Below are 56,372 nucleotides of genomic sequence, written 5' to 3'. Positions count from 1 at the left end.
TGGCCGCCGTCATCTCGCTCCCGCTGGGCGTGGCGGAGGCCGGCTCCGACCTCCTCGCCCCGAGCACGCTGGCCCTGGGCCTCGGCGTCGCGGTGCTGTCGTCGGTGCTCCCGTACACGCTGGAGCTCCTCGCCCTGCGCCGCCTCCCGGCCCCGACCTTCGCGATCCTGATGAGCCTGGAGCCGGCCATCGCGGCGACCGCGGGCTTCCTGATCCTGAGCCAGGCGATGTCGGCGCTCGACGCGCTCGCGATCGCCTTGGTGATCGCGGCCAGCATGGGGGCGGTCCGGTCGCAGCGGGGGCGGAGCGAGCAGAGGGCAGCCGGCTGAGGGGGCGGCGGTAGCCCCTGGGCCCGCCTCACAGCCGGTTTGGGGGCTTCCCGTCAGTCCCATCGTCCTTCCGGTTCGGGCCGGTCCCTCAAGGGCGCTCCTTCGTCGCGTCGCTTCGCGATGGCCTTCGGCCACCCTTGACCGACCGACCCGCCCCGGAAAGCCGAAAGACTGCCGGGAAACCCCCAAAGGAACGGCACGGTCCAGAGGGAAGGGACGGGTCTCTCAGCGATGAGGCGACGGGGGCGGGCCCTGGCCGGCCGGGCATCCGGGCCCTCAAGAGTCGAGGTTCGGAGCCGGGGGCGCGGCTACCCGCACGAGAGGTTGACCAGAGCGACCTGCGGAGCGCCCGGGCGCACCAGATCGCTACGCGCTCCTGTCGTCTCGGCGTCCGACGACCGTCCCGGGCTGATACCCGCACCAGAGGACGAACAGGGCAGCCGAGGGAGCCGTCGGGCGCGCCAGATCGCTACGCGCTCCTCCGGTCTCGGCGGCCGGCGGCCGTCCGGGGCTGATGGCCGCAGGTCAGTCAGGGGGCGATGGGGAGCTGACGCTTGTGCTCGGTGAGGCGGTAGCGGTTGACGATCGTCTCGAAGGCGCGCGCGTCCACCGGCTTGCCTTCGAGGAAGTCGTCGATGTCGTCGTACGTGACGCCGAGGGCGTCCTCGTCGGCCTTGCCCGGGTCGAGGGTCTCCAGGTCGGCCGTCGGGGTCTTCCACACCAGCTCGGCGGGAGCGCCCAGGGCGTCGGCGATGGCGCGCACCCGGCGCTTGGTCAGGCCGGTCAGCGGGACCAGGTCCGCCGCGCCGTCACCGAACTTGGTGAAGAACCCGGAGATGGCCTCGGCGGCGTGGTCGGTGCCGACCACCAGACCCGAGTGCGCGCCGGCGACGGCGTACTGGGCGATCATGCGCTGGCGGGCCTTGATGTTGCCGTGCACGAAGTCCTGGTGGTGGGCGTCGCCGAAGGCCACACCGGCGGCCACGGAGGCGTCGAGCGCCGCGTCGCTGGCGGGCTTGATGTCGACGGTCAGGACGTGGTCGGCCCGGATGAAGGAGAGCGCGAGCTGCGCGTCGTGCTCGTCGGCCTGGACGCCGTAGGGCAGGCGCATCGCGTAGAACCGCGCCTCGTGCCCCGCCTCGCGGGCCCGCTCGACGGCGAGCTGGCAGAGCCGGCCCGAGGTGGTCGAGTCGACGCCGCCGCTGATGCCCAGTACGAGGGACCGCAGACCCGTGGAGGTCAGCCGCTCGGTGAGGAAGGCCACCCGGCGCTCGATCTCCCGCTCGGCCTCGAAGGTCTCTGCGACCTGGAGTTCCCGGGCGATCTCCTGCTGGAGGGCGATGCCGCTCACGTCTGCTCCTTGTTCCGGTTCACGATGTGCCGTCCACCCTAGCGGGAAGGGTCGCGAGGAACCCCTGGGCGGCCCTCACCCCTGCCTCGTCCCGCGCCCAGAGTCCCCAATTCGTCAGCCGCTCCTGGTCGAAGAGCTCCGCGAACGTCCGCCACAGATGCACCCGGAAACCGTCGGACTCCCACCACCACTCCGTATGGCCGGCCCCCTCCCGGATCAGCGGCAGCCGGGATGCCGCCTCCCACACCCCGGCCGGGGACTGCATGGGCTTCGGCTCGACCACCGGAATCCAGCTCTCGCACTCCCAGTACAGGGCGTCCGCCTCGATGAGGGCGTCGGCATCCGGGAACACCGCCACGTCCCGCCCGAACCGGTACACGACGGCACCGTCGTCCCGGAGCGTCACGGTGTAGGGATGCGCCACCGTGTGGTCGATGAACTCCCCCAGCGGCCCGTGTTCCGTGCTGTCCCGGTAACACGGCCAGGGCTGGAAGCGGATCTCTTCCTCGAACGACCACGCCGAAGTCCTGTAGACCAGCCCGCCGTAACGGGCCTGCGCGCGGCGTAGCCCGGCAAGGACCACGTCCTTGTCCACGCCCGGGAAGGACGCGAGCCGCTTGGCGACCTCTGCGTCGTCCGGGTTCTCGATCCTCGGGAACGTTACGGTGCGGGCCCGCGCGGACAGGAAGCGCCGAGCCCTGTCGGTCAGCCCTTCGGGCGAATCGAGTATGTGCAGCATGTCCTCATGATGGCGCCCAGGTCGGCCACCAGCCCCGGACGGCCGTCAGCCGCCGAGATCAGAGGAGCGCGTAGCGATCCGTCGCGCCCACCCGCTTCCTCGGCTGCCCTGTTCGTCCTCTGGTGCGGGTATCAGCCCCGGACGGTCGTCGGACGCCGAGACGACAGGAGCGCGTAGCGATCCGGTGCGCCCGGGTGCTCCGTAGGGGGCTCTGATCGACCTCTCGTGCGGGTAGCCGCGCCCCTGGTCCGGAATCGCGACTCTTGAGGGCCCGGATGCCCGGCGGGCCGACGCCCGGCCCCTCGCCTCATCGCTGACGCGGCCGCTCCCCTCCCCCTGCCCCGTGACCGTTCTTTTGGGGGTTTCCCGGCAGTCTTTCGGCTTTCCGGGGCGGGTCGGTCGGTCAAGGGTGGCCGAAGGCCATCGCGAAGCGACGCGACGAAGGAGCGCCCTTGAGGGACCGGCACGACACGGAAGGACGATGGGACTGACGGGAAGCCCCCAAACCGGCTGTGAGGCGGGCCCGCCGGGACCCCCGCCCCTCACACCCTCAAGGAACCGCGCTCCCGCCACTGGTCGTACAGGCCCCGGACCTCCCTCACCCCACCGGCACCTCCAGGTACGACGGCGTCGGCTCCGGGGAGGTGAACGCCAGCGTCGCGCGCGGCAGGTTGGCGTCCCCGTAGAAGGGGTCACGGGCGGCCGCCACCAGCAGGAGGCGGTGCCCGCGCGGGACGTCGTACGCCGTGGCCTGGAGGTCGATGTCCGCGCTGATCAGGCTGTCCGGCGGCGATTGCAGGTCGCTGAACGGGGCGTGTGTGATCAGCCGCGCCGAGCCGTCCGGGGCCAGGTCCAGCAGGTACGCGACGAAGGTGGAGCCGGAGTTCGCGGCGCGGTACGTCACGCGCAGGCGGGGGACGCCCCGTACGCGGAGGGTCTCCTCGACCGGGTCCCCGGACCAGGCGGCGGTGACGGACGCGGCCGCGGCGGAGTCGATCTCACCGCCCGCGTACGGCTTCGGGCGGCCCGCCATCTCCGCGTACCCGGACCGCACGACCGCGTCGGCCACGGCGGCCGGGGCGTCCACCCCGCACAGCACTCCCGCCGTCCAGCCGTGCTCGGGCTCCTCGGCCAGCCCTCCGACTCCGGCGGGCCCCCCTGCCCCCGTGAGGTAGAGCCGGTTGACGGTCCCGCCCGGGGCGGGCAGGCCGGCGGAGGGCTCCAGCGCGCGGCTCCACATCACCTCGGAGAGCACCTCGCCCTCCCCCTCCACGCCGTTGGAGGCGCCGCACAGGTGGTGGTCGAGCCAGCGGTGCGCGTCCGTCCACACCGGGCTCGGGAGCCCCAGCAGCCCCGCGCTCTCGGGGCCGCCGTGGTCGCCGACGGACAGGTCGAGCCGCTTGGGGCCGGTGAGTTCGCCGAACAGCCTCAGCGTCTGGTTGGCGGGGAAGAGCGTCTCGTGCCAGGCGTGCGAGACGAAGACCGCCACCCGCCTGCGGTTGAACTCCTTGACGTGGCCGAACGGCGAGCGCTGCTGCGCCCACCGCAGGGCGCCCTCGGCGTCCCGGCCGGTGAGGACGTCCTCCAGGGCCCGTTCCGTCTCCGGGCTCAGCCGGGCCCGGCCGGCCGACATGAGCAGCGCCTGTACGGCGGAGGCGCGGCGGGTGGAGTTCTCGTACAGGACCTTGCCGAGGTCGCCCCACGTGCCGAGCGCCGCCACCGCGTCGACCCGGGGGTCGTGCGCGGCGACGAGCAGGCCGATGCCGGCGCCGTACGAGACGCCGAGGAAGCCGATCCTGGTGACCGGGCCGGCGGCGCGTTCCAGGAGGTGCTCCAGGGCTCGTCGGCCGTCGGCGACGTCCAGCGGGCCGGCGAAGTCGGCCTGGCCGTCGGAGCGGCCGAACCCGCGGACGGTGTAGGCGAGTACGTCGTAGCCGCGCGCCGCGAACGCTGCGGCCTGGACGGCGTACGCGGTCCAGCCCAGGCCCGTCCAGGGCGAGGGCATCACGACCGCCGCCCGCGGCCCGGTTCCGGTGTGCCGCCAGAGCGCGGCGTCGAGCAGGTCCCCGCAGGCGCCGGTCACCTCGCCCCGGCTGAAGGCGGCCGCGGCCCGTGCGGCCCGCACTTCCGCGGCGCGCGCGGGCGGCAGGCCGGCGGGGTCGCCGCTCTCCAGGGCGCTGGCGAAGGCGGTGAGGGCGGTGGCGTCGAGCTCGGGATAGAGGGAGTGGAACGCGGCTGGGGCAGCGGGATTCACGGCGGACCGTCCTCGTCGTCGAGTGGCGTGGAGGGGCGCGTGGAGGGAGGTGGTGCGGAGCCCGGTGCGGCGGCGGCTGCGCGGGCGGGGAGTTGCCAGTATCGGCGCACGAGGGGCGCGGGCAGGGCGCATTCCCGGCGTACGGCCGGAACCGCCCCTGATCGTTCCCGGTGCGTCGCGGCGTGTTCCGGCCCCGGCCTCGGGCGGGCCTTGCCGGATCGGTGATGCGGATCAAGTCACGTCTGGTGGAAGGGAATTGACCGGCGTGGCGGGAACCGATCGCAGTCCGCAAAAAACAATGCAAGCACGCTTGATTGTTTTAGTGGAGGCTGCCAGGCTTCCCCCCACGCCGAGAGGGGAGCACGCCGTGCCCGATCCGTCCGCCGTCACCGCCGCCGCCACCGTCTTCTCCGACCTCCTCGCCGACCTCCGTGAGGAGGGGCGGGAACTCGATTCGCTCGTGGGCGAGTTGCCGGGGCCGGCCTGGGCGCGGCCGACGCCCGCGCCCGGCTGGAGCGTCGCCCACCAGATCGCCCACCTGCACTGGACCGACCGGGCGGCGCTGCTCGCCCTCACCGACGCCGAGGGCTTCGCGCGGATGGTGGAGGAGGCGTTGAAGGCCCCCGAGTCGTTCGTCGACGAAGGCGCGGCGGAGGGGGCCGCGCTGGAGCCCGCCGAGCTGCTCGCCCGGTGGCGCGAGGGCAGGGCCGCGCTCGACGCGGCACTCGCGGCGGCCTCGCCCGACGCCCGGTTCCCCTGGTACGGGCCCCCGATGAAGGCCGCGTCCATGGCGAGCGCCCGGCTCATGGAGACCTGGGCGCACGGCCAGGACGTGGCCGACGCGCTCGGCGCACCGCGCACCCCCACGGCCCGGCTGCGGCACGTCGCGCGGATCGGGGTGCGGGCGCGCGACTACGCGTACGCCGTCCGGGGCCTGCCGGCGCCGGAGGGGGAGTTCCGGGTGGAGCTGACGGCTCCGGACGGGGGCGAGGTGTGGGCGTACGGTCCGGCGGACGCCCCGCAGCGGATCACCGGGCCGGCGCTGGACTTCTGCCTGCTGGTCACCCAGCGCGCCCACCGCGCCGACCTCGCCCTCACCGCGACCGGCCCCGACGCCGACCGCTGGCTCGACATCGCGCAGGCCTTCGCCGGGCCGGCGGGCCAGGGCCGCACGCCGAGGGCGAGCGGGCGGTGACGCGCCGGGCGCTGCGCGTCGGGAACGCCTCCGGCTTCTACGGGGACCGGTTCGACGCCGTGCGCGAGATGCTGGCCGGCGGCCCGCTGGACGTGCTGACCGGCGACTACCTCGCCGAGCTCACCATGCTGATCCTCGGCCGGGACCGCATGAAGAACCCGGACCTCGGCTACGCGAAGACCTTCCTGAAGCAGCTGGAGGAGGGCCTCGGCCTCGCGCACGACCGGGGCGTGCGGATCGTGACGAACGCGGGCGGGCTGAACCCGGCCGGGCTGGCGGCGGCGGTACGGGCGCTGGCGGCGAAGGTGGGGGTGCCCGTCTCCGTCGCGCACGTCGAGGGCGACGACCTCATGCCGTACGGGCAGGACGCGCTCACCGCCAACGCCTACCTGGGCGGCGCCGGGATCACCGCCTGCCTGCGGGCCGGCGCGGACGTGGTCGTGACCGGCCGGGTCACGGACGCGGCGCTGGTCAGCGGGCCGGCCGCCTGGTGGTTCGACTGGGGGCCCCAGGAGTACGACCGGCTGGCGGGGGCGGTGGTCGCGGGCCACGTCCTGGAGTGCGGTACGCAGGCTACCGGCGGCAACTACTCCTTCTTCACCGCCCACGACGTACGGCGGCCCGGGTTCCCGCTCGCGGAGGTCTCCGAGGACGGCTCGGCGGTCGTCACCAAGCACCCGGGCACCGGCGGGGCCGTCACCCCGGGCACGGTCACCGCCCAGCTCCTGTACGAGACCCAGGGCGTGCGGTACCTCGGCCCCGACGTCACCGCCCGCCTGGACACGGTCCGTCTGGCCCCGGACGGCGACGACCGGGTCCGGATCAGCGGGGTCCGGGGGGAACCCCCGCCCACCACCCTGAAGGTCGGCGTCAGCCGTGTCGGCGGCTGGCGCAACGAGGTGGTGTTCGTCCTGACGGGCCTCGACGTCGAGGCGAAGGCGGCCCTGGTACGGGCCCAACTGGCCGGGGTACTGAGCGAGGTGGAGTCCGTCCGCTGGACCCTCGCCCGCACGGACCACGCGGACGCGGAATCGGAGGAGGAAGCGAGCGCGCTGCTGCGGCTGGTGGTCCGCGACCCGTCCCCGGACCGGGTGGGGCGGGCCCTGACCTCGGCGGCGGTCGAGCTGGCCCTCGGCAGCTATCCGGGGTTCCACGTGACGGCCCCGCCGGGACCGGCCCAGCCCTACGGGGTGTTCGCCTCGGCCCTGGTCCCGGCCGGCTCCGTCCCGCACACGGCGGTCCTGGACGACGGCACCCGCCTGCCGGTCCCACCCCCGCCGCCCCCGCCCCCGCCCCCGTCCCCGGCCCTCGCGCCCGACCCGCCCCCGCCCGCCGCACCGGCCCCCGCGGCCCCGCCACCCGGGGCGTCCGGGGCGCCCGGACCCGCCCCCACCGTCCGTGCTCCGCTCGGGGCCGTGGCCGGGGCCCGGAGCGGGGACAAGGGCGGCGACGCCAACGTCGGGGTGTGGGTGGAGGGCGACGAGGCCTGGCGGTGGCTGCACAGCACCCTCACCGTGGAGGCCTTCCGGGACCTGCTGCCCGAGACGCGGGCGCTGGCCGTCACCCGCCACGAGCTGCCGAACCTGCGCGCCCTGAACTTCACCGTCACCGGCCTCCTCGGCGACGGCGTCGCCTCCGGGCACCGCTTCGACCCGCAGGCCAAGGCGCTCGGCGAATGGCTGCGCGCCCGCCACCTCGTCATCCCGGCCCACCTCCTGCCCGACACCCCGCCACCCGCCCCTGAGGGGACCCGATGACCCGCCTCGGAACCACCGTCGACCCGCTCGCCGCCGAGCACGCGAAGGCCCGTACCGCCGCCCTGGAACGGCTCGCGGAGCTCGCCGCCGAACACGCGAAGGCCCTCGCCGGCGGCGGGGAGAAGTACACCGCCCGGCACCGCGACCGCGGCAAGCTGCTGCCCCGCGAGCGCGTCGAGCTGCTCCTCGACCCGGACACCCCGTTCCTGGAGCTGTCCCCGCTCGCCGCCTGGGGCAGCGACTACCCGGTCGGCGCCTCGATGGTCACCGGCATCGGGACCGTCGAGGGCGTCGAGTGCCTGATCACCGCCAACGACCCCACCGTCCGCGGCGGCGCCAGCAACCCCTGGACCCTGAAGAAGGCGCTGCGGGCCAACGAGATAGCCCTCCAGAACCGGCTCCCGTGCATCAGCCTCGTCGAGTCCGGCGGCGCGGACCTGCCCTCCCAGAAGGAGATCTTCATCCCCGGCGGGGCGGTCTTCCGAGACCTGACCCGCCTCTCCGCGGCCGGCATCCCGACCGTCGCCGTCGTCTTCGGCAACTCCACCGCCGGCGGTGCGTACATCCCCGGGATGTCCGACCACACCGTCATGATCAAGGACCGCTCCAAGGTCTTCCTCGGCGGTCCGCCCCTGGTCAAGATGGCCACCGGCGAGGAGAGCGACGACGAGTCCCTCGGCGGCGCCGACATGCACGCCCGCGTCTCGGGGCTCGCCGACCACTACGCCCTCGACGAGCACGACGCCATCCGCCAGGCCCGCCGCATCGTGGCCCGGCTCAACCACCGCAAGCCGTACGCCGACCCGCCCCGCGCCGAGGAGCCGCTGTACGACCCGCAGGAGCTCCTCGGGATCGTCCCGCCGGACCTGAAGACCCCCTTCGACCCGCGCGAGGTCATCGCCCGCATCGTCGACGCCTCCGACTTCGACGAGTTCAAGCCCCTCTACGGCCCCAGCCTGGTCACCGGCTGGGCCACCCTGCACGGCTACCCGGTCGGCATCCTCGCCAACGCGCAGGGCGTGCTGTTCAGCGCCGAGTCGCAGAAGGCCGCCCAGTTCATCCAGCTCGCCAACCAGCGCGACATCCCCCTCCTCTTCCTCCACAACACCACCGGCTACATGGTGGGCAAGGAGTACGAGCAGGGCGGCATCGTCAAACACGGCTCGATGATGATCAACGCGGTCTCCAACTCCCGCGTCCCGCACCTGTCCGTGCTCATCGGCGCGAGCTACGGCGCCGGCCACTACGGCATGTGCGGGCGCGCCTACGAGCCCCGGTTCCTCTTCGCCTGGCCCAGCGCCAAGTCCGCCGTCATGGGCCCCCAGCAGCTCGCCGGGGTGCTGTCGATCGTCTCCCGCCAGTCCGCCGCCGCCCGGGGACTGCCGTACGACGAGGAGCAGGACGCCGGGATGCGGGCCTTCGTGGAGGCCCAGATCGAGTCCGAGTCGCTGCCCCTCTTCCTCTCCGGGCGGCTGTACGACGACGGCGTCATCGACCCCCGCGACACCCGTACCGTCCTCGGCCTTTGCCTGTCGGCCGTCCACAACGCCCCCGTCGAGGGCGCCCGCGGCGGCTTCGGCGTCTTCCGGATGTGAGCCCCCAGATGACCGCACCGATCACCTCCCTCCTCGTCGCCAACCGGGGCGAGATCGCCGTCCGGATCTTCCGCACGGCCCGCGACCTGGGCCTGACCACGGTCGCCGTCCACTCCGACCCCGACGCCGACGCCCTGCACGTCCGGCACGCCGACGCGGCCGTCCGCCTGCCCGGGGCCGCCCCCGCCGACACCTACCTGCGCGGCGACCTGCTGATCGCGGCGGCCCGCGCGACGGGCGCGGACGCCGTGCATCCCGGGTACGGCTTCCTCTCCGAGAACGCGGACTTCGCCCGGCAGGTCCTGGCCGCCGGCCTGGCCTGGGTCGGCCCGCCGCCCGAGGCCATCGAGGCCATGGCCTCCAAGACCCGGGCCAAGGACCTCGTGCGGGCCGCCGGCGTCCCCCTCCTCGACCCCGTCGACCCGGCCGCCGCGACGGCCGCCGACCTCCCGCTCCTGCTCAAGGCCGCGGCGGGCGGCGGCGGCCGCGGGATGCGCGTCGTACGCGACCTCGACTCCCTCAAAGAGTCCCTGGAGGCGGCCCGCGCAGAGGCCCTCTCGGCCTTCGGGGACGACGAGGTCTTCGCCGAGCCGTACGTGGAGCGCGGCCGGCACGTCGAGGTGCAGGTCCTCGCCGACGCCCACGGCACCGTCTGGGCGCTCGGCACCCGCGACTGCTCCCTCCAGCGCCGCCACCAGAAGGTCATCGAGGAGGCCCCGGCCCCCGGCCTGCCGGAATCCCTGCGCGAGAGCCTCCACACCGCCGCCGTCGCCGCCGCCCGCGCGGTCTCCTACCGGGGCGCCGGCACCGTCGAGTTCCTCGTCGGCGCCGACGGCCGCCCGTACTTCCTGGAGATGAACACCCGCCTCCAGGTGGAACACCCCGTCACCGAAGCGGTCTTCGGCCTCGACCTGGTCGCCCTCCAACTGCGCATAGCCGAGGGCGGAGCCCTGCCCCTGACCCCGCCCCCACCCTCCGGCCACGCCGTCGAGGCCCGCCTCTACGCGGAGGACCCGGCCCACGACTGGCGCCCGCAGACCGGGGTGCTGCACACCCTCGACCTCCCCGGCCACGTCCGCGTCGACACCGGTTTCACCGCCGGGGACACGGTCGGCATCCACTACGACCCCATGCTCGCCAAGGTCGTCGCCCACGCCCCGACCCGCGCCGAGGCGGTCCGGATCCTCGCGGACGCCCTGTCCCGGGCCCGGATCCACGGGCTGACCACCAACCGGGAGCTCCTCGTACGCTCACTGCGGCACCCGGAGTTCGCCGCCGCGCGGCTCGACACCGGCTTCTACGAACGCCACCTCGACACCCTCGTCGAAGCCGCCCCGGACCCCGCGCTCGCCTGCCTGGCAGCAGCCCTGGCCGAAGCGGCCCCCTCCCCAGACGCCCCCCTCGCCGCCCGCCTCGGCGGCTGGCGCAACCTCCGCTCCCAGCCCCGGACCCGCCGCTACACCGTGGCCGGCACCGAGTACGAGGCCCGCTACGCCCCCGTGGAGGACCCGGACGTCCGCGTCCTGGCTGCCACTCCCGAGGCCGTCACCCTCGAAGTCGGGGGCGTCCGGCGGATGTTCCACGTGAAACACAAATCGAACACGGTCTACGTGGACTCCGTGCTCGGCTCCCACACCCTCGTGCCCGTCCCCCGGTTCCCCGATCCCCAGGACCGCACCGAACCGGGCTCCCTGCTCGCCCCCATGCCCGGCACCGTCGTCCGCATCGCCGAGGGCCTCGCGCCCGGCAGCGCCGTCACCGCCGGGCAGCCCCTGCTGTGGCTGGAGGCCATGAAGATGGAACACCGCATCCTCGCCCCCGCCACCGGCACGCTCACCGCGCTCCACGCCGTCACCGGCCACCAGGTCGAGTTCGGCGCCCTGCTCGCCGTAGTCCAGGAGGACCAGCCGTGATCGAGACCGAAGAGCACCAGGCCCTGCGCGCCGCGGTAGCCGCCCTCGGGCAGCGCTACGGCCGCGACTACCTCGCGCGCGTCGCCCGCGAGGGCCGCCACCCCGACGAGCTGTGGGCCGACGCCGCCAAGCTCGGCTACCTCGGCGTCAACCTCCCCGAGGAGTACGGCGGCGGGGGCAGCGGCATGGCCGAACTCTCCATCGTCCTCGAAGAGCTGGGGGCCGCGGGCTGTCCCCTCCTCATGATGGTGGTCTCGCCGGCCATCTGCGGCACGGTCATCGCCCGCTTCGGCACGGACGCCCAGAAGAGCGCCTGGCTCCCCGGCCTCGCCGACGGCAGCCGCACCATGGCCTTCGGGATCACCGAACCCGACGCCGGCTCCAACTCCCACCGCATCACCACCACCGCCCGGCGCGACGGCGACGACTGGATCCTCACCGGCCGCAAGGTCTTCATCTCCGGCGTGGACATCGCCGACGCCACGCTCATCGTCGGCCGCACGGAAGACGCCCGCACGGGCCGTCTCAAGCCCTGCCTGTTCATCGTCCCGAGGGACGCCCCGGGCTTCTCCCGCTCGGTCATCGACATGGAACTCCAGGCGGCGGAGAAGCAGTTCGAACTGGTCCTCGACGAGGTGCGGCTGCCCTCCTCCGCGCTGGTCGGCGACGAGGACGCGGGCCTCCTCCAGCTCTTCGCCGGCCTCAACCCCGAACGCATCATGACGGCGGCCTTCGCCATCGGCATGGGCCGGTACGCCCTCGGCAGGGCAGTGGAGTACGCGAAGACCCGCCAGGTCTGGAACGAGCCGATCGGCGCCCACCAGGCCATCGCCCACCCCCTGGCGGCGGCGCACATCGACCTTGAACTCGCCCGCCTGATGATGCGGAAGGCCGCCGGGCTGTACGACGCCGGTGACGACCTGGGGGCCGGTGAGGCGGCGAACATGGCGAAGTACGCGGCGGGGGAGGCGTGCGTGCGGGCGGTGGACCAGGCGGTGCACACCCTGGGCGGCAACGGGCTCACCCGCGAGTACGGGCTCGCCTCCCTGATCACGGCGGCCCGCGTCTCCCGTATCGCCCCGGTCAGCCGGGAGATGATCCTCAACTTCGTCTCCCACCAGACCCTTGGTCTCCCGAAGTCCTACTGATTCTTGACGCGCCGCTGCGACAGCCTCCGGCCGTCGGACCCGGGGCGGGGCCGGTGCCCGTGGCCGTTGGTCGTCCGCGGCCGGGTGGTCCGCTGCGCGGGGCAAGGTCCCCCACCCGCCCTTCCACCGTTCCCCGGGCGCTGCCCGGACCCGCGCCCCGATCGCCGGCGGGGTGGGGTGTCGTCCGGGACTGAAACGAGATGAATTCGGCGCGCGGTCCCCCGTACGCATGCAATCCGGATCAGGCGCCGAACATCGAAGCCCGTCCCGGACGACACCCCACCCCGCTCCCGAGCCCGTCCCCCGCAGCCACCGACCCCACCCCCGCCCGGCCAGGGCAACGGCACCGACCCCACCCGCACCCCGCCCGGCCGGGGCAGGGGCCCCACCCGCACCCCGCCCGGCAGAGCAGGAGCCCACCCGCACCCCGCCCGGCCGGGGCAACGGCCCGGCCAGGGCAACGGCAAGGGCCCCGCCACCCCGTACCCTGCCCCCGAGGGGGGCCGGCCGGGTCCGCCCGCTGACCCCTCCGGAGGAGACATGGCCCCACTCGTGCACGCCGCCCCGGCGGCGACCGGCATCACCACCCTCACCCTCGACTCCCCGGCCAACCGCAACGCGCTCTCCGCCCGGCTCGTCGCCGAGCTGCGCGAGGCCCTCGCCGAGGCGGCCGCCGACCCCGACACCCGGGCGGTGCTGCTCACCCACACCGGCAACACCTTCTGCGCGGGCGCCGACCTGAAGTCCCCCTGCGACCCCGCCGACTTCCTCGCCCTGCTCCGCGAGATCACCGCACTGCCCAAGCCGGTCGTCGCCCGCGTCACCGGCCACGTCCGCGCCGGCGGCCTCGGCCTGCTCGGCGCCTGCGACATCGCCGCCGCCGGACCGCAGTCCTCGTACGCCTTCACCGAGACCCACCTCGGCCTCGCCCCCGCCGTCATCTCCATGACCGTGCTGCCGCGCCTCGATCCCCGCGCCGCCTCCCGCTACCTCCTGACCGCCGAGGTCTTCGACGCGGCCGAGGCCGCCCGCACGGGGCTCCTCACCCTCCACACCAGCGACGACGTCGACACCGCCCTCGCCCCCGTCCTGGACGGACTCCGCAAGGCGTCCCCGCAGGCCCTCGCCGAGACGAAGGCCATGGTCGCCGCCGGCGTACGCGAGGCCCTGGACCGGGACGGCGCCCGCCTGACGGAGCTCTCCGGGCGCCTCTTCGCCTCCGACGAGGCCCGCGAGGGCATCACCGCCCGCTTCGAGCGCCGGGACCCGTCATGGGTACGGTGACCGGCGCCGTCCCCAAGCAGGCCCGCAGCCGCGTCACCCGGCGCCACCTGCTGGAGGCGGCCGTGTCCTGCCTCGCCGAACACGGCTGGGCGGGCTCCACCGTCGCCGTCGTCGCCGAACGCGCCGGGGTCTCGCGCGGGGCGGCCCAGCACCACTTCCCGACCCGCGAGTCCCTCTTCACCGCCGCGGTCGAGTACGTCTCCGAGGAACGCTCCACCGCCCTGCGGGAGCTCTTCCAGACCACCCCCGCCCCGCGCCCGCGCCCGGCGGTCGTCGAGGCCCTGGTCGACCTCTACACCGGCGCCCTGTTCCGCGCCGCGCTCCAGCTGTGGGTGGCCGCCTCCAACGAGGAGCAACTGCGCCCCCAGGTCATCGAACTGGAGGCCCGGGTCGGCCGCGAGACCCACCGGATCGCCGTCGAGCTGCTGGGCGCGGACGAGTCGCGGCCGGGCGTACGGGAGACCGTGCAGGGCCTGCTCGACATGGCCCGCGGCCTGGGCCTGGCCAACGTCCTGACCGACGACACGGCCCGCCGGGCCCGCGTGGTCGCGCAGTGGTCGTCGCTCATCGACGCGGCCCTGGACTGAGGCCGCGGGACGCGCCAGGGCGCCGCACCCAGTACGGGATGCGGCGCCCGGGAACAACGAGCCTCAGGCGGTGGCGGCGATGTCCGCGAAGCCCTCGATGTCACGGGGGTCCCGCCGGCCCGGGCCGATGTACCGCGCCGACGGCCGGACCAGGCGGCCCGTGCGCTTCTGCTCCAGGATGTGCGCCGACCAGCCGGCGGTGCGGGCGCAGCTGAACATGGAGGTGAACATGTGCGCCGGGACCTCCGCGAAGTCCAGCATGATCGCGGCCCAGAACTCCACGTTGGTGGCGAGCACCCGGTCGGGGCGGCGCGCGTGCAGTTCCTCCAGTGCGGCCTTCTCCAGGGCGGCGGCGACCTCGTAGCGCGGGGCGTCCAGCTCCTTGGCGGTGCGGCGCAGGACGCGGGCGCGGGGGTCCTCGGCGCGGTACACGCGGTGCCCGAAGCCCATCAGCCGCTCGCCCTTGTCGAGGGCCTTCTTCACGTACGCCACGGCGTCGCCGGTGCGCTCGATCTCCTCGATCATGCCGAGCACGCGCGAGGGCGCGCCGCCGTGCAGCGGCCCGGACATGGCGCCGACGGCACCGGACAGGGCGGCGGCGACGTCCGCGCCGGTCGAGGCGATGACGCGCGCCGTGAAGGTGGAGGCGTTCATGCCGTGCTCGGCGGCGGAGGTCCAGTAGGCGTCGACGGCCTTGACGTGCTTGGGGTCGGGCTCGCCCCGCCAGCGGATCATGAACCGCTCGACGACGGACTCGGCCTTGTCGATCTCGCGCTGCGGCACCATGGGCAGGCCCTGGCCGCGGGCGGACTGGGCGACGTAGGAGAGCGCCATGACGGCGGCCCGGGCGAGGTCGTCGCGGGCGGTCTGCTCGTCGATGTCGAGCAGCGGTTTCAGACCCCACACGGGGGCGAGCATGGCGAGCGCGGACTGCACGTCGACGCGGATGTCGCCTGAGTGCACCGGGATGGGGAAGGGTTCCGCGGCGGGCAGGCCGGGGTTGAACGCACCGTCGACCAGCAGGCCCCAGACGTTCCCGAAGGAGACGTGGCCGACCAGGTCTTCGATGTCCACCCCCCGGTAGCGGAGCGATCCGCCTTCCTTGTCAGGCTCGGCGATCTCCGTCTCGAACGCGACGACACCTTCGAGTCCGGGTACGAAATCGGACATCAGGCGGCTCCTCAGGTAGTGCGAACACGCGCGGTTCCCGGCGTGATTCGCGGTCCGGCGCGGTCATCCCCGTTGATGCCCGGCACGGCCGAAGGTCATCCGTGCGGGGACCCTCGGACCGGCCCCAAGATTTTGTCCGTTCCGGTGGGCCTGCGGAAGCGTGACATACGGCACACCGGTGTCCGGCGTACTGCGGCAGGATGGCCGTGTGACCGATCAGGACATTGACCCCGCCGTCATGCGCAAGCAGTACCGCTCCGAGATCGTCGAGGAGGCGGGCCTCGCCGACGAGCCCATGGCGCAGTTCGCGCTGTGGTTCCAGCAGGCCGCCGACTCGCACCTCTTCGAGCCCAACGCGATGGTCGTCTCGACCGCCACCGCCGAGGGGCGGCCCAGCTCGCGCACGGTGCTGCTGAAGCAGTTCGACTCCCGGGGCTTCGTCTTCTTCACCAACTACGGCTCGCGCAAGGTGCGGGAGATCGACGAGAACCCGTACGTCTCGCTGCTGTTCCCCTGGCATCCGATCGCCCGGCAGGTCATCGTGACGGGCCGGGCCGAGCGGGTCGGCCGGGACGAGACGGCCGCCTATTTCCGGTCCCGTCCGCACGGTTCGCAGCTGGGGGCGTGGGCGAGCGCGCAGTCCACGGTGATCGGTTCGCGAGCGGAGCTGGACCGGCGCTATGCCGAGCTGGAGGCGCGGTATCCGGAGGGGGAGCAGGTGCCGGTGCCGCCGGAGTGGGGCGGGCTGCGGGTGCTTCCCGACGCGCTGGAGTTCTGGCAGGGGCACGAGAACCGGCTGCACGACCGGCTGCGTTACGTCCTGGACGGGGACAAGTGGCGCATCGAGCGCCTCTGCCCGTAGCGGGAACGCAGACGACCCGCGGTCTCGGGTTCCTCTCCTGCAGTGAGAGGAGCCGGCCGGACGTGCCGGCGAGACCGCGGGTCGGGTGACTGCTTGGGATTGGCGCCGGGCGGCTTCCGCCGGGCACCGCACTGGGTGCGTTGCTGACGACGGGCCCTAGCCCGCAGTCACCTCACGCGTCCGGTTTCCGTACATTTCGGGAACCACCTCCCTTCTCGTGTACGGCAGAGCCTAGATCACCGTCTGAGGGCCCTCAAGCGATTTAATCCACGAGTTTCCCGGCGGACATTCCGGGAGGATTCCGGGAAGCGGGTGTGGCCTGGGTCACGTTCCAGTTCAATGATCTGACGTGCCGCACACGCGAACACCTGCAGGGGGTGCCAGGTGAGTGCTTCCGGACGCGGTGACACCGCCGACGATCTGCTCGCAGCGCTGCTCGACGGGATGGACGCCGCCCTGTGCGCGTTCGACTCCGACGGCGTGATCACCCACTGGAACCGCGAGGCCGAGCGGATCCTCGGCTGGAGCGCGGCCGAGGCGGTGGGCCGGCGCGGGTTCGCGGGCTGGGCGGTGCGCGCCGCCGACGCGGACGACGTGCAGGACCGGCTGATGTCCGCGCAGGACGGGCCGGGCCGGCAGGTGCACGAGTTCGCCCTGCTGACCAAGGACGGCGGGCGGATCCTCGTACGGACCCAGTCCGCCGGGGTGCCCGGTGCCGGGGGGAAGCCGGCCGGAGTCTACTGCGCCTTCAGCGAGGTCCACGCCCAGATCGACCTGGAGCGGTCCATCGCCCTCAGCGAGGCGCTGATGGACGACGCCTCCTGGGGGGTCGTCCTCGTCGACGTGGACCTGCGCCCGGCGGTGGTCAACGCGCACGCCGCCCGCGCCTTCGGAGCCGGGCGCACCGCGCTGCTCGGGCGGCCGCTCGGGGACCTGCTGGAGCAGGGCGTCGAGGAACTGGAGGGCGCGCTCCAGCACGTACTGGCCGAGGGGGCGCCGCCGGCGCCGCTGGAGCTGTGGGTGTCGGTGCGGACCCCGGAGGGGGTGCGGCGGCGCTGCTGGCGGTGCGGGTTCCTGCGGCTGGGTTCGCCGCTCGCGGAGGAGCCGGTGCCGCTGGGGGTGGGCTGGCTGTTCCAGGACGTCACCGAGGCCCGGCAGGCCGAGCTGGACACCGGGCAGCTGCGGTTCCGGGCCAACCAGCTGTACCGGGCGGGGCGGGCCGCCGCCGAGTGCGAGGACCCGGCGGAGGCGGCCGCCGTACGGCTGGACTTCGCGCTGGCCGGCTTCGCGGAGCACGCGCTGCTCGACGTACTGGAACCCGGGCCCGGGCGGCGCCTGGTCCGCTCGGCGGTGTCCCCGTCGGGGCTGGCGCTGCTCCTGCCCGGGCCGGGCGCGATCCCGGTCCGGTACGAGGCCGCGCACCCGGCGCTCCAGGCCCTGGACCGGATCGGCCCGGTCCGGGCCAGCGCCCCGGCCGGCGAGGCGGCCGACGCCTGGGCCCGGGCCCGCCGGTGGCCCCCGGGCGCCACGCACGCCCTGTGCGCGGTGCTCCGCAGCCGCGGCCGCACCCTGGGCGCGCTGACCTTCCTCCGCGGCCCCTCGCGCCCCGCGTTCGAACGCCCGGACGCCCTGTACGCGGAGGAGGTGGCGGCCCGCGTGGCGGCCGACCTGGACCTGGCCCGCTCCCCGGCCTGACCCCGGCTGCCGGCCGCCTCCGCCCTTGCCCGGCGAATCCGGCCCGCGCGCGTTCGAGCGCAACGGGGTCGGGGGCGGGGCCCCGGGGAACGGTGGAAGGGCGGGTGGGGGACCAGCCCCGCGCAGCGGCACCCGGCGCGCCCCCGCCCGCAGGACCCCGTGCTCCGGCCCGCGGGGCCCCGTACCGGGCCGGGCCGGGGCAGGGGCTAGTGCCGGAAGAAGATCCGGTCCCCGTACTCCTGCATGACCCGCCCGTTCCACTCGTGCCCGCCGTCGACGTTCCCGGACCTCAGCAGCGGCGGCTCCACCCCCCGCGCCACCAGCTCCCCGGCGGCCGCCGCCATCACCGCCTGCATGATCGCGCTGGTCACCACCGTCGACGCGGGAGCGAACGGGGCGTCGATGCCGTCCAGCGACAGTTCGGCGTCACCGACCGAGATCTTGCTGTCGAGCACGATGTCGCAGTGGTCCTTCAGGAAGGTGCCCGAGACGTGCCGCGACTTCGTCTCCGTCGCGTACGCCACCGACGTCACGCCGATCACCTTCAGGCCGATGGCGCGCGCGTTCATCGCCATCTCGACCGGCAGGGCGTTCCGCCCGGACAGCGAGATGATGACCAGTACGTCCCCCGCCGAGGCCGGGCTGCTGTCCAGGACCGCCCCGGCGAGCCCGTCGACCCGCTCCAGCGCGCTGCCCAGCGTCGCCGGCATGACGTCGACGCCCGCCGTGCCCGGGACGGCGAGGAAGTTCATCAGCGCGAGCCCGCCGGCCCGGTAGACCACGTCCTGCGCGGGCAGCGAGGAGTGGCCGGCGCCGAAGGCGAACAGCCGGTTCCCGGCGGCGACGGCCTCGGCGATCACGGTCCCGGCCTCGGTGATCCGTGAGCCCTCTTCGTCGCGCACCCGCTCCAGCAGGCCGATGGCCGCGTCGAAGAACTGCCCGGCCAGCTTGCTCTCGCTCATACGCCGTAGGCCCTTCCAGGGTGTGGGGTGTCGGGTGCGCGGCGGCTGCGTCGCCGTTGTCCGCCGCTCACCGTGCGGTCTGTACCAAGGGCGTGTCAATACGGCCGTCAATCCGGGCGCGGACGTGCTCCGGCCCGATGTCCCGTACATGCCTTGACGCTCGACGCGGGACGGTTGTCGGCCCGATGCGTCAGAATTGGGGACAGGGCCAGCGCACGCAATCCGAGGGGCACGAATGTCCGGACTGATCGACACCACGGAGATGTATCTCCGCACCATCCTGGAGCTGGAAGAGGAAGGTGTGGTCCCCATGCGCGCCCGGATCGCCGAGCGGCTGGACCAGAGCGGCCCGACGGTGAGCCAGACCGTGGCCCGCATGGAGCGTGACGGGCTGGTCGCGGTGGCCAGTGACCGGCACCTGGAGCTGACGGACGAGGGCCGCAAGCTCGCGACGCGCGTGATGCGCAAGCACCGCCTCGCGGAGTGCCTGCTCGTCGACGTCATCGGCCTGGAGTGGGAGCAGGTGCACGCCGAGGCCTGCCGCTGGGAGCACGTGATGAGCGAGGCGGTGGAGCGGCGCGTGCTGGAACTGCTGCGCCACCCGACCGAGTCGCCGTACGGGAACCCCATCCCGGGTCTGGAGGAGCTGGGCGAGAAGGCCGAGGCGGACCCGTTCCTGGAGGACGGCATGCTCAGCCTGTCGGACCTGGACCCGGGTACGGAGGGCAAGACGGTGGTCGTCCGCCGGATCGGGGAGCCGATCCAGACCGATGCCCAGCTGATGTACACGCTGCGCCGGGCGGGCGTGCAGCCCGGCTCCGTCGTGAGCGTGACGGAGTCCCCGGGCGGGGTGCTGGTCGGCAGCGGCGGCGAGGCCGCGGAGCTGGACGCGGACATCGCCTCGCACGTGTTCGTCGCCAAGCGCTGAAGTCGTCGGGCTGACGCCCCGAGGGTGTTGACGGCCGGCGGCCATTTGCCGCCGGCCGGGTGGAAGCAAGGCGGTCCCGGCGCCTCTCGGCGCCGGGACCGGTCCTCCCCTTGCTGACCTGGAGCCCCGAGCTCTCAAGGTCATCCCCTTCGGACCGTCTTCCCCGAGCGGCCCGCCTCCCTGTTGAAAGGATCTCCATCGGCAGCGGCGGCCAATCCTTGAGCAAGGTCACTCGAAAGAGCGGTGTTGTCGGCGAGACGCCCGTTTTCGAATGCGGGTTCGATAGTCTGGCCGGGAGCGAAGGGGGTGCATCTCCGGTGGTACAGCGCATCGATGTCACGGGTGCCGACGGCGTACGCCTGGCGGCCTGGGAGTTCCGGGACCCGCCCGCCGAGCCCCGGAAACCGGCGGTCCTGTTACTCCACGGCCTGATGGGCCGCGCCCTCCACTGGGCCGGCACCGCGCGCTGGCTGGGCGAGCACCGCCGCGTCATCGCCCTCGACCAGCGCGGACACGGCCACAGCGGCCATCCCGTGCCCGGCCCCGACCGGTCCGCGCGCCTGGGCCGCGAAGCCTTCGTCGCCGACGCCGAAGCCGTCATCGAGCAGCTCGGCCTCGGCCCCGCGGTCCTCATCGGCCACTCCATGGGCGCCCTCACCGGCTGGCAGCTCGCCGCCCGGCGCCCCGATCTGGTCCAGGCCCTGGTCATCTGCGACATGCGGGCCTCCGCGCTCGGCGAGGCCTCGCAGCAGGAGTGGCAGGAGTGGTTCCGCCGCTGGCCGCTGCCCTTCCCCACGCAGGACGCCGCCCGCCGCTGGTTCGGCGAGGACGACCCCCGGGTGGAGCGCCCCGACCCCGGCCGCGGCGCCTTCTTCGCCGAGGTGATGCACGAGGCGCCGGACGGCTGGCGCCCGCTCTTCTCCCGCAGCCAGATGCTGACCGTCCGCGAGACCTGGGTGCACGACGCGCACTGGGAGGAGCTGGCCCAGGTCCGCTGCCCCACCCTCGTCGTACGGGGCCTGGACGGCGAGCTGGGCCGCGCCGAGGCCCAGGAGATGGTCCGCGTCCTCCCGGCCGGCCAGTACGCCGAGATCCCGGACGCCGGCCACTACGTCCACTACGACCAGCCGGCCGCGCTGCGCGCCGCGCTGGAGCCCTTCCTGGAGGGGGTGGCCGTGTCGTAGCGGTCAGTCGCCGACGCTGAGGACGATCTTGCCGCGCGTCCGGCGGCTGTCACTCAGCTCGTGCGCCTCGCCCGCCAGCTCCAGCGGCAGCACCGTGCCGACCTCGGACCGCAGCCGGCCGGCCTCCACCAGTGCGGCGATCTCCCGCATCCCCGCCTGGTCGGCCTCCACGGCCATGAAGACGGCGCGTACCCCCAGCGGGCGGGCCGCCTCCGCGAGCCGGGCCTCGGCCGGGGAGGCCAGGGACACCACGATCCCGCCGGGGCGCAGGACGCGCAGCGAGCGCGGCCCGTACTCCCCGCCGACGGCGTCGACCACGACGTCGACGGGCTCGACGGCCGTCTCGAAGTCGACGGCGGTGTAGTCGACGGCCTCGTCCGCGCCCAGCCCGCGCAGGAACCCGTGGTTGGCCGCGCGGGCGGTGCCGATCACGTACGCGCCGCGCGCCTTCGCGATCTGCACGGCGAGGTGACCGACCCCGCCCGCCGCGGCGTGGACCAGAACCCGCTGCCCGGGGCGCACGTCGGCGGTGTCCACGAGCGCCTGCCAGGCGGTGAGCGCGGCCAGCGGCAGGGCGGCGGCCTGTACGTGGCCCAGCGCGGCGGGCTTGCGGACCAGGTGCCGGGCGGGGGAGGTGACGTACTCCGCGTACGTGCCGGCCGGGACCGGGTGGCGCGGCATGCCGAACACCTCGTCGCCCGGGGCGAGGGTGGTGACCCCGATGCCGACCGCCTCGACGACCCCGGACACGTCCCAGCCGAGCGGGACCGGCCGCCCGGCCAGCCCGCCGGTGGCGCGGTGCCAGGAGTCCGTCGGGTTCACCCCGGCCGCGTGGACCCGTACGAGCACCTCGGCCGGCCCGGGCTCCGGCCGCTCCACCTCGACGACCTTGAGCACCTCGGGTCCGCCGAAACCGTCCTGAGCCACTGCGCGCATGCCGTCATCCCCGTTCTCCGCGGGGCCCGTTCGGCCCCGTCCCGGGATCAAGGTTTCCGGACCGCGCCCACCCGAACGAGTGGCAAGACTGCCACCATCTGAAAGAATCCTGCCATGGTGCACCGAGTCGTAGTCCTGGCCCTGGAAGGCGTCTACCCCTTCGAACTGACCATCCCGGTACGCATCTTCGGTACGGCCGAAGGCCCGGACGGCGAGCCGCTCTACGAGGTCGTCACCTGCAGCCTGGACGGCGCCCCGGTGACCACGAGCGCCGACTTCACCATCACCGTCGCCCACGGCAGCGAAGCCCTGCGCACCGCCGACACCCTGGTCATCCCCCCGTTCACCTGCGGCGTCGACGGGTCCCGCGAGTGGCTGCCCGCCGAACTGGCCGCCGCCCTCGCCCTGCTCCCGCCCCACGCCCGCATCGTCTCGATCTGCACGGCCTCGTACGTACTCGCGGCCGCGGGCCTCCTCGACGGCCGGCGCGCCACCACCCACTGGAACGAGGCGAGGAACTTCCAGGAGGCCTTCCCCCAGGTCGAGGTCGACGAGAACGTCCTCTTCGTCGACGACGGCCAGGTCCTCACCGCGGCCGGCGTCGCCGCCGGGGTCGACCTGTGCCTGCACCTCCTGCGCCGCGACCACGGCAGCGAGGTCGCCAACCGGGTGGCCCGGCTGTGCGTGGTCCCGCCGTGGCGGGAGGGCGGCCAGGCCCAGTACATCGAACGCCCCATGCCGGAACCGGAAGCCGCCACCACGGCCGCGACCCGCGCCTGGGCCCTGCGCCACCTGGACGAGCCGTTGTCCCTCGCGCAGTTGGCGGAGCACGCCCGCATGAGCGTGCGCACCTTCTGCCGCCGCTTCGCCGAGGAGGTCGGCACGCCCCCGGGCCAGTGGCTGGCCCAGCGCCGCGTCGACCACGCCCGCCGCCTCCTGGAAACCACCGCCCTCCCGGTGGACCGGATCGCCGCCGAATCGGGCTTCGGCACCTCGGCGTCCCTCCGCCAACACCTGTCGGCCACCCTGGGCACGTCCCCGACGGCCTACCGCCGCGCCTTCAGGACGACGACGCCCTGACTGCCCGACCACCCGGGCCGCCCGTCGTCCGAGACCCCGGGAGTCGTGTCCAGACCGGGGCACACCTGCTGCTCGTCCCCGTGTGGGGAACTGACAGCGGGGCCGGGATCACCCGCTCGTGAGCCGGCCACGGGCGGGGGAGGCCTCTTCGAGCGCCTGCGAGTTCGTCGGCCTGCTCGGTCTGGCCCAGCTGCCGTTCCGCGACGGCCGCGCCGAGGCGGGAGGCGAGGCCGCCGCCGAGGTCCTCGATCTCGTCGGCCCAGCCGTCCTTGCCGACCGGCGGCCCGCGTCAGCGGCCGGTCAGGGGCAAGGGCAGGCGCAGGGGCGGGTCGGCCAGGACGGCGTGGCGGGCGTCGAGGCGGCTGAGGCACCAGCCCAGGGTGCTGCCGTAGATCAGGTGGCCGGCCAGGCTGACGGCCAGGGTGGCCGGGGTCAGGCGGAACAGCAGCAGCTGGCCGTGCGGGACCAGGAGGACCGTGGCGATGAGGCCGGACCACACGAAGACGCCGTACGCGAGCCCGCACACCACCAGCCGGCGCCGGATGCCGGCCACCAGGCAGAACAGGGCGAAGGCCACGCCGATCCCGCCGCCGTCACCGATGTAGCGCCACGCGTAGCCGACCGCGGCGTTCGGCCGGTCGGAGGCCGTGATCCACTGGCCGAGCCTCGGGATGAAGTCGGGCCAGCCCCCAGGTGGATGACCGGCAACCGCAGCATGTCGTACGCGGTGACCGCGACCGGCCCGCCGAGGAATCCGGAGCGGGCCGCCCGCGCCACCGGGCTGCTGCGCCACAGCAGGAGCAGGGCGGCGGCCCAGAACGGGACGATCACGACGTCCGCAGCGGTGGCAGGACGATCAGCCCGCCCAGGGCCAGGGGGATGGCCAGCACCGGCAGCGCGGCCGTGCCGAACAGGAAGCACAGCAGGACGATCTGTGCCGCCGTGGTGCGCACGCGCGCACGGGCACGCCCCGGGGCGAGAGGTCTGGTCGGGCTGATGGGCATGGACGCGTCCAATGCCGAGGGGCGAGCCACCGGCTCGTGCGGGGGCTGACGAAGGCCGAGCCCACCCGGCGGCCGACGGCCCTGCCGGGGTCAGCGGTCGCACCGTCGCTCCCACGGCTCGTGGAGCGACCCTTCACTCCCATCCATAGGCGTACGTGGCGGAGCGCGACAGGTGCGCTCACGCGTCGTAGCGGCAGCATGACCGCAGGGGGCGACGGGCAGTGGCCCGTCGCCCCCTGCGCCGTGCGCGAGGGACGGGTCAGCCCTTGCTGACCGCCGTCAGGATCTCCGGGAGCTTGCGGAAGACCGCCGGGGCCGCCAGGCGCAGGCCCGCCCAGGTGGCGAGGCAGCCCCAGGCGATGCCGATCGGGAGGGCGAGCAGGGTCAGGACGCCGGGGTCGTCCGCCAGGCCGATGTACACGGTCAGGGCGATGACCGGGGAGCAGATCACCGCGGACGAGAGCATGCCGCAGGCGATGCCCAGCCAGGCCAGGCCCGCCTGCCCCGGGGCGACGTTCTTGAACGCGCCCTCCGACGGGATGGAGTACGCGAAGTGCGCCGAGACCAGCGCGCCCGTGCACAGCATCGAGCCGAGCAGCGCCAGCCCCAGGCCCATCGCCGTCGGGAAGGCGGACCAGTTGCCCACCAGGGCTGCGGTGACGACCGTGACGAGGATCGTGTACGGGACGGTGACCAGCGCCAGCGCGGCGGCGCGGGCCCGCAGTTCCGCGTACGCGTCGCGCGTCGAGGAGATGGTCTGGGCGACCATCCAGAAGGCGGAGGTGTCCTGCCCGAACTGGTTGTACATCTGTACGCCGAGCATCCCCGCGCCGAAGCAGGCCAGGTAGACCGATCCGGTGCCCTGGAGGGCGTTGAAGACGGGGACGATCAGGCCGATCGCCAGCGAGGACACCCAGGCCGACTTCGTCTTCGGGTCGCGCACGGCGTAGCGCAGCGTGCGCTGCATGACCGCGCCGGTGCGTCCGCCCGGCAGGAGGGACCAGAAGCCGCCGGCGGCGCCGCGGTCCTTCTCCGGCTTCGCGGCCGCGAGGGTCGAGCCGTCCGGGGTGACCATCAGGCTGGTCAGGCTGCGCTCCCAGAACCACAGGAGGGCGGCCAGGGCGGCCAGGGTGAGGGCGAGCTGGGCCGTGGCGATGCCGTACGCGCCCTCGCTGACGGAGTCCACCATGCCGACGGCGGTCGCCGGCGGCAGCCAGCGCACGACCGCCTCGACCGGCTCCAGCGAGGTCAGGCCGCCCTGCTGGAACAGGCGCTGGCTGCCGAAGTTGACGAGCTGGGCGCCTATCGCGATCAGCAGGCCGCTCAGCACCGCGAGGTCGCGTCCCTTGCGGCTGGACAGCAGCCGTACGTTCGCCGTGGCCACGGCGCGGGCCAGGGCCACGCAGCCCAGCAGCAGGAGCGGGGCGCCCACCACGGCGGCCGCGATGCCCGCCGGGCCGTGCGCCACCGCGGCCACCGAGCCGGCGGCGATGCAGAGCGTGAACAGCGGGCCGGTGCCGATCAGCGAGGAGGCCAGCAGGGCCCGTACGAGCGGACGCGGGCGCAGCGGCAGCATCACCAGCCGGCTCGGGTCGAGGGTCTCGTCGCCGGTCGGGAAGAACAGCGGCATCACGGTCCAGCCGAGCGCGAGGATCGCGGCCAGCAGGACGACGACGGTCCCGGCGTGGACGTGGCCGTGCAGCATCGCCAGGCAGAGCGTGACGAAGAGGGAGAACAGCAGCGAGATCACCAGGCTGGTGATCCACACGGCCTTGCGCTTCGACGAGCCCTTGAGGCCGTTGCGCATCAGGGACAGCTTGAGGCGGACGAACAGCGAGGTCAGGGAGGCCCCGGAGGCGCCGGTCGCGGCGGTGGCGGTGGCGGTGGCGTTGGTCGAGGTGGCGGCGGTGCTGCTCATCGTGCGCCGCCGAGCCAGTCGAGGGAGTCGCCGGAGGCCTGTTCGCGGGCGCCGACGAGTTCGAGGAAGGCGGCCTGGAGGGAGGGCGCGGAGCCCCGTACGTCGGCCAGCGGGCCGGCGGCGCGGATCTGGCCGGCGGCCATGACGGCCACCCAGTCGCAGAGCGATTCGACGAGCTCCATGACGTGGGAGGAGAAGACCACGGTCGCACCGGACGCGGTGTAACGTTCCAGCACCCCGCGGATGGTCTGCGCCGACACCGGGTCCACGCCCTCGAACGGCTCGTCCAGGAAGAGGACTTCGGGGTTGTGCAGCAGTGCGGCGGCGAGGCCGATCTTCTTGCGCATGCCCGTCGAGTAGTCGACGACCAGCTTGTGCTGGGAGCCCGCGAGGTCGAGGACGTCCAGCAGCTGCGTGGCCCGCTTGTCGGTCTCCTCGCCCGGCAGTCCGCGCATCCGGCCCATGTAGCCGAGGAGTTCACGCCCGGAGAGGCGCTCGAACATCCGCAGGCCCTCGGGCAGGACGCCGATGCGGGTCTTCACCTCGACCGGGTCGGCCCACACGTCGTGTCCGGCGACGACCACCCGGCCCATGTCCGGGCGCAGCAGCCCCGTCACCATGGACAGCGTGGTCGTCTTCCCGGCGCCGTTCGGGCCGACGAGCCCGATGAAGCGTCCGGCCGGCAGCTCCAGGTCGATGCCCGCCACGGCCACCTGCTCGCCGAAGCGCTTCCACAGCCCCTCCACCCGCACGGCGGCCGCGGGCTGCGCGGATCGCGCGCCTCCGCCCGTCCCGCCGTCCGTACCGCCCGCCGCATAACCCTGGTCCGGCATGCGCCTGCCTCTCGTTCTGTTCCCCGTGGTCGTACTTTCCTCACCATAGGAGGAGGGGAAGAGGCATCAGCAGTTACGAATGTCATGAACTTGCAGACACGTATGTCAGTTGGAGGGAGTCAGGCCGAGGGAGCCATCCGGAGCAGGTGATCCCGAACCGGTCATCCCGAGCGGGTCATCCCTTGCGGCGGTTGCGGGCCGCGGCCGCTTCGCTGCCGCAGGCGTACGCGATGGCGTCGATCAGCTCCTCGGTGTCCGGCAGCCACCGGTTCGCCGGGGTGGGCTTGCGCGCCCACTGCACCGGGCCCTTGCCGCCGAAGCGGGTCGGCGGCGCGGCGACGTACTGGCCCTCGCCCCGCGTGACCAGGTCGATGGCGTGCGGCAGCCAGCCCAGCTTGCGCACCAGGTCCGGCACCTTCGCCCCGGCGCCCGGCAGTACGAAGAACAGCATCCGGTGGTCGGGGGTCAGCGCGACCGGCCCCAGCGTCCGCTCGTGGCGCTCCAGCCGCGCCAGCGCCAGGAACCCGGCGGAGTCGGGTACGTCGAGCGCGTCGAAGGTGCGGCCCGTCGGCATCAGGATCGAGGCGCCGGGGTGCTTGCCCCAGATGCGCCGCACGCCCACCGCGCTGCCCGAGGCCAGCGAGGCCCAGTCCTTGACCGCCGGGTGGGCGCCGGGCGCCGGGCAGTCGGCCACCCCGCACGAGCACACCTCCCGGCCGTCGCCGGGCTCCAGCCACGTGCCGGCGAAGACGTCCCAGTGGCGTTCTTCCACGTACCGCACGGCGTGGTCCAGCAGCTGATCCCCGCGCTGCTGGGGGATGGGCGCGGTCTCCGTGACTGTGATGGTCTCTTCCACGCCCATCACAACTCCCGGGGTCACGGCGGGTTACGGGGGTAAACCAGCCGGTGGGCGCTGCATCGATCCTGCATACGGGGCGCACGGGTGCACGTGCGGGGGCGCGTGGGAGGGCGGGGCGCGGTCGGTGGGTAACGACACGTCGCAGAGCGGAAGATTCTCGGCACTTCAGGCGGGAAGTGATCATTCGAACGATCACCCGCGGCCTCAGGGGGTTTTCATGGCAGCCAGGCCTCTCGTAGCGCGCCAGCCGAACGAACGACTGCAGGCGCTCATCCAGGAAGCCGGGTGCTCCAACGCCGGGCTCGCACGGCGCGTCAACATGTGCGGGGCCGAGCACGGCCTCGACCTCCGCTACGACAAGACCTCGGTCGCCCGCTGGCTGCGCGGTCAGCAGCCGCGCGGCCGGGCGCCCGGCATCATCGCCGAGGCCCTCGGCCGCAAGCTGGGCCGGACCGTCACCATCGACGAGATCGGCATGGCCAACGGGAAGAACCTCGCCTCCGGCGTGGGCCTGCAGTTCTCCCCGACCGTCGTCGGCGCCATCGAGCAGGTCTGCGAGCTGTGGCGCAGCGACGTGGGGCGCCGCGACTTCCTCTCCGGGTCGAGCGTGGCGGCCTCCGCCCTGGTCGAGCCGAGCCGGGACTGGCTGATCACCGGTGCCGACCCGCAGGTGGCGCGCAGCGGCGGTGCGCGGGTGGGGATGTCGGACGTGGAGGCGGTACGGGCGACCACCGAGGCCCTGACCGACCTGGACCACCGCTTCGGCAGCGGGCACGTGCGGCCGGTGGTGGTGCACTACCTCAACTCCGTGGTGTCGGGGCTGATCGCGGGCTCGTACCGGGAGCCGGTCGGTCGGGCCCTGTTCGCGGCGGTGGCCCGGCTCACGGAGCTGGCCGGCTACATGGCGGTGGACACCGGTCAGCCGGGTCTGGCCCAGCGCTACTACATCCAGGCCCTGCGGATGGCCCAGGCGGCCGGCGACCGCGCGTACGGGGGCTACGTACTGGCCGCGTCGATGAGCCACCTCGCCGCCGAGCTGGGCAATCCGCGGGAGATCGCGCAGCTGGCGCGGGCCGCGCAGGAGGGCACGCGCGGGCAGGTCACCCCGCGGGTGGAGGCGATGTTCTACGCGGCCGAGGCGCGCGGGCACGCGCTGCTGGGCGACGCGCGGGCCACGGCGGTGCTGTCGGGGCGGGCCGTGACGGCGCTGGAGCGGGCCGAGCCGGAGTCCGGCGACGACCCGGTGTGGATCCGCCACTTCGACCAGGCCTACCTGGCGGACGAGTTGGCGCACTGCCACCGGGACCTCGGGCAGGCGGACGCGGCGGGCAGGCGCGCCGAGGAGGCCCTGCGCGACCTGCCCGCGTCGAAGGCGCGCCGCCGGGCCATCGGGCTGCTGCTGCTGGCGGCCTCGCAGGTGCAGCAGCGGGAGGTGGAGCAGGCCTGTCAGACGGCGACGAAGGCCGCCGAACTGCTGGGCTCGCTGCGCTCGCGCCGGGGTGCGGAGTACCTGGACGACTTCCGGGCGCGGCTGGAGCCGTACCGGGAGGAACCGGCCGTCCGGGAGTTCGGGGCGAGGCTGGAGGTTCAGGCGGCCTGACGTGGGCGCGGCGTGACCGGGTAGCGTGACTCGACGGTTCCGTGGGTTCGGACCGGTCGGAGAAGGCAGAAGGAGTCCCGGTGACGGAGAACGGACAAGGGGGCGTCCCCCAGCCCGGGACGCCGCATCAGGCACAGCCGGTGCCGGATCCCGGCTACCCGCAGCAGCCGGGGCCGCCGGCCGGCGAGGCGTGGGGCACGCCCCCGGCGTACGGGTATCCGCCCGGGCAGGACCCGCAGGGGGCGCCGGCTCCGCAGCAGTACTCGGAGCCGTACGGGTCCCCGTACGAACCGCCGCCGCAGCCCGGGGAGCCCGCGTACGGGTACCCGCCGCCGGCCGGCCACGTCGTCGGCCCGGGCTTCGAGGGTCCGGGGGACCCGCACGGCTACGGCTACCCGCCGCTGCCGGACGCGGCGACGCAGTACATTCCGCCGGTCCGGGGGGCGGAGCACGACCAGGCGACGCAGTACATCGCCCCGGTGCAGGCGGCCCCGCACGATCAGGCGACGCAGTACATTGCCCCGGTGCAGGCGGCCCCGCACGATCAGGCGACGCAGTACATCGCCCCGGTGCAGGCGGCCCCCCACGACCAGGCGACGCAGTACATCCCGCCGGTGCAGGCGGCCCCGCACGATCAGGCGACGCAGTACATCGCCCCGGTGCAGGCGGCCCCCCACGACCAGGCGACGCAGTACATCCCGCCGGTGCCCGCCGCCGGGCTGCACGAGCAGGCGACGCAGCACATCGCCCAGGTCCCGGCCGCCGCGGGCGAGGCGGCGACCCAGTACATCCCGCCGGTCCCGGCGGGTCCCGCGGCTCCGCACGAGCAGGCGACCCAGTACATCCCGCCCGTCCCCGGCGGCGCGGCCCCGGCGGCGGGCGCCGCCGAGGGCTTCGACGCGCTGTTCCGCGCCGAGGGCGACGCCGATGCCGCCGGGCACACCCAGCAGCTGCCGCCGGTCCAGGACCCGGGACCCCGCCGGACCCCGCCCCCCGCGCCGCCGCGGCAGTACGGGCCGCGCCGGACCCAGCAGCCGCAGCAGCCCCCGCAGCCCCAGCCGCAGCAGCAGTACGCACCCCCGCCGCCGCCCGCGCCGTCCGGGCGCCGGATCCCGCCCGCCGTCATCGCGGCGTCGGTGTTCGGGCTGGTCGTGGCCGGGCTCGGGGTGGGCGCCCTGCTCAGCGACGGCAAGGCCCAGAACACCGACCCGGGCGCCGTGGCCCCCGCCGCCAGCGGCTCCGCGAACTCGGGCGCGGCCCCGGGCGGCGAGGCGGTGGACCCGGCCCGGCCGCAGGCCGTCCAGCTCGACAAGCTGCTCGCGGACGCCAGCGACAGCCGGACCACGGTGATCAAGGCCGTGGACGACATCAAGGACTGCAAGAACCTGGGCCAGGCGGCCCAGGACCTGCGCGCGGCCGCCCAGCAGCGCGAGGGGCTGGTCACCCGGCTCCAGGAGCTCAAGATCGACCTGCTCCCGAACAACGCCCGTCTCTCGGCGAGCCTGACCAAGGCGTGGAAGGCCTCCGCGGACGCCGACAACAGCTACGCGGACTGGGCGGAGGACGCCGGCCACGACAAGGGCGGCTGCAAGGACGGCAAGGCCAAGGTGACGGACGACGCCCAGGACGGCAACAAGTCCAGCGCCGAGGCCACCAAGGCCAAGGAGTCGGCGGCGACCATGTGGAACGCGATCGCCGCCAAGTACGGCCTCACGAAGCGGGACAGGACCCAGCTGTGACGGACGCGGCCTAGGCCGAGCGGGGGGCCTGCTCCAGGGTCGGCGTCATGTCGAGGTTCTGCTCGCCGAGCTGGGCGACCAGGCGGCCCGACTGGACGGTCTGGAAGCTGACCCGGCCGTTGACCAGGCGCGGGAACCCGGCGACGGCGCGCATGTCCTGGTAACGCCAGCTGAGGTCGGGGGTGAGGTTGCCGGTCTGGACGCCCGGGGACTGGTTGAGGGCCCGGGTCAGTTTGCGGGCGGTGATCTCCTCGTCGCTCTTGAACCGCTGGACGATCTGGTTGAGGACGCTGTACGCGATCCAGGTGGTCTGGGCCCCGCTGTCGTCGGGGTCCACGGTGTCGTCGCCGAAGGCCTGCTCGGTGATCACCTTGCGCATCGGCGCCCACAGGGGGTCGGTGGACACGGGGTACCAGCTGGTGACGTAGGCGCCCTCGAAGGGGCTCTCCTTGCCGCCGGTGCGGTCCACCAGGGCCTGGCTGATGCTGCCCAGGACGGAGGAGATCTGCGTCTTGCGCTGGGTGTCGAAGCGGCGGAAGGCGTCGAAGAAGATCTCGGTGCGCTCGCCGAGGACGGCCGTCACGCAGCTCTTGTCCTTGGCGGTGTCGGCGGCCGCGGCCTTCGCGGGCTTGGGGTCCTTGGGGTCCTTGGCCGGCGAGGGGGGAGGGGCGGAAGGCGTGGCCGGGGCCGTGGCGGGGGCCGTGGCCGTGGTGGCACCCGGGGTCGTGCCGGGTGTGGCACCCGGGGTCGTGTCGGGTGTGGCGGCCGGGGTCGTCGGGGTGCCGGTCAGCGCCTCGCGGGCCTGCGGCTTGAAGTCGGCGGAGTCCTCGGCCGCCCGGATGTCGGAGGCCTCCGGCATGCTGTTGGCCCTGAGCCCCGCGTTCAGCAGGACCGGCATGGTGTCACCCGCGAGGGTGTCGGGGCGGACGAGGGAGACCTGGGAGCAGGCCTTGCCGAGCTGGTGGCCGGCCCCGGCGAGCAGTGCGGGCTGGCCGCCGTTGACCGGGTAGGACAGGGTGCTCTGGAATTCCTCGGCGGACACCCCGTACCCGCCGATGAACGGGATGCCCTCGGCTTCCAGCGGGGCCATGAAGGCGCGCCCGTGCTGGCTGTAGGAGCCGACGACGGCGACGGCCTTCTCGGTGATGGCCTTGCGGGCGCAGTCGGCGGCGCCGGTGGCGGTGTTCTTCTCGTTGCAGGTGATCACGCGCAGCTTGCGGCCCTTCATGCCGCCGTTGGCGTTCACCCAGCGCTCGTAGGCCTTGGCCATGCCCGGCATTCCGGGCATGTTGGTCGCCTTGGTCCCGATGGGTGCGAAGGTCATGACCGTGAGGGAGTCCCCGGAGCCCCCCGAGCCACCGGGGACCACCCCGCACGCTGTGGTGAGACACGCACCCGTCACCGTGGCAATAAGCAGGCGGGACAGGGCAGTTGCGCGTCGGTGATTGGTCATGTCCACCGACCCTTCCGCCCCGCGGGTAACTCGGCGATGAGATGGACACAACAAACGGTGACGTCGAGGTGAATTGCGGGGGAGCGGTCACCCACAGGTGCTTCAAGATCGCACCAGTCGGGAACGTACGATCGAAAGCGTGACATTCGCCCAAGGTTCGAAGAACTCTTCCCGCCGCGGCGGCCGCTCCTCCACCATGGGCGGCATGCCCCTCAACGACATGCCGTGGTGGCGCTGGCGCGGAAACGTGCGCTCGGCGCTGCACATGCTCTCCGACCCGGTGTTCCAGCAGGACGTCTGGCTGGCGGGCGCCGAAGGCTACGGCGACGTCACCGACGCCGTGTACCGGCTCGTCGAGGACACCTGGCTCGACAGCTGGTCCGCCGACAAGTACGTCGGCACGATCTTCCGCGACGCGCAGGAGGCGGCCCTGGTCGACCACGCCGTGCTGCGGGTGCTGCGGATCCTGCACCAGGTCGGTCCCGACGCGCACGTGTCCGCGTACCTCGGCCACCAGGACTGGCCCGAGGCGGTCAGGGCGGCGCGCGAGGCGCACGTACGGATGTCGACGGCGGACGGGGAGGACCCGGACGACCGCCCGAGCTCGGTCGACGAGCTGAAAACGCTGACCCGCGTGGTGTGAAAGGCTGTGCCGTCATGAGCGCAGACCCACAGTCCCAGGCCCAGGCCCAGTACGTCCTGACCGTCTCCTGCCCCGACAAGCAGGGCATCGTGCACGCCGTGTCGAGCTACCTCTTCATGACCGGCTGCAACATCGTGGACAGTCAGCAGTTCGGAGACCGGGAGACCGGGCTCTTCTTCATGCGGGTGCACTTCGAGGCCGAGCCCGCTGTGACGGTGGAGAAGCTGCGCGCCAGCTTCGCCGCGATCGGCGACTCCTTCCGGATGGACTGGCAGATCCACCGCTCCGACGAGCGGATGCGGATCGTGCTGATGGTGTCGAAGTTCGGGCACTGCCTCAACGACCTGCTGTTCCGGTCCCGGATCGGTGCGCTGCCGGTGGAGATCGCGGCGGTGGTCTCGAACCACACCGACTTCGCCGAGCTGGTCGGCTCCTACGACGTCCCCTTCGTGCACATCCCGGTCACCAAGGACACCAAGGCCGAGGCGGAGGCGCAGCTCCTGGAGCTGGTGCGTGAGCAGAACGTCGAGCTGGTCGTCCTCGCGCGCTACATGCAGGTGCTGTCGGACACCCTGTGCAAGGAGCTGAGCGGGCGGATCATCAACATCCACCACTCCTTCCTGCCGAGCTTCAAGGGCGCGAAGCCGTACCACCAGGCGCACGCGCGCGGTGTGAAGCTGATCGGTGCCACCGCCCACTACGTGACGGCCGACCTCGACGAGGGCCCGATCATCGAGCAGGAGGTCGAGCGGGTCGGCCACGAGGTCACCCCGGACCAGCTGGTCGCCATCGGCCGCGACGTGGAGTGCCAGGCGCTGGCGCGGGCCGTGAAGTGGCACAGCGAGCACCGCGTACTGCTGAACGGCTCCCGGACCGTCGTCTTCGCGTAGCCGGGGACGGGGCACGCCCCGGGCGGCGTGCCCCCGGTGCCCTACTGGGCGGCGACCCAGCCGCCCAGCCCGTTCTTCCGGGTCTGCCCGGCCAGGCGCATGGCGTCGGTGGAGCCCAGCAGTTCGGGCGGCAGGTAGCCGGAGCGGATGCCGAGCTCCCACCGGTGCGTCTGGACGGCGAGGGCGGCCAGGGTGAGCGGTCCGAGCGGCAGCAGGGTCCGGGGCGCGGGGTCGGCCTCGGCCGCCGCGTTCTCGCGGTGGGCGGTGAGCCGGTCCGCGAGGGCCGCCTCGAAGGCCGCCCGGTCGTCGTCGAGGAGTACGCGCAGCAGCCGCTGGTCCGCGGTGAGCGGGCCGGCGGCGTCCAGGGCGGCGGCCGCCGCGGTGCGCGTGGCGGCGTCCGGCTTGCACAGGGGCACGGTCGGCCAGCCGCTGGGCAGATGGCTTGCCTTCTGGGTGAGGTAGCCGCACAGGGCGTCCATCGCGGCGAGGTCCCCGGGCTCCGAGTGCGAGGTGTGGGGCGAGTACGGCACCCCGTCGCGGACAGCGGGCGCGTAGTCGTTGCGCAGCAGCAGGCCGGTCACCTTCTGCCAGTCCCACACCAGGCCGCTGACCACGGTGGTCTCGAAGGCGTCGAGCCAGGTCCGGGCGTCGGGGGCCGTGGTGACGGCGCTCCCGAAGTCGAGGTCGTCGCTGCTGAGCGTCTCGCCGATCAGCGGGAGCGGCACCTCCTGGTCGCCGTCGGGGAAACAGCCGACACCGAGGGCGCCGAGGGCGCACTGCGCGGCGGTGTGCAGCGCGGTGCGGGCCTCCTCGCCGAGCCGTCCGCCTTCCGTGGTGCGGGCGGCGACGTGGTCGAGGATCTCCTCGGACAGGCTCCGCAGCCGCTCGGGGGACGGGTCGGATTCCAGGCGGCCGTGGCGCATCCAGGTCCGCAGGACGATGTCGTGGAGGGCCCGGGCCGTCCGCTCTTCCCCCGCCGAGTGCCGTGCCACTTCCCGTACGTCCTGCATGCCGAGCCGCCTCCCGTGATCGTTCCGGCTGGTCGCGGCACGCTATCAGCGCGCTCGGACAGTGCCCGGGGTGGCGGGGTGACGGCCCCGGGCTGTCTGCCGGTCAGGTGTCGGGCCCCGGGCCTCAGGCGTCGGGGTCGACGCCGCAGTAGCCGGCGAAGGCCTTGAGGATCTCGTCCTCCGAGATGCGGCCGTCGCCGTCCGCGTCCAGGGCCGCCGCGACCTGGACGGCCAGGGCGGGCGCGGTGCCGAGGACGCGCAGCACGCGGGCCGCCGCCGCCGGGCTCGCGCCCGCGCCGTCCTCGTCCGCCACCGCGACCACGGCCGCCAGGAACGGCCGGGCGATCTCCGCGAACCGCTCCGGGTTGTCCCGGAGCCGCTTCGCCGCACCGGTGACGAACTCCTCGCGGGAGACGCGCTGGTTGCCGTTCACGTCGGCGATTCCGGCCATGCCCTGCCAGAAGGCCTCGGCGCCGTTGAAGACGGCCTGGCCCTTCTCCGAGCGTGCGGCCGTACCGAATTCGGCCAGCACGGCCCTTGCCGCCGTGCTGAAGTCCTCCCGGTCGATATAGCCGGACCCGTCCTGGTCGAAGGTGGTGAATCGGGCGGCGATCTTGCGCTCGTACTCTGCGCTGTCCATGTTCGGCTTCCGCCTTCACGTGTGCGTTGGGGCTGCGGTCGGGGTTCAGATCAAGACAGGCAGGAGCGTAAGGCCTACGTGGCCTGCCCGTTAAGCGAAGCGGTCAAGGAGGTGGCCGCATCGAACCCGCGCACGGGGAGCGCGCCGGGGCGCGTACGCGTGTACCAGCGCGCCCGCTCGGGCGGCGTCTAGCACGGCGGTCCCGCTTCCGGGGGGAGGTTCTCGCAAAACCGGCGCGTTCCATCCGTTGCCCACTACATTTGACGGGTCGACACACGGCTGGAGGCATGATGGCGAAGGACGTTCCACCACGCTGGGACCGTCGCATGCAGCAGCGCCTCGCACGCGGCGAGGCCGCCGCGCTGGGGGAGCTCTACGACCGCTTCGCCTCGTTGGTCCACAGCCTGGCCCACCGGGTCCTCGGGGACGAGAAGGCCGCGGACCGCATCACCCGCGAGGTCTTCGGCTACATCTGGGAGAACCCGGACGCCTACGACCCCAAGCAGGGCTCCATGCGCTCCTGGGTCGCCCGCATCACCCAGGGCCAGGCCGTCGCCCGGCTGCGCCAGGCCGAACTGGGCCGCGGCTCGCGCGAGGAACTGGAGCAGAAGGTGCGCAGCGCCAACGCGGCCGCCCGCGCGGACTACATCGTGACCTCCATGCCCGCGCCGCTGCGGGCAGCCCTGGAGCTGGCGTACTTCAAGCGCCGCGACTACCGCCAGGCCGCCGCCGACCTCCAGATCAGCGAGGACGAGGCACGGCGCAGGCTGCGGCTAGGCCTCCAGCTGCTGTCGACCGCCAACGTCCTCCCCCGGGAGGACACCGCCCCGCCCGGATACGGCCCACGCGGATACGGAACGCCCCGATGACCGGACCCTCCGAAGACACCCCCGACGACGCGTACGAGCGGCGGGCGGGCGGTCGCGCACGGATACCGGGTCCCCGCGCGGCCGGTGACGACCTGAACGCCCCCGAGATTCTCCCGCCCGCACCGCCCTCGCACGCCGTGCTGAAGTCCCTGCTCGGCGCGTGGGCGCTCGCCGCCTGCTCCGCGGAGGAGACCCAGGCCGTCGAGGACCACCTCACCGAGTGCGCGCCCTGCGCCGAGGAGGCGCTGCGGCTGCGCGACGCGGTGGGCCTGCTGCACCCGGAGGAGAGCCTCGACCTCAAGCCGCTGCTGCGCTCGCGGGTGCTGGAGGACTGCCTGGGCAAGCGGCCCGCCCGCATCCCGGTACCGGTGTGGGCGAACCCGTACGACACCGAGACCGCGCGGCTCGACGCGCTGCTGCGGGACTTCGGCGACTCGGAGTGGCACACCCCGGTGCGGCTGAAGTGGTTCGAGGAGGAACGCCGGCGCTCGCACCGCACCACGGTCGCGGGGGTGATCGGGCACCTGCTCACGGTGGACGGGCTGATCGCGACCGCGCTGGGGCTGGACGACCCGCTGGGCCCCAAGGCGCCGCCGGGCGGCCCGGCCGACCGTACCGAGCACTTCTGGAACTCCTCCCACTACCCGGCCACCCGGCAGGTCCGCGAGCCCTGGCGGACCCAAGGGCACACGCTGGTCCGCACGGTCTCCTTCGCGGGCCGGGGAGTGGCCGAACTGGGCGTGGACTACGGGGGGTTCGCGCTGCCGCTGGGGGACGCCTTCCTGGAGCGGGCCTTCGAGTGCTGGGTGCACGCCTGGGACATCGCGGAGGCGGTGGACTACCCGTACGAGCCGCCCTCGGGGCCGCACCTGCACCGGATGATCGACCTCGCGGCCCGGCTGCTGCCCGGCGCCCTGGCGGGCCGTCGCCGCTCGGGACTGGCGGCGCCGGCCCGCGGCCTGGTCGCGGCGGGCGCTCCGGGGCGGACCCTGCACCTGGAGATCGAGGGCGCGGGCGGGGGTTCCTGGGACATCGCCCTGGACTCCCCGGCGGCGAAGCCCTCGCCGGAGCACACGGTGGCGGAAGTCGCCCTGGACGGGCTGGAGTTCTGCCAGCTCGCTGCCGGGCACATCTCCCCTGAGGAGGCCGCGGTCGGCCAGACCGGCGACCGGGAGGCGATCCGGGACGTGCTCTTCGCCGCGGCCTCGCTGAGCCGGCTGTAGCGGCTTCGGGAACACGCGCGTACGCGGCTCCGGTGGTCCGGAGCCGCGTACGGGGTGGTGGGGATCAGTTGCGGGTGGCGAGCATCTGGGCGCTGCCGTCGCCGAGGCCGGCGATGGCGACCTTCTGGGCGCCCATGCCGGTGGCCCACCAGCCCTGCCAGTTGCCGCCGGCGTAGCGGGCGGCGTGGTAGGCCTTGCCGTCGTTGCCGACGGCGAGCATCTGGGTGTCGCCGCTGGGCATTCCGGTGATGGCGAGGCTGGTGGCGGCGAAGCCGGGGGCGCCGCCGTATCCGTCGACCTTGGCCCAGCCCTGCCAAGTGCCCGTCGCAGTCCGGACGTTGTGGTAGACGAGGCCGTCGTTGCCGGTGGCGAGCATCTGGGTGTCGCCGTTGGGGAGGCCGGCGATGGCGATGCTGCCGGCCTGGAAGGTGGTGGCGGAGCCGACGCCGGCGACGGCGTTCCAGCCGGTCCAGGTGCCGTCGACGGCGCGGATGGCGTGGTAGAGGTTCCCGTCGTTGCCGACGATCAGGGTCTGCGTCGAGCCGTCGGGGAGACCGGCGGTGGCGATCTTCTTGGCCTGCCAGGAGCCGACGCCCGTCCAGCCCGCCCACGTACCGCTCTTGAAGCGGGTGTTCTGGTAGATCTTCCCGTCGTTGCCGATGGCCATGACGTTGGCGTCGCCGTTGCCCATGCCGGCCATGGCCTGGTCCTTCGCGGCGAAGTTCGCCGCACCGCCGACGCCGGGCAGGGCCGCCCAGCCGGTCCACTGGCCGTTGCCGTAGCGGGCGGTGTGGTACAGGTTCCCGTCGTTGCCGGTGGCCAGGGTCTGCGTGGAGCCGTCCGGGGTGGCGGCGATGGACTCCTGCGAGGCGTTGAAGAACGCCGCGCCGTCGAAGCCGTTCAGCGCCTGGAAGCTCTGCCAGCTGCCGTCGACGAGACGGGTGGCGTGGTAGAGGTCGCCGGCCTTGCTCACCGGGGCGGGCGGGGTGGTGTCGCCCGGGTACGGGTCCGCGTGGTCGTAGGCCAGCCCGGCGGCCGCACCGCAGCTGCCCCAGGCGCCGGCGCCCTGGCCGGCGAGGATCTTCTCGGCTATCAGGATCTGCTGCTTCTTGGTGGCCTGGTGGGGGTAGGCCGCGTAGGCCCTGCCGCCGAAGGAGTCCCAGGTGCTCTTCAGGATCTGGAGACCGCCGTAGTAGCCGTTTCCGGTGTTGATGCTCCAGTTGTTGGTGCTCTCGCACTGCGCCACCTTGTCCCAGGTGGTGACCGAGGCGGCCTGCGCGGAGCCGGCTCCGATGGTTGACAGGGCGACGGCTGCGAGTGCGGTGGCGGTGATGACGGCGAGGCGGGGGCGGCGGGCGGCGGTACGGGACATCGCTGGGGTCTCTCTCTGGCGTGGCGGGAAGGGCGGCGCGGGGCGGGGCCGGCCCACCGGGCGTGGTGGGCCGGCCCGGGTGCTCAGTTGCGGGTGGCGAGCATCTGGGCGCTGCCGTCGCCGAGGCCGGCGATGGCGACCTTCTGGGCGCCCATGCCGGTGGCCCACCAGCCCTGCCAGTTGCCGCCGGCGTAGCGGGCGGCGTGGTAGGCCTTGCCGTCGTTGCCGACGGCGAGCATCTGGGTGTCGCCGCTGGGCATTCCGGTGATGGCGAGGCTGGTGGCGGCGAAGCCGGGGGCGCCGCCGTATCCGTCGACCTTGGCCCAGCCCTGGAGGGTGCCGTCGGCGAAGCGGATGTTGTGGTAGACGAGGCCGTCGTTGCCGGTGGCGAGCATCTGGGTGTCGCCGTTGGGGAGGCCGGCGATGGCGATGTTGCCGGCCTGGAAGGTGGTGGCGGTGCCGGTGCCGGGGAGGGCGTTCCAGCCGGTCCAGGTGCCGTCGACGGCGCGGATGGCGTGGTAGACGTTGCCGTCGTTGCCGACGATCAGGGTCTGGGTGGAGCCGTCGGGAAGGCCGGCGACCGCGATCTTCTTCGCCTGCCACGAACCGACCGGGGACCAGCCCGCCCACGTACCGCTCTTGAAGCGGGTGTTCTGGTAGATCTTCCCGTCGTTGCCGATGGCCATGACGTTGGCGTCACCGTTGGACATGCCCGTCATGGACTGGTCCTTGGCCGCGAAGTCGGCGGCGCCGTCGTAGCCGGAGAGCGGGGACCAGCCGGTCCAGGTGCGGTCCGCGTAGCGGGCGGTGTGGTAGAGCTTGCCGTCGTTGCCGGTGGCCAGGGTCTGCGTGGAGCCGTCCGGGGTGGCGGCGATGGACTCCTGCGAGGCGTTGAAGAACGCCGCGCCGCCGAAGCCGTTCAGCGGGGCGAAGCCCTCCCAGCTGCCGTCGACGAGACGGGTGGCGTGGAAGAGGTCGCCGGCCTTGCTCACCGGGGTCGAGGGGGTCTCGGCCAGGCCCGCCGGGCCGACGAAGGCGAGGGCCCGGCCGGCGCCCACCGGGCTGGAGTTGGTCTTCCAGTTGAACCAGGAGCGGAAGCGCACGCCGCCGCTCTCGTTGCCGCCGACCGTCTGGATGTCGTCCCCGTCGACCGCGACGACGATGTTGACGTGGTCGGCCTCGCCGTCGTTGAGGTTGCCGTCCCTGTCGTAGAGGACCGCGTCACCGACCTGCGGGGTGCCGTGCAGCGTCCCCTTGTTCTTGCCGTACTGGTAGATGCTGACGGCCGCCGGGCTGATGCCGGAGGTGTTCGCGCCGGCCTTGTTCCACACCCACTTGGTGAACTCCGCGCACCAGGCGCCGGGGTACTGGCAGTTGTAGTCGCCGCAGGTGTTGCCGACCTGGGCACGGGCGATCGTGGCGACCGCCTGGGACTCGGCCTGCGCCGAGGCCGCGGGCAGGGCGAGGGCCAGCATCGGGGCGGCGACGAAGGAGGTGAGGGCGATGGTGAGCATGCGGGAGGAGCGGCGCGCGGTCATGGTGGTGTCTCCAAGAGGACATGGCGGCCCGGGGCGGCAGGGCCGGGAAGTTTCGGGTGTGGTGGCCCGCGGGCGTGTGCCGCGGGCAGGCCTGGTCGAGGCCGGAAGGCGTGGGGCGCGCACCGTGGTGCCGGTGGGACGGCTGCCCTGCAGGAACAGCGGTCGTGGGAACCGGGCGGACGGTGGGCGGTAGAAGGCGCCGCGAAGGTGCGGCGGGGGTGGTGCGGGGGTGTGCGGTAGGTCAGTTGGCGATCAGGGGGCCCAGCGAGTAGTGCCGGGCCGTGCCCGTCCCGAGGACGGCGGCGAGGAGCGCGCGGGCCTTGTCACGGGCCTGGGCGTCGTTCTCGGCCCGGACGAACAGGGCCACGCTCATCCCCTCCGGGACGGGGCGCACCCGTACGTGTTCGAGGGCGTGCTGTGGGCCGGCGTGGGCCCAGAGGGCGTCCTGGAGGAGGCTCGCCCCGCTCTCCGTACCCGGTGCCCCGGTGTGGCTGACGAGGGGCAGTCGGACGAGGAGCATGCCGCTCAGTCCCACCCGATGCAGCGGTCCGCGGTGTTGCGGGGCGCGATGGTGCGGAGCGCGGTGAGCTGAGCGGTTCTCGACATGGCGGTGCCCCCTGGCTGACGACTGGTTCGGGTGGATCCGGAAGGCGGTTTTCCGGGCTTCCGGGGGCGGTTTCGCCCCGGTGGCCCCGGCTTCGGGTTTCGTTCCCGCCGCCGTTCCGGTGAGCACCATCCTGCTGGGCCCGGAACCCCCGTGGAAGGCTTCCGGACCGGCACCAAGGGGCCTGTCACCTTGGTGCCAGCCGTCGCTCGGAGCCGGGTCGCGCCCGGCTCGGGTTCAGCTGTAGCGCTCGCGCAGCCGGTACTTGAGCACCTTGCGCAGGGCGTCGTTGCGGGGCAGCGCGTCGACGAGTTCCAGCTGCTCGGGCAGCTTGTGGGGGGAGAGTCCCTGCGAGCGCAGGTACGCGGTGACCTGGGGCAGGGTGAGGGGGGCGGCGCCGGGCGGCTGCTCGACGACGGCGCAGACGCGTTCGCCGCGCTCCTCGTCGGGCAGGCCGATGACGGCGGCGTCGGCGACGCCGGGGAGCTGGTGGAGGAGGTCCTCGACCTCCTTCGCCGAGATGTTCTCGCCCTTGCGGATGATCACGTCCTTGCTGCGTCCGGTGAGGACCAGGTGGCCGGACGCGGTGAGGTGTCCGAGGTCGCCGGTGATCAGGTAGCCGTCGGCGTCGAAGGCCTCCGCGGAGCCCCCCAGGTAGCCCTGGCAGACGGCCTCGCCGCGCAGCCGGACCTCGCCGTCGGTGCCGGCGGGCAGGGGGGTGCCGTCGGGGGCGGTGATGCGGATGGACATGCCCCGCGGGGGGCGGCCCTCGGTGGTGGCGAGGTTCTCCGGGGTGTCGTCGGGGGACCCCATGGTGATCATCGGGACTTCGGTCATGCCGTACCCGTGGGTGAGCTGGCACCCCAGCTCGCGCACCACCGCGTGGTAGATCTCCGGGGGCTTGGGGGCGCCGCCGCCCGCGAGCAGCCGCAGGCTCGGGAGGAGCTTCGCCGAGGGGTCCTTGCGCTGCTCGGCGAGGAACATGGAGTAGAAGGCGGTGGAGCCGCCGGCGATGGTGACCCCGTGGCGGCGGTAGCCCGCGAGCGCGTCCGGCATCGCGAACTTCTCGAAGAGCACCGCCGGGAACCCGTACAGCAGCAGCATCACCGTGTAGTCGGGCCCGGCTATGTGCGCGTACGGGAAGGCCATCGAGCCGATGTCGGCCGGGGTCAGGCGCAGGGCGTGGGCGAGGCAGGAGCCGCCGGCGATGAGGGAGCGGTCGGTGTGCAGGACGCCCTTGGGGTCGGAGGTGGTGCCGGAGGTCCAGTAGATCCAGCGCACGGAGGTGCCGTCGGCGGGCGGCGGGGGGAGTACGGCCGGGTCGCCGTCGGGGAGGTTCGCGTACGCCTCGAAGACCCCGCGGGCGCCGAGCCGGTGGGCCATGGTGGTGTGGTCGAAGCCGCGCCAGTAGCCGGGTACGGCGAAGAACTCGGCCTTGGACTCGCGCAGCGCGAAGCCGACCTCGCGGTCGCGGTAGAAGGGGATCACGGGGGACTGGACGGCGCCGAGGCGGGCGAGGGCGGCCGACAGCAGGACGGTCTCGATGCGGGTCGGGAGCTGCCAGGCGACCACGGTGCCGGGGCGTACGCCCATGCCGTAGAGGCCCGCGGCGACGCGTTCGGCGCGGTCGCGCAGGGCGCCGAAGGTGAGGGTGCGGTCGGCGGCGCCCTGCTCGGTGGAGGGCTGCTCGGCGGCCTCGATGAGGACGGTCGCGGCGGGGGTGAGGGCGGCGCGGCGGGCGATCAGCTCCCACAGGGTCGCGGACCGGCCGAGTTCCGTGGCGGTGGCCGTGGCGTCGTCCGCCGTTCCTGTTTCCGTCGCTGTCGCTGTCGCCGTCGCTGCTTCCATCGCCGCGGCCGATTCCGTGGTCGTCATCGCGGACCTCCCCTGGGCGCGCCGGCCGGGTCGCCAGCTGACGGTTAGTCAGATCAAGGGCAGAGCGTAGGGCTCCGGCGCTTGTCGGTCCAGGGGTGGCGGGGCTAGCTTGTTTCTGACGGTTCATCAGATTGGGGAGAAGGAGCGCGAGCGCATGGCACTGGAACTGCCTCGGATCATCAGCGTCGACGACCACGTGATCGAGCCCGCCCACCTCTTCGACGTGTGGCTGCCCGCGAAGTACCGCGACCGCGGCCCGAAGGCCCTCACCGCCGGGATCGGGGAGCTGGAGTACACCGGCGGCAAGTACGTGATCTCCATGGACCCCGACGGCCCGCCGACCGACTGGTGGATCTACGAGGACCTGAAGTTCCCGTACAAGCGCAACATCGCCGCCGTCGGCTTCGACCGCGACGACATGACCCTGGAGGGCATCACCCGCGAGGAGATGCGCCGCGGCTGCTGGGACCCCAAGGCACGGCTCCTCGACATGGACCTCAACCACGTCGAGGCCTCCCTGTGCTTCCCGACCTTCCCGCGCTTCTGCGGGCAGACCTTCGCCGAGGCCCACGACAAGGAAGTGGCGCTCGCCTGCGTGCGCGCCTACAACGACTGGATGGTCGAGGAGTGGTGCGGCGACAGCGGCGGCCGGCTGATCCCGCTGTGCATCATCCCGCTCTGGGACATCGACCTCGCCGTCGCCGAGATCCGCCGCAACGCCGCCCGCGGGGTCCGGGCGGTCACCTTCTCCGAGATCCCCACCCACCTCGGGCTGCCGTCCATCCACTCCGGGTACTGGGACCCCTTCTTCGCCGTCTGCCAGGAGACCGGCACGGTCGTCAACATGCACATCGGGTCCTCCTCCCAGATGCCCGCCGCCTCCCCCGACGCCCCGCCCGCCGTCCAGGCCTCCCTGAGCTTCAACAACGCCATGGCCTCGATGATGGACTTCCTGTTCAGCGGGGTGCTGGTGAAGTTCCCGACGCTGAAGCTCGCCTACAGCGAGGGCCAGATGGGCTGGATCCCGTACGCCCTGGAGCGCGCCGACGACGTCTGGCAGGAGCACCGCGCCTGGGGCGGGGTCCGCGACCTGATCCCCGAGCCGCCGTCCACGTACTACTACCGGCAGATCTTCTGCTGCTTCTTCCGCGACAAGCACGGCATCGCCTCGCTGGACGTCGTCGGCCGCGACAACGCCACCTTCGAGACCGACTACCCGCACGTTGACTCCACCTTCCCGCACACCAAGGAGGTCGCCCTCGACCACGTCAAGGGCCTCGACGAGGAGACGGTCCACAAGCTGATGCGCGGCAACGCCATCCGCATGCTCGGCCTGGACCTGGTCTGACATGGACCTCTCCCACACCGAGGAGGAGCAGGACTTCCGGGCCCGGCTGCGCGAATGGCTCGGGAAGGTGCTGCCCGAGCTGCCCGCCAAGCCCTCGCCCGACGACTGGCCCGGCCGGCGCGCGTACGACCTGGGCTGGCAGCGCAGGCTGTACGCCGCCGGGTACGCGGGCCTGCACTGGCCCGTCGACGCCGGCGGCCGCGGCGCCACCCCGACCCAGCACCTGATCTTCCTGGAGGAGACCGAGCGGGCCGGCGCCCCGTACGTCGGCGCGAACTTCGTCGGCCTGCTGCACGCGGGACCGACCATCGCCGCCGAGGGCACCGCCGGGCAGCGGGCGCGCTGGCTGCCGCCCGTACTGCGCGGGGAGGAGGTGTGGTGCCAGGGCTTCAGCGAGCCCGGCGCCGGCTCCGACCTGGCCTCCCTGCGCACGCGGGCGGTGCGCGACGGGGACGAGTACGTGGTCACCGGCTCCAAGATCTGGACCTCGCACGCCGAGGTCGCCGACTGGTGCGAGCTGTTGGTGCGCACCGACCCGGCGGCGCCCAAGCACCGCGGGATCACCTGGCTGGCGATGCCGATGGACGCGCCCGGCGTCACGGTCCGGCCGCTGCGCACGCTGGCCGGGTCGGCCGAGTTCGCGGAGGTGTTCCTGGACGAGGTCCGGGTGCCCGTCGCCAACCGGGTAGGCGCCGAGAACGACGGCTGGCGGGTCACGATGGTGACCCTGTCCTTCGAGCGCGGCACCGCCTTCGTCGGCGAGGTCGTCGCCTGCCGGCGGACCCTGGGCGCGCTGGCCCGGGCCGCGAAGCGGAACGGCCGCTGGGACGACCCGGCGCTGCGGCGGCGGCTGGGCCGGCTCCACGGGGAGTTCGGGGCCCTGTGGAGGCTGACGCAGTGGAACGTCAGCGAGTCACAGGTCTCGGGCGGCGTCCCGGGCGCGGGCGGCAGCGTCTTCAAGCTGGCGTACTCGCACGCGCGGCAGGAGCTCTACGAGGCGGCCGCGGCGGTCCTGGGCGCGGAGTCCCTGTCCCTGGAGGAGGAGTGGACCGCGGAGCGGCTCTCCTCGCTGTCGTACACCATCGCGGCGGGCACCTCCCAGATCCAGCACAACATCGTGGCCGAGCGGATCCTCGGCCTCCCGAAGGGACGGTGAGCGGTCGTGGACTTCCGGCTGACGCAGGACCAGCGGGACGTGCGGGCGGGCGTCCGGGACCTCCTCGCCGGGCGGTACGGGCGCGAGGCGCTGCGGTCCGCCGTCGACGGGGGCGTGGCGGTGGACCGCGCCGTCTGGCGGGAGCTCGGCGAGGCGGGCTTCTTCTCCCTCCGGCTGCCGGAGTCCGAGGGCGGGGTGGGCCTCGGCCTGCCGGAGGCGGTGCTCGTCTTCGAGGAGGCCGGGCGGGTGCTGCTGCCCGGGCCGCTGGTGGCCACCCACCTGGCCGCCGGAGCGGTCCCGGGGGCGGCTTCGGGCTCGGCGGTGGTGACGGCCTTCGACCTGGACGGGCCGCTGGTGGCCCACCTGGGGGAGGCGGACGCCGTGCTGGGGATGCCGGAGGTCCCGGCCGGGGTGCCGGTGCGCTCGGCGGACCCGCTGACGCCGCTGTGGCGGGCCTCCGGGGAGCCGGTCCCTCCCGGATACCGGGACGAGGGGGCGCTGCTGACGGCGGCGCTCCAGGTCGGGAGCGCGCTGCGGACGGTCGAGCTGGCGGTGCGGTACGCGGGGGAGCGCGAGCAGTTCGGGCAGCCCATCGGGGGCTTCCAGGCCGTCAAGCACCTGTGCTCGCGGATGCTGGTGCGGGCCGAGGTGGCGCGTACCGCGGTGTACGCGGCGGCGGTGACCGGTGACCCCGCCGAGATCGCCGCCGCCAAGCTGCTCGCGGACGGGGCGGCGGTCCGCGGGGCGCGGGACTGCCTCCAGGTGCACGGCGGGATGGGCTTCACGTGGGAGGCGGACGTCCACCTGCACTTGAAGCGCGCCTGGGTGCGGGCGGAGCAGTGGCGCACGGCGGAGGGGGCGGAGGAACTGCTCGCGGAGGCGCTGCTGGCGGAGTCGTCGGCGCCGTAGCGGGGTGTTACGGGAGGGCGCGGGAGGGGCACGGCGGGGACGGCGCGGGACGCATGTCCGATTACGGAGAGTTGATATCGGTTTGTGTCCTTCGCCCGCCACGATGCGGCCCGGAGGCGGGGGCGTACCGCGATACGCTCCCACGATGCGAGCGGTTGAGCGGCGTGAGCGTCGCACAGTATGCACCACGCCTACTCCTTCGCGCTGGAATATGCCCGAAGCGCTTGTTGTGGTGACTGTATGTCAACCATGCTGCTCGGCACGGGGATCACAGTCGGTGATCCCATCCTGTCGCGAGGCGAAGTGTCCGCCGGTTCGGATGGTGTGAGCGGTGCAGGTGCTTCAGGTACAGCTTGAGGTAGGACCCGACCCCGCCGAGGTCGGCCGTGCGCGCCGGTGGGCGCGGTCCCGGCTGGCGGGCTCGGGGATGGGGGACGACGAACCGCTCGCCGAGACGCTGATCCTGCTGATCTCCGAGCTGGTCACGAACGCGGTCGTGCACACGGGCTGTCCGGCCGTGCTGCGGATGCTGTTCGGGGGGCCGGGGGTGCGCGTGGAGGTGGCCGACGCGAGCGACCGCGCCCCGGCCCGCCGGCAGGCCGGCGGGGACGACACCGGCGGGCGCGGGCTGGAGCTGGTGGACGGTCTCGCGGACCGGTGGGGCTGGCAGCGCGAGGGCGCGGGCAAACGCATCTGGTGCGAGATCGACCGCGCGGCGGGCGGCGTGTCGGAGGCTCCAGAGCAGGCCCCGAAAACCTGTGGGCTTATGCGGGAACCGCGCGTGTACCTCTAACGAGGTGTTGACGGTTCGTCACCCGTTGATCACCCTGGTGGTGAGCGATTCGTCGCGAGGGGACGCCAAGGGTCCTGTGCCTTGACGAGTGCGGGTCGTGGGGTGGCGGCTGCCGTGCCGCGCTCGGGGCGTGCACGACCGCACGCCGCCACCCGCAGGTCCCGCCGCTGCGTAGGCTCGGCCCGTGGCCGACCTCTAGGCTCTCGAACTCGCCCTCGACCTGGACGCCTCCACCCCGGAGCCGGTGCTCGCGCTGATCCGCGACCACCTGAGTCAGGGCCGGCCCCGCGGGGGGATCACCCGTACGTCGCCTCCGCGTGCCCGGATCCAGTCCTCCAGGTCGGTGCCGGCGAGGGCGGTGCGGGTGCCGTCGGCCGCCACGTGTTCCGCCGGGCCGAACACGGTGCCGGTCAGGCCCGCCACGCGGGTGGCGTCGTCCAGTGTCACCTTGAAGCCGTTCTCCCGGAGCACCGCGCCGCTGAGGTCGGCCCCGCGCAGGTCGGTGGCGTGCAGGCCCGCCCCGAGGATGCGGGCGCCGCGCAGGCTCGCGCCGCGCGCGTCGGCCCCGTACAGCTCGGCGCGTACGAGGTCGGCGCCGTCGAGGACGGTGCCGCGGAGGTCGGCGCCGTCGAGTTCGGCCCGTACGAAGCAGGCGCCGGTGGCGTCGGCGCCGGACAGGTCGGCGCCCTGGAGGTGGGTGCGGTGGAAGCAGGTGCCGACCAGGCGGGTGCCGGTCAGCCCGGTGCCGCAGAACAGGGACGAGGAGAAGTCGGCCCGGGTCAGGTCGGCGCCGCCGAGGTCGAGGTCGGTCATGTCGGTCCCGCCGGGCTTGCCCTCGGCGCCGTCCTCGACCCACTTCCAGAGCCAGCCCGCCGCCTCCGGGTCGGCGGGCAGCAGCACCCGCCACGGCAGTACGGACGGCCGCCGCAGCCGGTACCAGGGTGCGGTCGCCGGGTCGGCGCCGAGCTCCTGGCCGCCGTCGTCGACGGTGACGGCCCGGAAGCGGGCGTCGAGGGCTTCGAGGCGGGGATCGCCCTCCAGGTCGCTGCCGCTCAGGGTGTCCCGGGCGTCCAGGTCCTCCGCGTACATGTCGGCCCCGTACCAGCGCAGCGGCTGCCACCCGGCTTCCATGCGGCCGATCAGGTCGGTCCAGGCCCACAGGCGGGGGTCGGTGCCCGGGGGCGCGAAGGGCACGGTCCGGACCAGCTCGGGCAGCCCGCGTACGGAGGCGTCGGGGAATGCCGCCACGCCGGCCTGGGTGGCGGTGACGCGGAGCGCGGGGAGGTCGTCGCCGTCCAGGTCGTCGACGCTGGCGTAGGTGGACCCGCCGCCGGGAGTGAAGGCGTGGTAGATCCACGGCAGGGTCGCGTGGTCGATCAGTACGGCCGTGCCCAAGCCCCGGGCCAGGGCCCGCGCGACGGTCTCGGCGGACGGCGGACCGGGGACGGCCGGGCCGGCGTACACGTTGAGCTGGCAGGAGATGTTCAACGGCTCGAACCACAGGATCGCGCACTGGACCGGGGTGTCCCACCGCCAGCCGTCGTACTCCCCGTCGAGCCCGACCTCGACGGCGCCCTCGCCCATGGCGAAGACGGCGTCGAGTATCGGGCCGAGGGCGGCCGGGTCGGGTCGGGCGGCGACGAGGAAGCCGTAGGCGCGTCCGGTCACCAGGCGGCTCCGTGGCCGGTGTACCGGGCTTCGATGCCGGCGATCACGAGCCGCAGGCCTTCCTCGAAGCCCTGGTCGTAGTCCTGGAAGAGGTCGGCTCCGGCCTCGGCGGACAGGGGGAACTCGGCGAGGCGCTCGGCGCGTTCGGCGACGTCGTAGCCCTCGCGTCGTTCGCCGGGGAGCGGTTCGACGCCCTGTTCCTCGGTGACGAAGCCGAGGGTGAAGAAGTACGCGGTGGTGGTGGCGCGGACGGCTTGGTGGAGCGTGAAGCCGGCGCCGGTGAGGGCGCGCAGGTGCTCCTCCATCTGGGTCGCGTGCTCGGTGCCGGTGAAGCGGGAGCCGCTGAAGACCTTCGCGCCGTCGCGGTAGCGGAGCAGGGCGGCGCGCAGGGCGCGGTTGGCGGCGAGGAGGCGGTCCTGCCAGGGGAGGTCCGGCGGGAGCGCGGCGTCGGCGGTCATCCGGCGGTACATCTCCGTCGCCATCTCGTCGAGGAGCTCCTGCTTGTTCTTGAAGTGCCAGTACAGGGCGGGTGCCTGGACGTCGAGCTCCTTGGCGATGGCGCGCAGGCTGAGCCCGTCGAGGCCGAGCTCGTTCAGCAGGCGGAGGGAGGTGTCGACGGCCTGCTTCTTGTCCAGCTTGGGGGTTCTGCGGGTAGCCACGCTTGACAGCTTAACAGCGTTAAGTGCACCCTCGTGGAGCCAGCTGCTTAACAGCGTTAAGGAGAAGTGGGATGAACGTGGACGTACTGATCGTCGGCGCGGGTCCGGCCGGCCTCGCACTCGCTGTGGACCTCGCCCGGCGCGGCGTGCGCGCGGTTGTCGCGGAACGCTCCGCCGGCCTCTTCCCCGGCTCGCGCGGCAAGGGCGTCCAGCCACGCACGCTGGAGGTCTTCGACGACCTCGGCGTGTACGACGCGGTCCGCGCGGTGGGCGGCCCGTATCCGGTCGGGATGATCTGGCAGGACGGGAAGCGGGTCGGCGAGCACGCGATCCTCGACGCCGACGAGACCGGGCAGGCCGGCGAGGACGCCCCGTACGCCGAGCCGTGGATGGTCCCGCAGTGGCGCACCCAGGAGATCCTGCTGGCGCGGCTGGCGGAACTGGGCGGCGGGGTCGCCTTCGGCCGGGAGCTGGTCGGCATCGCGCAGGACGCGGAGGGGGTGACCGCCGAGTTCGCCTCCGGCGCCCCCGTTCGGGCGCGGTACGCGGTCGCCGCCGACGGCGGGCGCTCCACGGTGCGGAGGGCGCTCGGCATCGGCATGACGGGGGAGACCGTCGACCCGACGCCGATGCTGGTGGCCGACGTACGCATCACCGGCCTCGACCGCGACCACTGGCACGTCTTCCCGCCGGCCGAGGGCGCGGGCTTCCTCGCGATCTGCCCGCTGGCCGGCACGGAGGACTTCCAGGTGACGGCCGGACTCCCGCAGTCCGAGGGCCCCGTGGACCTCTCCCCTTCCGCGATCCGCACCCTGATCGCCGCCCGTACGCACATCTCCGCGGACGCCGTCACCGAAGTCCGCTGGGCATCGGACTTCCGGCCGCGCGCGGCGGTGGCCGACCGGTTCCGGGAGGGGCGGATCTTCCTCGTCGGCGACGCGGCGCACGTCCACTCGCCGGCGGGCGGGCAGGGGCTCAACACCAGCGTGCAGGACGCGTACAACCTGGGCTGGAAGCTGGCGGCCGTGCTGCGCGGGTCGGCCCCGGACACCCTCCTCGCCACGTACGAGGAGGAACGCCTCCCGGTCGCCGCCGAGATGCTCGGCCTGTCGACCCGCATCCACCGCGGCGAGGCCCGCCGCGGCGCGGCCACCCGCCAGCTCGGCCTCGGCTACCGGGACTCCTCCCTGGCGGTGGAAACCCGCCCCGGCCTCCCGGCGGACGCCCTCCGCGCCGGCGACCGGGCCCCGGACGGCCACCGGGGCGGCACCCGCCTCTTCGACGCCTTCCGCGGCCCGCACTGGACCCTGCTGACGGTGGGCGCGGCCCCGGAGCCCAGCCTCCCGGGGGCTCGCCCCATCCACATCCCCGCGTACGAGGCGTACGGCGACGGCGTGTTCCTCATCCGCCCGGACGGCTACGTGGCCTGGGCGGGCGCGACGGGGTCGGAGGGCCTGGCGGCGTACGCGGCGGGGGCGGGGGTGTCACCCCAGGGCGAGTAGCGCCGGCGTCCCGAATGCGCTGGTGTTGACCGGATGCGGACATGCCGCGTTCGGCCCAATGGTGGGGGAGGGGTGGAGGGGCGGCGGAGGCTGGGGGCCTTTGGGTCGGTCATGGGTCAGGGGGCTTCTTTGGGCGGTGTGCGCGAGTGGGGCTCCGGGCTGGGCGGGGTCCTGCGGAGCGATGGGCCCGCGGCTGCGCGGATCCTGGTGACCGTCGTCGTCGCATGGCAGGTGGCGTTGTGGCTCGGGGCCGATCAGCCGCCCGTGTACGCGGCCGTCGTGCCGCTCGTGGCGCTGCGGGGGGATCCGGTGACCGCGCTCGGGGCTTCGGTGCAGCGGTCGCTGGGGGTGGTGGCGGGGGTGCTGATCGGGATCGCGGTGGTGAACCTGCTGCGGCCCTCGACCGCCGCGCTGGCGGTGGTGGTGGCGCTGGGGCTCGGGGTCGGGATGCTCCTGCGGGCCTCGGGCGGGCTGAACATCCAGGTCGCGGCGTCCTCGCTGCTGGTGTTCGCCAGTACCTCGCCGGACGCGTACGCCTGGCACCGGGTGTGGGAGACGGTGGCCGGCGCGGTGGTGACGGTCGGGCTCGCGCCGCTGTTGTGGCCGCCCGACCCGTACCGGACGCTGGCCGGCATCGCCGAGGACTGCCGGGTGCGGCTGACCCGGTCCCTGACCGGCACCGCCGCCGTGCTGGGCGGGGAGCCGGGTGCCGCGCGGGACAACCTCGCCCTGGTCCGGGCCCATGCCGACGCCGTCCACGAGGGCGCCGGACGGGCGCGTGAGGCCGAGAAGGGCATGCGGTTCAACCCGTTGCGGCGCCGGCACCGGGAGGACGTACGGGTCCTGGCGCGCGGGATCGCCGCCGCCGACCGGGTCGCCGGGGAGGTGGTGGTGCTGGCCGGGGAGGTGGCGGTGTTCACGGGCCGGGAGGAGCTGCGCCCGGACCTGGCGCGGGCGCCGCTGGCAGAGCTCGCGTCGCTCGTGGCGCGGGCCGTCGAGGACGGCCTGGGTGGCGCCGGTACGGGTCCGGCGGTGGCGGCCGCCCGCGCGGCCCTGGGCGAGTACAGCCGTACGGATTCCAGGCCCGTCGCGGTGGCGTTGCGGCGGCCGTTCGTACGGATCCTGGAGTCGCTAGGGGGCTGAGGCCCGGCGGACCATCTCGCCGATCCATACGGGGGCGAAGGGGGAGGTGCAGCCCGGGGAGGTCGGGTAGTCCTTCAGGACCTCCAGGCGCTCGCCGATGGCGATCGCGCGGGCGCGGAGGGCGGGGTGCTCGATGCCGATCTGGGCGAGGCAGTGGTTCATCGCCCACTGGAGCCGGTCCGGGGCGTCCTTCATCTCGGCCTCGATGAGGTCCAGGAGGCCCGGGAGGTCGAGTCCCTCGGGGTTCTTCGCCACCCGGTCCGTCGTCAGCGCCCAGCCGGCGCTCGCGACCACCGGATCCGGGTCGGCGAACCAGGCCAGGCGCAGCTCCTCGGCGTGCGGGCTCTTCTTCACGACGTAGCCGACGAGCCAGTCCTGCACCTTGGGGGTGCGGGCCCCGCGCAGCATGGTGTCCAGCTCGGCGCGGTCGTACGCCTTGGGGCGGCAGATCAGGAGCGCGAGGAGACGGGCGTCGCTGTTGCCGGTGGCCCAGAGCTCGCGGGCGAGGTCCTGCTGCGTCTTGAGGCGTTTGGCGACGGCACGCAGCTTGGTGAGGTTCACGGCGTGGTCGTCGCCGTGGCGCGCGTTCACGGCGCGGATCTTCGGGTCTTCGAGGCCGGCCAGCTCGGCCGTCACCTCGGTGAGCGTCGGCGTGGGCGCTCCGGTCACGTGGCCTCCTCCTGCTCCTCGCGCAGCCATTCAGGGCAGAGGTGCAGATGGTATTCGGCAGTGGCGAGCATTCTGACGATCTCAAGGGGCGGTTCGCGGAACTCGCCCATGATCACGGCGTAGGGATCCAGGCGATGGACGTTGCCGTCCTGGCCGAGCGCTTCGAGTACGTACCGGTACCCGACCGGACCGTCGGGGTCGTCCTCGATCCGCCAGGCGGCGCCGTGTCGCCGGATCATCACGTCCGCGAGGTACGACACCAGGTCGGAGTGGAGCGTGATCCAGTCCGACTGTTCGAACTCGTCGAGCGGAGCCCGGTCCACGTAGTCCTGGAGGGCCGGGATCAGGGCGTACGGCTCGGCTTCGTACGCCTCGGCGGGCACTCCCAGCATGTCCGCGATGCCGCGGACGTTCCGGGAGCCCCCGTCGTGCCATTCCTGGACGCTCACTCTGGGGGCCATCAGACCTCGAACTCGCCGACCCAGGAGCGCTTGAGGAGGTGCTCGGGCAGGTACGGGGACTCGACGTTGACGGGGATGCCGCCGTCGTAGGCGAGGCAGGTCACGGCGAGGACGCCGATCGGTACGAGGCCGTCGATGTCGTTGGCGCGTTCGGGGGTGGCGGTCCAGTACCGCTTGTGGAGTTCCAGGGCTTCCAGGAGCGTGGTGTGGAAGCCTTCTTCGTCCTGGCGGAGGAACTTGTAGAAGAGGTTGATCGGGGGGTAGGCGACCTGCTGGATGTAGTCGCGTCCGGCGATGACGGCGACGTCGGGGTGCGAGCGTTGGAAGGTCAGGGTCAGTTCCGGGACCAGTTCGGGGCGCTTGAGCCAGTAGGCCTGGAGGGTGGCGACCCAGTGGTAGAGGTAGTCGTCGTGGTCGGCGCCCGAGGCGCGCAGCACGTCGATCGGGAGCTCGCACAGCTCGGTCATCTTCGGCTGGTCGCGCGTGATGATCGCGTACCAGAACGCCTCGATCCATGCCTCCGCGTTCGCGTCCCACGAGGGGCCGGATGCCGGCAGGGTGCGCATCGCGTGGTGGATCCGCACCTCGGTGGTTCCCTCGGTCATCGCCGCCGTGCGGAACAACGCGGATCCCAGCTGAGCCGCGTCGACGACGGCCTCCCACGTGCCCAGCTCGGCGGCCTGCGGGTCGACCCCGAACCGGGCGTTGACGTTGAAGGTGCCGTCCTTCCACGCCGACTTGAGCTTCCGGGGTGATGAAGAGAGGTCCTTGAGGTCCTCGATCAGATCCTCGGTGAGCCCATCGACCCAGGCCGCGCTGGTCGGCCGCGGCCTCGAATGGCCGGCCACGAAGACGGTCATCGCTTCTCCTGTTATTTGGTGAGGTCGAAACGGCGAAGAGTGTATCCGGCGTAAGTGCCCGTGTTATCGGCTCCCTTGACGACGACGTAGTCGATCCGCGGGGGATCCGCGTCCAGCGCCGCCTTGAGGGCTTTGTACAGGTCCCTTTCGCTGTCGATGTCCCTTCCGCGCTTCTTCATTTGCTTGAGGATGTCCTCGAAGTACTCGCGGGTTCCCTGCGAGACACGCTTACCGCCGATCCGGCGTTCGCCCAGGTCCGTGGTGACGTGGCTCTTCGCCTCGACCACGACGTACCGGTCACCGTGCTTGTAGACCTGGTCGAACTGGTCGTTCCCGTTGGCCGGGCCGTGCAGCGTTTCTTCCTTGGCGCCGGGGAACTCCTTCGGTATCGCGTGTTCCCTGGCTATGGCCTCGCCGTACGCCTCGCTCTTCTTGGAAAGGGCTTCGTGGAGCGGCGCGTGCTCTGCCCTGGCCGCGTCGAGGGCAGCCTGGGTTTCCGCCGTGTTGTGGAGCTTGTGCGCCTTCTTGGCCTCGCCGTAGGCGTCGTGGGGCCCCTTGTCGGCGGTGATGGCGTCGTGACGGTCCTTCGCGGCCTGGTCGAGGGAGTTCCGCATTTCCTTGGTGACGAGGACGTCCTTGTGGTCGACGGACTTAGCCTTGCCCAGGTAGTCCGGCGGCACCGGCGGCGGAATGTCCGACTTCGGCACCCAGACGTCGGGAGCGGTTTCCACGAGCTGCGGCGGTACCAGGCCGGTGTGGTCCGGGACGTCGGCGCGCAGGCGGTAGCCGAGCTTGTTGTAGTACTTCTTGAAGTAGGGGTCCGTCGGGTCGTTCGCCCGGTGGACCTGGTACTCCATGATCTGCCGCTTCTCGGCGTCCGTGTACTTGTGGGCGTTCTCCCGGTGGGGCGGCAGCTCGGGCCGTCCGCCGTTGCCCGGGTTGTCGGGGAGTCCGCCGCCCTGGTGCGGGACGGTGGGTCCGTCGCCGTGGCCGCCGCCGCCCGTGGTGGGGCCGTCGCCGTGGCCGCCGGTGGAGGGGGTGTCCGTGTGGCCGCCACCGGTGGGGGTGGTGTCGGTGTTGCCGTGGCCTCCGGTGCCGCCGCCGGGTTCGGTGTGGCTGTTGTGCGGCATGTTGTCGGCGGTGCCGCCCGGGGTGTGGTGGGTCGCGGTGCCGCCGGGGGTGTGGGTGGCCGTGCCGCCCGGGGTGTGGGTGGTGACGTCTGCCGTGTGGGCGCCGACGCCGACGGGGACTTCCTGGCGCTTGGGAACCTCGGCCAGGGGGTGGTCCGATCCCTTGGGGACGGAGGTGAGGTCCTGCTTCGGGAGGCCCTTGTGGTCCAGGAGCTGGTTGGTGACCTTGTCGAAGTACTGCGGTCGGCCGAGCGCGTCGTCGGTGAGCTGGACCGTGTCGTCCGGGTGGGGGAACTTGATGCCGGGGGCGTCGGCTTTGGGGAGGTCCTTCCACACCACGTCGTCGATCTTCGGGAAGGCGCCGTCGACCTTGCCGAGGTTGGCGAACAGGTCGCCGATCTTCAGCTTCGCGAGCGAGCCGGCCTTGCCGATGTAGGTGATCGGGTCGATGAGGCGGCCCGTCTTGCCGGCCACCGAGAGGACCTTCGCGACCGCGCCGGTCTTCGCCGCGGTGCCCGCGCCGCCGGTGAAGACGGTCGTCAGGACGTTGAAGGTGACCGCACCCGCCGCGCGGGCCGGGTTCTTGCCCCACTCGTCCCAGGCGACCAGGGCCTTGCCGGTCTCCTTCATCGCCGTGCGGGAGTCCTTCAGCCAGCCCGGGAGCTGCTTGTCGTCCGCCATCCAGAACGCCGTGCCGACACCGGGGATGGAGGTGATCGCCAGACCCGTGGCGAGCTTGGCCAGGCCGGTCCAGGCCTGGCCGGCCGCGTCCCAGCCGTCCACGCCCACGAGGGTGCCGAGGCCGCGGATGGTGCCCCAGATCCCGTCGACGATGATGCCGTCCCACACGAACGACTTCACCCAGTAGCCGACCTCCCACGCCCGGTGGGTCTCCTCCAGCTGCGAGCCCCACGGCAGGTCCTGGACCTTGTTGAGGTCGTCGGCCTTGTAGCCGTACATGTTCGCGCCGTTGGAACCGTCATTGACGGTCAAAGGCGGCGCGCAGTACAGGGCACGGATCTTGTTCGCACAGGT

At 73.3% G+C, this 56,372-nt stretch carries 49 protein-coding genes and 1 pseudogene (1 of these 50 running past the window's edge); 25 read left to right on the top strand and 25 right to left on the bottom strand.

Translation table 11 applies throughout. The features are described from left to right. Positions 1 to 329 carry the 3' end of an EamA family transporter gene (locus ACZ597_RS26465; protein ID WP_471334832.1) on the top strand. It extends 658 nt beyond the left edge of the window, so the window shows 329 of its 987 coding nt (coding positions 659–987); its start codon lies beyond the left edge, outside the window; its stop codon occupies positions 327 to 329. A 529-nt stretch (positions 330 to 858) separates the two neighbouring features. Here the strand turns inward: ACZ597_RS26465 and nadE are convergent. From nadE to ACZ597_RS26450, 3 genes are all read right to left on the bottom strand, one after another. Further along, on the bottom strand, positions 859 to 1,680 hold the full coding sequence (gene nadE, locus ACZ597_RS26460; RefSeq protein WP_471334829.1) for an ammonia-dependent NAD(+) synthetase: 822 nt from the start codon (positions 1,678 to 1,680) through the stop codon (positions 859 to 861). A 19-nt stretch (positions 1,681 to 1,699) separates the two neighbouring features. Then, on the bottom strand, positions 1,700 to 2,419 hold the full coding sequence (locus tag ACZ597_RS26455) for a hypothetical protein (protein ID WP_471334826.1): 720 nt from the start codon (positions 2,417 to 2,419) through the stop codon (positions 1,700 to 1,702). Positions 2,420 to 3,017: 598 nt separating this feature from the next. Next, the gene (locus tag ACZ597_RS26450) at positions 3,018 to 4,673 is read right to left on the bottom strand and encodes an alpha/beta fold hydrolase (RefSeq protein ID WP_471334824.1); all 1,656 of its coding nucleotides are present in this window, start codon (positions 4,671 to 4,673) and stop codon (positions 3,018 to 3,020) included. A gap of 367 nt (positions 4,674 to 5,040) precedes the next feature. Here ACZ597_RS26450 and ACZ597_RS26445 point away from each other — a divergent pair, with 367 nt between their 5' ends. The 7 genes from ACZ597_RS26445 to ACZ597_RS26415 all read left to right on the top strand — a co-directional run bounded on the left by ACZ597_RS26445 (position 5,041) and on the right by ACZ597_RS26415 (position 14,152). Beyond that, positions 5,041 to 5,868, top strand: coding sequence for a TIGR03084 family metal-binding protein (locus ACZ597_RS26445; RefSeq protein ID WP_471334821.1), 828 nt, complete (start codon positions 5,041 to 5,043; stop codon positions 5,866 to 5,868). Further along, complete coding sequence (locus tag ACZ597_RS26440) at positions 5,865 to 7,625, top strand: acyclic terpene utilization AtuA family protein (protein ID WP_471334819.1); 1,761 nt, start codon at positions 5,865 to 5,867, stop codon at positions 7,623 to 7,625. Before ACZ597_RS26445 ends, ACZ597_RS26440 begins: the two co-directional genes overlap by 4 nt. After that, positions 7,622 to 9,220 carry an acyl-CoA carboxylase subunit beta gene (locus ACZ597_RS26435; protein ID WP_471334817.1) on the top strand — a complete coding sequence of 533 codons (1,599 nt, stop codon included), beginning with the start codon at positions 7,622 to 7,624 and terminating at the stop codon, positions 9,218 to 9,220. The genes ACZ597_RS26440 and ACZ597_RS26435 overlap by 4 nt, the downstream gene beginning before the upstream one ends. Positions 9,221 to 9,228: 8 nt before the next feature. Then, positions 9,229 to 11,133 (top strand): acetyl/propionyl/methylcrotonyl-CoA carboxylase subunit alpha, encoded by a 1,905-nt coding sequence (locus ACZ597_RS26430; RefSeq protein ID WP_471334814.1) that lies wholly within the window; start codon positions 9,229 to 9,231, stop codon positions 11,131 to 11,133. Next, positions 11,130 to 12,281: an acyl-CoA dehydrogenase family protein gene (locus ACZ597_RS26425; protein ID WP_471334811.1), complete on the top strand. Its 1,152-nt coding sequence runs from the start codon at positions 11,130 to 11,132 to the stop codon at positions 12,279 to 12,281. The genes ACZ597_RS26430 and ACZ597_RS26425 overlap by 4 nt, the downstream gene beginning before the upstream one ends. Positions 12,282 to 12,821: 540 nt before the next feature. Then, the gene (locus ACZ597_RS26420; RefSeq protein ID WP_471334808.1) at positions 12,822 to 13,565 is read left to right on the top strand and encodes an enoyl-CoA hydratase family protein; all 744 of its coding nucleotides are present in this window, start codon (positions 12,822 to 12,824) and stop codon (positions 13,563 to 13,565) included. After that, entirely contained in the window at positions 13,553 to 14,152 is a 600-nt protein-coding gene (locus ACZ597_RS26415; protein WP_471334806.1) for a TetR/AcrR family transcriptional regulator, read from the top strand. The genes ACZ597_RS26420 and ACZ597_RS26415 overlap by 13 nt, the downstream gene beginning before the upstream one ends. A gap of 63 nt (positions 14,153 to 14,215) precedes the next feature. On the opposite strand, the gene ACZ597_RS26410 is transcribed toward ACZ597_RS26415, so the two are convergent. Next, complete coding sequence (locus ACZ597_RS26410; protein WP_471334803.1) at positions 14,216 to 15,322, bottom strand: citrate synthase 2; 1,107 nt, start codon at positions 15,320 to 15,322, stop codon at positions 14,216 to 14,218. Positions 15,323 to 15,560: 238 nt separating this feature from the next. Between ACZ597_RS26410 and pdxH the strand changes: the two genes are divergently transcribed. Together pdxH and ACZ597_RS26400 are read left to right on the top strand one after the other, a co-directional pair. Next, a complete protein-coding gene (pdxH, locus tag ACZ597_RS26405; protein WP_471335181.1) occupies positions 15,561 to 16,184 on the top strand; it encodes a pyridoxamine 5'-phosphate oxidase in 624 nt (207 codons plus the stop codon). Between the two features lie 384 nt (positions 16,185 to 16,568). Further along, positions 16,569 to 17,879 (top strand): PAS domain-containing protein, encoded by a 1,311-nt coding sequence (locus ACZ597_RS26400; protein WP_471334800.1) that lies wholly within the window; start codon positions 16,569 to 16,571, stop codon positions 17,877 to 17,879. Between the two features lie 206 nt (positions 17,880 to 18,085). On the opposite strand, the gene ACZ597_RS26395 is transcribed toward ACZ597_RS26400, so the two are convergent. Beyond that, entirely contained in the window at positions 18,086 to 18,841 is a 756-nt protein-coding gene (locus ACZ597_RS26395; RefSeq protein ID WP_471334798.1) for an SIS domain-containing protein, read from the bottom strand. 235 nt (positions 18,842 to 19,076) lie between these two features. Between ACZ597_RS26395 and ACZ597_RS26390 the strand changes: the two genes are divergently transcribed. Together ACZ597_RS26390 and ACZ597_RS26385 are read left to right on the top strand one after the other, a co-directional pair. Then, positions 19,077 to 19,769, top strand: a complete 693-nt coding sequence (locus tag ACZ597_RS26390; RefSeq protein WP_362474979.1) for a metal-dependent transcriptional regulator — start codon at positions 19,077 to 19,079, stop codon at positions 19,767 to 19,769. Between the two features lie 317 nt (positions 19,770 to 20,086). Continuing rightward, complete coding sequence (locus ACZ597_RS26385) at positions 20,087 to 20,953, top strand: alpha/beta fold hydrolase (protein WP_471334795.1); 867 nt, start codon at positions 20,087 to 20,089, stop codon at positions 20,951 to 20,953. A gap of 3 nt (positions 20,954 to 20,956) precedes the next feature. On the opposite strand, the gene ACZ597_RS26380 is transcribed toward ACZ597_RS26385, so the two are convergent. After that, positions 20,957 to 21,889, bottom strand: coding sequence for an NADP-dependent oxidoreductase (locus ACZ597_RS26380; RefSeq protein ID WP_471334792.1), 933 nt, complete (start codon positions 21,887 to 21,889; stop codon positions 20,957 to 20,959). 114 nt (positions 21,890 to 22,003) lie between these two features. On the opposite strand from ACZ597_RS26380, the gene ACZ597_RS26375 reads away from it, so the two are divergent. After that, positions 22,004 to 22,969, top strand: a complete 966-nt coding sequence (locus tag ACZ597_RS26375; RefSeq protein ID WP_471334790.1) for a GlxA family transcriptional regulator — start codon at positions 22,004 to 22,006, stop codon at positions 22,967 to 22,969. Here the strand turns inward: ACZ597_RS26375 and ACZ597_RS26370 are convergent. The 6 genes and pseudogenes from ACZ597_RS26370 to ACZ597_RS26345 form a co-directional block, all read right to left on the bottom strand. Then, positions 22,950 to 23,234, bottom strand: a pseudogene (locus ACZ597_RS26370) (putative T7SS-secreted protein); the annotation flags it as partial. The gene ACZ597_RS26375 and the pseudogene ACZ597_RS26370 overlap by 20 nt on opposite strands. 24 nt (positions 23,235 to 23,258) lie before the next feature. Then, entirely contained in the window at positions 23,259 to 23,762 is a 504-nt protein-coding gene (locus ACZ597_RS26365) for a DUF6789 family protein (protein ID WP_471334787.1), read from the bottom strand. A gap of 34 nt (positions 23,763 to 23,796) precedes the next feature. Continuing rightward, complete coding sequence (locus ACZ597_RS26360) at positions 23,797 to 23,973, bottom strand: hypothetical protein (protein WP_471334785.1); 177 nt, start codon at positions 23,971 to 23,973, stop codon at positions 23,797 to 23,799. A 259-nt stretch (positions 23,974 to 24,232) separates the two neighbouring features. Beyond that, complete coding sequence (locus ACZ597_RS26355; protein ID WP_471334782.1) at positions 24,233 to 25,891, bottom strand: transporter; 1,659 nt, start codon at positions 25,889 to 25,891, stop codon at positions 24,233 to 24,235. Further along, the gene (locus tag ACZ597_RS26350; RefSeq protein ID WP_471334779.1) at positions 25,888 to 26,724 is read right to left on the bottom strand and encodes an ABC transporter ATP-binding protein; all 837 of its coding nucleotides are present in this window, start codon (positions 26,722 to 26,724) and stop codon (positions 25,888 to 25,890) included. Before ACZ597_RS26350 ends, ACZ597_RS26355 begins: the two co-directional genes overlap by 4 nt. Positions 26,725 to 26,899: 175 nt before the next feature. Beyond that, on the bottom strand, positions 26,900 to 27,586 hold the full coding sequence (locus ACZ597_RS26345; RefSeq protein ID WP_471334778.1) for a bifunctional DNA primase/polymerase: 687 nt from the start codon (positions 27,584 to 27,586) through the stop codon (positions 26,900 to 26,902). A gap of 214 nt (positions 27,587 to 27,800) precedes the next feature. On the opposite strand from ACZ597_RS26345, the gene ACZ597_RS26340 reads away from it, so the two are divergent. Beyond that, positions 27,801 to 29,183 (top strand): transcriptional regulator, encoded by a 1,383-nt coding sequence (locus ACZ597_RS26340; protein WP_471334775.1) that lies wholly within the window; start codon positions 27,801 to 27,803, stop codon positions 29,181 to 29,183. 80 nt (positions 29,184 to 29,263) lie between these two features. Continuing rightward, a complete protein-coding gene (locus ACZ597_RS26335) occupies positions 29,264 to 30,922 on the top strand; it encodes a hypothetical protein (protein ID WP_471334772.1) in 1,659 nt (552 codons plus the stop codon). A gap of 10 nt (positions 30,923 to 30,932) precedes the next feature. Here the strand turns inward: ACZ597_RS26335 and ACZ597_RS26330 are convergent, their stop codons facing one another. Next, on the bottom strand, positions 30,933 to 32,375 hold the full coding sequence (locus ACZ597_RS26330; protein WP_471334771.1) for an ABC transporter substrate-binding protein: 1,443 nt from the start codon (positions 32,373 to 32,375) through the stop codon (positions 30,933 to 30,935). A 196-nt stretch (positions 32,376 to 32,571) separates the two neighbouring features. Between ACZ597_RS26330 and ACZ597_RS26325 the strand changes: the two genes are divergently transcribed. Further along, positions 32,572 to 33,018: an SCO4402 family protein gene (locus tag ACZ597_RS26325; protein WP_471335178.1), complete on the top strand. Its 447-nt coding sequence runs from the start codon at positions 32,572 to 32,574 to the stop codon at positions 33,016 to 33,018. Positions 33,019 to 33,032: 14 nt separating this feature from the next. Beyond that, on the top strand, positions 33,033 to 33,908 hold the full coding sequence (gene purU, locus ACZ597_RS26320) for a formyltetrahydrofolate deformylase (RefSeq protein ID WP_471334769.1): 876 nt from the start codon (positions 33,033 to 33,035) through the stop codon (positions 33,906 to 33,908). A gap of 41 nt (positions 33,909 to 33,949) precedes the next feature. On the opposite strand, the gene ACZ597_RS26315 is transcribed toward purU, so the two are convergent. Together ACZ597_RS26315 and ACZ597_RS26310 are read right to left on the bottom strand one after the other, a co-directional pair. Then, positions 33,950 to 34,918, bottom strand: coding sequence for an immunity 49 family protein (locus tag ACZ597_RS26315; protein ID WP_471334766.1), 969 nt, complete (start codon positions 34,916 to 34,918; stop codon positions 33,950 to 33,952). Positions 34,919 to 35,042: 124 nt separating this feature from the next. Further along, complete coding sequence (locus ACZ597_RS26310; protein ID WP_471334764.1) at positions 35,043 to 35,558, bottom strand: EF-hand domain-containing protein; 516 nt, start codon at positions 35,556 to 35,558, stop codon at positions 35,043 to 35,045. 290 nt (positions 35,559 to 35,848) lie between these two features. Here ACZ597_RS26310 and ACZ597_RS26305 point away from each other — a divergent pair, with 290 nt between their 5' ends. Continuing rightward, positions 35,849 to 36,427 (top strand): sigma-70 family RNA polymerase sigma factor, encoded by a 579-nt coding sequence (locus ACZ597_RS26305; RefSeq protein WP_007265652.1) that lies wholly within the window; start codon positions 35,849 to 35,851, stop codon positions 36,425 to 36,427. Further along, on the top strand, positions 36,424 to 37,650 hold the full coding sequence (locus tag ACZ597_RS26300) for a zf-HC2 domain-containing protein (RefSeq protein ID WP_471334761.1): 1,227 nt from the start codon (positions 36,424 to 36,426) through the stop codon (positions 37,648 to 37,650). Before ACZ597_RS26305 ends, ACZ597_RS26300 begins: the two co-directional genes overlap by 4 nt. A 64-nt stretch (positions 37,651 to 37,714) precedes the next feature. On the opposite strand, the gene ACZ597_RS26295 is transcribed toward ACZ597_RS26300, so the two are convergent. The 4 genes from ACZ597_RS26295 to ACZ597_RS26280 form a co-directional block, all read right to left on the bottom strand. Then, positions 37,715 to 39,022, bottom strand: coding sequence for a transglycosylase family protein (locus ACZ597_RS26295; RefSeq protein ID WP_471334759.1), 1,308 nt, complete (start codon positions 39,020 to 39,022; stop codon positions 37,715 to 37,717). Positions 39,023 to 39,105: 83 nt separating this feature from the next. Next, on the bottom strand, positions 39,106 to 40,560 hold the full coding sequence (locus ACZ597_RS26290) for a CHAP domain-containing protein (protein ID WP_471334756.1): 1,455 nt from the start codon (positions 40,558 to 40,560) through the stop codon (positions 39,106 to 39,108). 241 nt (positions 40,561 to 40,801) lie between these two features. Beyond that, positions 40,802 to 41,080 (bottom strand): hypothetical protein, encoded by a 279-nt coding sequence (locus ACZ597_RS26285; protein ID WP_471334753.1) that lies wholly within the window; start codon positions 41,078 to 41,080, stop codon positions 40,802 to 40,804. Between the two features lie 321 nt (positions 41,081 to 41,401). Continuing rightward, positions 41,402 to 43,012 carry a class I adenylate-forming enzyme family protein gene (locus ACZ597_RS26280; protein WP_471335175.1) on the bottom strand — a complete coding sequence of 537 codons (1,611 nt, stop codon included), beginning with the start codon at positions 43,010 to 43,012 and terminating at the stop codon, positions 41,402 to 41,404. 181 nt (positions 43,013 to 43,193) lie between these two features. Here ACZ597_RS26280 and ACZ597_RS26275 point away from each other — a divergent pair, with 181 nt between their 5' ends. From ACZ597_RS26275 to ACZ597_RS26260, 4 genes are all read left to right on the top strand, one after another. Continuing rightward, on the top strand, positions 43,194 to 44,387 hold the full coding sequence (locus tag ACZ597_RS26275; RefSeq protein WP_471334750.1) for an amidohydrolase family protein: 1,194 nt from the start codon (positions 43,194 to 43,196) through the stop codon (positions 44,385 to 44,387). A gap of 1 nt (position 44,388) precedes the next feature. After that, positions 44,389 to 45,543: an acyl-CoA dehydrogenase gene (locus tag ACZ597_RS26270; RefSeq protein WP_471334748.1), complete on the top strand. Its 1,155-nt coding sequence runs from the start codon at positions 44,389 to 44,391 to the stop codon at positions 45,541 to 45,543. Positions 45,544 to 45,549: 6 nt separating this feature from the next. Further along, complete coding sequence (locus tag ACZ597_RS26265; protein ID WP_471334746.1) at positions 45,550 to 46,452, top strand: acyl-CoA dehydrogenase family protein; 903 nt, start codon at positions 45,550 to 45,552, stop codon at positions 46,450 to 46,452. A gap of 331 nt (positions 46,453 to 46,783) precedes the next feature. After that, positions 46,784 to 47,245, top strand: coding sequence for an ATP-binding protein (locus tag ACZ597_RS26260; protein WP_471334743.1), 462 nt, complete (start codon positions 46,784 to 46,786; stop codon positions 47,243 to 47,245). A 273-nt stretch (positions 47,246 to 47,518) separates the two neighbouring features. On the opposite strand, the gene ACZ597_RS26255 is transcribed toward ACZ597_RS26260, so the two are convergent. Both ACZ597_RS26255 and ACZ597_RS26250 read right to left on the bottom strand, forming a co-directional pair. Then, positions 47,519 to 48,913: a pentapeptide repeat-containing protein gene (locus ACZ597_RS26255; protein ID WP_471334740.1), complete on the bottom strand. Its 1,395-nt coding sequence runs from the start codon at positions 48,911 to 48,913 to the stop codon at positions 47,519 to 47,521. After that, positions 48,910 to 49,572: a TetR/AcrR family transcriptional regulator C-terminal domain-containing protein gene (locus tag ACZ597_RS26250; protein WP_471334737.1), complete on the bottom strand. Its 663-nt coding sequence runs from the start codon at positions 49,570 to 49,572 to the stop codon at positions 48,910 to 48,912. The genes ACZ597_RS26255 and ACZ597_RS26250 overlap by 4 nt, the downstream gene beginning before the upstream one ends. Before the next feature lie 71 nt (positions 49,573 to 49,643). Between ACZ597_RS26250 and ACZ597_RS26245 the strand changes: the two genes are divergently transcribed. Continuing rightward, complete coding sequence (locus tag ACZ597_RS26245) at positions 49,644 to 51,074, top strand: FAD-dependent monooxygenase (protein WP_471334734.1); 1,431 nt, start codon at positions 49,644 to 49,646, stop codon at positions 51,072 to 51,074. 138 nt (positions 51,075 to 51,212) lie between these two features. Then, positions 51,213 to 52,217, top strand: coding sequence for an FUSC family protein (locus ACZ597_RS26240; protein ID WP_471334731.1), 1,005 nt, complete (start codon positions 51,213 to 51,215; stop codon positions 52,215 to 52,217). Here the strand turns inward: ACZ597_RS26240 and ACZ597_RS26235 are convergent. The 4 genes from ACZ597_RS26235 to ACZ597_RS26220 form a co-directional block, all read right to left on the bottom strand. Next, the gene (locus ACZ597_RS26235; RefSeq protein WP_471334729.1) at positions 52,206 to 52,886 is read right to left on the bottom strand and encodes a DNA alkylation repair protein; all 681 of its coding nucleotides are present in this window, start codon (positions 52,884 to 52,886) and stop codon (positions 52,206 to 52,208) included. The two genes, ACZ597_RS26240 and ACZ597_RS26235, sit on opposite strands and share 12 nt — an antisense overlap. Then, positions 52,883 to 53,347 (bottom strand): hypothetical protein, encoded by a 465-nt coding sequence (locus tag ACZ597_RS26230; protein WP_471334726.1) that lies wholly within the window; start codon positions 53,345 to 53,347, stop codon positions 52,883 to 52,885. Before ACZ597_RS26230 ends, ACZ597_RS26235 begins: the two co-directional genes overlap by 4 nt. Further along, positions 53,347 to 54,207 (bottom strand): immunity 49 family protein, encoded by an 861-nt coding sequence (locus ACZ597_RS26225; protein ID WP_471334723.1) that lies wholly within the window; start codon positions 54,205 to 54,207, stop codon positions 53,347 to 53,349. The genes ACZ597_RS26230 and ACZ597_RS26225 overlap by 1 nt, the downstream gene beginning before the upstream one ends. A gap of 11 nt (positions 54,208 to 54,218) precedes the next feature. Beyond that, positions 54,219 to 56,372 (bottom strand): hypothetical protein (locus tag ACZ597_RS26220; protein WP_471334721.1); only part of this gene is annotated, 2,154 nt, incomplete at its 5' end.

The organism is Streptomyces sp. NPDC040718, assembly GCF_055593565.1.
Note: the sequence above shows the minus strand (reverse complement) of the source record. Positions and strands in the feature narration are given on the sequence as shown.

What these genes read in the sequence shown, in the direction of transcription:
- ACZ597_RS26245 (WP_471334734.1), top strand. Translation starts at nt 49,644, where the DNA reads ATGAACGTGGACGTACTGATCGTCGGCGCGGGTCCGGCCGGCCTCGCA.
- purU (WP_471334769.1), top strand. Translation starts at nt 33,033, where the DNA reads ATGAGCGCAGACCCACAGTCCCAGGCCCAGGCCCAGTACGTCCTGACC.
- ACZ597_RS26420 (WP_471334808.1), top strand. Translation starts at nt 12,822, where the DNA reads ATGGCCCCACTCGTGCACGCCGCCCCGGCGGCGACCGGCATCACCACC.
- ACZ597_RS26345 (WP_471334778.1), bottom strand. Translation starts at nt 27,586, where the DNA reads ATGGGCGTGGAAGAGACCATCACAGTCACGGAGACCGCGCCCATCCCC.
- ACZ597_RS26430 (WP_471334814.1), top strand. Translation starts at nt 9,229, where the DNA reads ATGACCGCACCGATCACCTCCCTCCTCGTCGCCAACCGGGGCGAGATC.
- ACZ597_RS26330 (WP_471334771.1), bottom strand. Translation starts at nt 32,375, where the DNA reads ATGACCAATCACCGACGCGCAACTGCCCTGTCCCGCCTGCTTATTGCC.
- ACZ597_RS26355 (WP_471334782.1), bottom strand. Translation starts at nt 25,891, where the DNA reads ATGAGCAGCACCGCCGCCACCTCGACCAACGCCACCGCCACCGCCACC.
- ACZ597_RS26395 (WP_471334798.1), bottom strand. Translation starts at nt 18,841, where the DNA reads ATGAGCGAGAGCAAGCTGGCCGGGCAGTTCTTCGACGCGGCCATCGGC.
- ACZ597_RS26340 (WP_471334775.1), top strand. Translation starts at nt 27,801, where the DNA reads ATGGCAGCCAGGCCTCTCGTAGCGCGCCAGCCGAACGAACGACTGCAG.
- ACZ597_RS26280 (WP_471335175.1), bottom strand. Translation starts at nt 43,012, where the DNA reads ATGGAAGCAGCGACGGCGACAGCGACAGCGACGGAAACAGGAACGGCG.
- ACZ597_RS26325 (WP_471335178.1), top strand. Translation starts at nt 32,572, where the DNA reads ATGGGCGGCATGCCCCTCAACGACATGCCGTGGTGGCGCTGGCGCGGA.
- ACZ597_RS26315 (WP_471334766.1), bottom strand. Translation starts at nt 34,918, where the DNA reads ATGCAGGACGTACGGGAAGTGGCACGGCACTCGGCGGGGGAAGAGCGG.
- ACZ597_RS26310 (WP_471334764.1), bottom strand. Translation starts at nt 35,558, where the DNA reads ATGGACAGCGCAGAGTACGAGCGCAAGATCGCCGCCCGATTCACCACC.
- ACZ597_RS26380 (WP_471334792.1), bottom strand. Translation starts at nt 21,889, where the DNA reads ATGCGCGCAGTGGCTCAGGACGGTTTCGGCGGACCCGAGGTGCTCAAG.
- ACZ597_RS26275 (WP_471334750.1), top strand. Translation starts at nt 43,194, where the DNA reads ATGGCACTGGAACTGCCTCGGATCATCAGCGTCGACGACCACGTGATC.
- ACZ597_RS26375 (WP_471334790.1), top strand. Translation starts at nt 22,004, where the DNA reads ATGGTGCACCGAGTCGTAGTCCTGGCCCTGGAAGGCGTCTACCCCTTC.
- ACZ597_RS26360 (WP_471334785.1), bottom strand. Translation starts at nt 23,973, where the DNA reads ATGCCCATCAGCCCGACCAGACCTCTCGCCCCGGGGCGTGCCCGTGCG.
- ACZ597_RS26455 (WP_471334826.1), bottom strand. Translation starts at nt 2,419, where the DNA reads ATGCTGCACATACTCGATTCGCCCGAAGGGCTGACCGACAGGGCTCGG.
- ACZ597_RS26225 (WP_471334723.1), bottom strand. Translation starts at nt 54,207, where the DNA reads ATGACCGTCTTCGTGGCCGGCCATTCGAGGCCGCGGCCGACCAGCGCG.
- ACZ597_RS26410 (WP_471334803.1), bottom strand. Translation starts at nt 15,322, where the DNA reads ATGTCCGATTTCGTACCCGGACTCGAAGGTGTCGTCGCGTTCGAGACG.
- ACZ597_RS26270 (WP_471334748.1), top strand. Translation starts at nt 44,389, where the DNA reads ATGGACCTCTCCCACACCGAGGAGGAGCAGGACTTCCGGGCCCGGCTG.
- ACZ597_RS26285 (WP_471334753.1), bottom strand. Translation starts at nt 41,080, where the DNA reads ATGCTCCTCGTCCGACTGCCCCTCGTCAGCCACACCGGGGCACCGGGT.
- ACZ597_RS26295 (WP_471334759.1), bottom strand. Translation starts at nt 39,022, where the DNA reads ATGTCCCGTACCGCCGCCCGCCGCCCCCGCCTCGCCGTCATCACCGCC.
- ACZ597_RS26435 (WP_471334817.1), top strand. Translation starts at nt 7,622, where the DNA reads ATGACCCGCCTCGGAACCACCGTCGACCCGCTCGCCGCCGAGCACGCG.
- ACZ597_RS26415 (WP_471334806.1), top strand. Translation starts at nt 13,553, where the DNA reads ATGGGTACGGTGACCGGCGCCGTCCCCAAGCAGGCCCGCAGCCGCGTC.
- ACZ597_RS26290 (WP_471334756.1), bottom strand. Translation starts at nt 40,560, where the DNA reads ATGACCGCGCGCCGCTCCTCCCGCATGCTCACCATCGCCCTCACCTCC.
- ACZ597_RS26350 (WP_471334779.1), bottom strand. Translation starts at nt 26,724, where the DNA reads ATGCCGGACCAGGGTTATGCGGCGGGCGGTACGGACGGCGGGACGGGC.
- pdxH (WP_471335181.1), top strand. Translation starts at nt 15,561, where the DNA reads ATGCGCAAGCAGTACCGCTCCGAGATCGTCGAGGAGGCGGGCCTCGCC.
- ACZ597_RS26230 (WP_471334726.1), bottom strand. Translation starts at nt 53,347, where the DNA reads ATGGCCCCCAGAGTGAGCGTCCAGGAATGGCACGACGGGGGCTCCCGG.
- ACZ597_RS26390 (WP_362474979.1), top strand. Translation starts at nt 19,077, where the DNA reads ATGTCCGGACTGATCGACACCACGGAGATGTATCTCCGCACCATCCTG.
- ACZ597_RS26300 (WP_471334761.1), top strand. Translation starts at nt 36,424, where the DNA reads ATGACCGGACCCTCCGAAGACACCCCCGACGACGCGTACGAGCGGCGG.
- ACZ597_RS26305 (WP_007265652.1), top strand. Translation starts at nt 35,849, where the DNA reads ATGGCGAAGGACGTTCCACCACGCTGGGACCGTCGCATGCAGCAGCGC.